The organism is Marivita sp. (assembly GCF_022763305.1).
Taxonomy (GTDB): Bacteria; Pseudomonadota; Alphaproteobacteria; order Rhodobacterales; family Rhodobacteraceae; genus Marivita.
The window spans coordinates 1-57025 of the sequence record NZ_JALEGT010000056.1 but is presented as its reverse complement, the minus strand read 5'-3'; the positions used below and the strand labels follow the sequence as shown (position 1 = coordinate 57025).

General features: G+C 63.7%; 53 protein-coding genes and 1 pseudogene (1 of these 54 cut by a window edge). 36 read left to right on the top strand and 18 right to left on the bottom strand.

Features of this window, described 5'->3' with window-relative positions; genetic code table 11:
* The 4 genes in view from MRY75_RS11920 to MRY75_RS11905 are tightly spaced (at most 11 nt apart) and all read left to right on the top strand, a layout consistent with a single transcriptional unit that may run on beyond the window.
* Positions 1-509, top strand: the end of a protein-coding gene (locus MRY75_RS11920) for an ABC transporter substrate-binding protein (protein WP_292308058.1). It extends 517 nt beyond the left edge of the window; only the last 509 of its 1026 coding nucleotides appear in the window; its start codon lies off the left edge, out of view; it ends in the stop codon at positions 507-509.
* On the top strand, positions 510-2726 hold the full coding sequence (locus MRY75_RS11915) for an iron ABC transporter permease (RefSeq protein ID WP_366934927.1): 2217 nt from the start codon (positions 510-512) through the stop codon (positions 2724-2726).
* Between the two features lie 11 nt (positions 2727-2737).
* Positions 2738-3799: an ABC transporter ATP-binding protein gene (locus MRY75_RS11910; protein WP_292308053.1), complete on the top strand. Its 1062-nt coding sequence runs from the start codon at positions 2738-2740 to the stop codon at positions 3797-3799.
* Complete coding sequence (locus tag MRY75_RS11905) at positions 3800-4366, top strand: histidine phosphatase family protein (protein ID WP_292308051.1); 567 nt, start codon at positions 3800-3802, stop codon at positions 4364-4366.
* Positions 4367-4375: 9 nt separating this feature from the next.
* Here MRY75_RS11905 and MRY75_RS11900 read toward each other — a convergent pair whose 3' ends face one another.
* The 7 genes from MRY75_RS11900 to MRY75_RS11870 form a co-directional block, all read right to left on the bottom strand.
* Positions 4376-5167 (bottom strand): inositol monophosphatase family protein, encoded by a 792-nt coding sequence (locus MRY75_RS11900; protein WP_292308049.1) that lies wholly within the window; start codon positions 5165-5167, stop codon positions 4376-4378.
* A 204-nt stretch (positions 5168-5371) separates the two neighbouring features.
* Complete coding sequence (locus MRY75_RS11895; protein WP_292308047.1) at positions 5372-6619, bottom strand: FAD-dependent oxidoreductase; 1248 nt, start codon at positions 6617-6619, stop codon at positions 5372-5374.
* Entirely contained in the window at positions 6612-7577 is a 966-nt protein-coding gene (locus MRY75_RS11890; RefSeq protein WP_292308045.1) for a LysR family transcriptional regulator, read from the bottom strand. The genes MRY75_RS11895 and MRY75_RS11890 overlap by 8 nt, the downstream gene beginning before the upstream one ends.
* Positions 7565-8593: an ABC transporter permease gene (locus MRY75_RS11885; protein WP_292308044.1), complete on the bottom strand. Its 1029-nt coding sequence runs from the start codon at positions 8591-8593 to the stop codon at positions 7565-7567. The genes MRY75_RS11890 and MRY75_RS11885 overlap by 13 nt, the downstream gene beginning before the upstream one ends.
* The gene (locus MRY75_RS11880) at positions 8590-9381 is read right to left on the bottom strand and encodes an ABC transporter ATP-binding protein (protein ID WP_292308042.1); all 792 of its coding nucleotides are present in this window, start codon (positions 9379-9381) and stop codon (positions 8590-8592) included. The genes MRY75_RS11885 and MRY75_RS11880 overlap by 4 nt, the downstream gene beginning before the upstream one ends.
* Positions 9382-9443: 62 nt before the next feature.
* A complete protein-coding gene (locus tag MRY75_RS11875; RefSeq protein WP_292308040.1) occupies positions 9444-10478 on the bottom strand; it encodes an ABC transporter substrate-binding protein in 1035 nt (344 codons plus the stop codon).
* 503 nt (positions 10479-10981) lie between these two features.
* Positions 10982-11842: a MurR/RpiR family transcriptional regulator gene (locus MRY75_RS11870; protein WP_292308038.1), complete on the bottom strand. Its 861-nt coding sequence runs from the start codon at positions 11840-11842 to the stop codon at positions 10982-10984.
* A gap of 286 nt (positions 11843-12128) precedes the next feature.
* Here MRY75_RS11870 and MRY75_RS11865 point away from each other — a divergent pair, with 286 nt between their 5' ends.
* From MRY75_RS11865 to MRY75_RS11810, 12 genes are all read left to right on the top strand, one after another.
* Positions 12129-13100, top strand: a complete 972-nt coding sequence (locus tag MRY75_RS11865; protein ID WP_292308037.1) for a tripartite tricarboxylate transporter substrate binding protein — start codon at positions 12129-12131, stop codon at positions 13098-13100.
* Positions 13101-13110: 10 nt separating this feature from the next.
* Positions 13111-14043, top strand: coding sequence for a BMP family ABC transporter substrate-binding protein (locus MRY75_RS11860; protein WP_292308035.1), 933 nt, complete (start codon positions 13111-13113; stop codon positions 14041-14043).
* Positions 14025-14471, top strand: a complete 447-nt coding sequence (locus MRY75_RS11855) for a tripartite tricarboxylate transporter TctB family protein (RefSeq protein WP_292308033.1) — start codon at positions 14025-14027, stop codon at positions 14469-14471. The genes MRY75_RS11860 and MRY75_RS11855 overlap by 19 nt, the downstream gene beginning before the upstream one ends.
* Positions 14471-15967 (top strand): tripartite tricarboxylate transporter permease, encoded by a 1497-nt coding sequence (locus MRY75_RS11850; RefSeq protein ID WP_292308031.1) that lies wholly within the window; start codon positions 14471-14473, stop codon positions 15965-15967. Before MRY75_RS11855 ends, MRY75_RS11850 begins: the two co-directional genes overlap by 1 nt.
* Before the next feature lie 324 nt (positions 15968-16291).
* The gene (locus MRY75_RS11845) at positions 16292-17005 is read left to right on the top strand and encodes a FadR/GntR family transcriptional regulator (RefSeq protein ID WP_292308029.1); all 714 of its coding nucleotides are present in this window, start codon (positions 16292-16294) and stop codon (positions 17003-17005) included.
* Complete coding sequence (locus tag MRY75_RS11840; protein ID WP_292308028.1) at positions 17002-18006, top strand: ABC transporter ATP-binding protein; 1005 nt, start codon at positions 17002-17004, stop codon at positions 18004-18006. Before MRY75_RS11845 ends, MRY75_RS11840 begins: the two co-directional genes overlap by 4 nt.
* Entirely contained in the window at positions 18003-19079 is a 1077-nt protein-coding gene (locus MRY75_RS11835; protein ID WP_292308026.1) for an ABC transporter ATP-binding protein, read from the top strand. The genes MRY75_RS11840 and MRY75_RS11835 overlap by 4 nt, the downstream gene beginning before the upstream one ends.
* Positions 19080-19130: 51 nt before the next feature.
* Complete coding sequence (locus MRY75_RS11830; protein ID WP_292308024.1) at positions 19131-20642, top strand: ABC transporter substrate-binding protein; 1512 nt, start codon at positions 19131-19133, stop codon at positions 20640-20642.
* Between the two features lie 63 nt (positions 20643-20705).
* Complete coding sequence (locus MRY75_RS11825) at positions 20706-21650, top strand: ABC transporter permease (RefSeq protein WP_292308023.1); 945 nt, start codon at positions 20706-20708, stop codon at positions 21648-21650.
* Positions 21647-22528 carry an ABC transporter permease gene (locus MRY75_RS11820; RefSeq protein WP_292308021.1) on the top strand — a complete coding sequence of 294 codons (882 nt, stop codon included), beginning with the start codon at positions 21647-21649 and terminating at the stop codon, positions 22526-22528. Before MRY75_RS11825 ends, MRY75_RS11820 begins: the two co-directional genes overlap by 4 nt.
* Before the next feature lie 15 nt (positions 22529-22543).
* Entirely contained in the window at positions 22544-24337 is a 1794-nt protein-coding gene (locus MRY75_RS11815; RefSeq protein ID WP_292308019.1) for a gamma-glutamyltransferase family protein, read from the top strand.
* A 12-nt stretch (positions 24338-24349) separates the two neighbouring features.
* Positions 24350-25099, top strand: a complete 750-nt coding sequence (locus tag MRY75_RS11810) for a DUF1028 domain-containing protein (RefSeq protein WP_292308017.1) — start codon at positions 24350-24352, stop codon at positions 25097-25099.
* A gap of 30 nt (positions 25100-25129) precedes the next feature.
* Here the strand turns inward: MRY75_RS11810 and MRY75_RS11805 are convergent, their stop codons facing one another.
* Positions 25130-26137, bottom strand: coding sequence for an LLM class flavin-dependent oxidoreductase (locus MRY75_RS11805; RefSeq protein WP_292308016.1), 1008 nt, complete (start codon positions 26135-26137; stop codon positions 25130-25132).
* A gap of 281 nt (positions 26138-26418) precedes the next feature.
* Between MRY75_RS11805 and MRY75_RS11800 the strand changes: the two genes are divergently transcribed.
* The 17 genes from MRY75_RS11800 (at position 26419) to MRY75_RS11720 (ending at position 44565) form a co-directional block, all read left to right on the top strand.
* Positions 26419-28269: a DUF4214 domain-containing protein gene (locus tag MRY75_RS11800; protein WP_292308015.1), complete on the top strand. Its 1851-nt coding sequence runs from the start codon at positions 26419-26421 to the stop codon at positions 28267-28269.
* A gap of 97 nt (positions 28270-28366) precedes the next feature.
* Positions 28367-29290, top strand: coding sequence for an FAD-dependent oxidoreductase (locus MRY75_RS11795; protein WP_292308013.1), 924 nt, complete (start codon positions 28367-28369; stop codon positions 29288-29290).
* Positions 29287-30126 (top strand): isoprenylcysteine carboxylmethyltransferase family protein, encoded by an 840-nt coding sequence (locus MRY75_RS11790; RefSeq protein ID WP_292308011.1) that lies wholly within the window; start codon positions 29287-29289, stop codon positions 30124-30126. The genes MRY75_RS11795 and MRY75_RS11790 overlap by 4 nt, the downstream gene beginning before the upstream one ends.
* Positions 30098-30820, top strand: a complete 723-nt coding sequence (gene ubiG / locus MRY75_RS11785) for a bifunctional 2-polyprenyl-6-hydroxyphenol methylase/3-demethylubiquinol 3-O-methyltransferase UbiG (protein WP_292308010.1) — start codon at positions 30098-30100, stop codon at positions 30818-30820. The genes MRY75_RS11790 and ubiG overlap by 29 nt, the downstream gene beginning before the upstream one ends.
* Position 30821: 1 nt before the next feature.
* Positions 30822-31214 carry a DUF4149 domain-containing protein gene (locus MRY75_RS11780; protein ID WP_292308009.1) on the top strand — a complete coding sequence of 131 codons (393 nt, stop codon included), beginning with the start codon at positions 30822-30824 and terminating at the stop codon, positions 31212-31214.
* Between the two features lie 250 nt (positions 31215-31464).
* Positions 31465-32736 (top strand): DEAD/DEAH box helicase, encoded by a 1272-nt coding sequence (locus tag MRY75_RS11775; protein WP_292308007.1) that lies wholly within the window; start codon positions 31465-31467, stop codon positions 32734-32736.
* 197 nt (positions 32737-32933) lie between these two features.
* The gene (locus MRY75_RS11770; RefSeq protein WP_292308005.1) at positions 32934-33395 is read left to right on the top strand and encodes a (2Fe-2S)-binding protein; all 462 of its coding nucleotides are present in this window, start codon (positions 32934-32936) and stop codon (positions 33393-33395) included.
* A 2-nt stretch (positions 33396-33397) separates the two neighbouring features.
* Entirely contained in the window at positions 33398-35644 is a 2247-nt protein-coding gene (locus MRY75_RS11765; RefSeq protein ID WP_292308003.1) for a molybdopterin cofactor-binding domain-containing protein, read from the top strand.
* Positions 35645-35818: 174 nt separating this feature from the next.
* The gene (locus MRY75_RS11760) at positions 35819-36529 is read left to right on the top strand and encodes a 2Fe-2S iron-sulfur cluster-binding protein (protein WP_292308001.1); all 711 of its coding nucleotides are present in this window, start codon (positions 35819-35821) and stop codon (positions 36527-36529) included.
* Positions 36526-36855 carry a succinate dehydrogenase gene (locus MRY75_RS11755; RefSeq protein WP_292266413.1) on the top strand — a complete coding sequence of 110 codons (330 nt, stop codon included), beginning with the start codon at positions 36526-36528 and terminating at the stop codon, positions 36853-36855. The genes MRY75_RS11760 and MRY75_RS11755 overlap by 4 nt, the downstream gene beginning before the upstream one ends.
* Positions 36852-37190 carry a succinate dehydrogenase, cytochrome b556 subunit gene (gene sdhC, locus MRY75_RS11750; RefSeq protein ID WP_085636113.1) on the top strand — a complete coding sequence of 113 codons (339 nt, stop codon included), beginning with the start codon at positions 36852-36854 and terminating at the stop codon, positions 37188-37190. Before MRY75_RS11755 ends, sdhC begins: the two co-directional genes overlap by 4 nt.
* Position 37191: 1 nt before the next feature.
* Positions 37192-38955 carry an FAD-binding protein gene (locus MRY75_RS11745; RefSeq protein ID WP_292307996.1) on the top strand — a complete coding sequence of 588 codons (1764 nt, stop codon included), beginning with the start codon at positions 37192-37194 and terminating at the stop codon, positions 38953-38955.
* A 181-nt stretch (positions 38956-39136) separates the two neighbouring features.
* Positions 39137-40093, top strand: a complete 957-nt coding sequence (locus MRY75_RS11740) for a fumarate hydratase (RefSeq protein WP_292307994.1) — start codon at positions 39137-39139, stop codon at positions 40091-40093.
* The gene (locus MRY75_RS11735; protein ID WP_292307991.1) at positions 40090-41238 is read left to right on the top strand and encodes a CoA transferase; all 1149 of its coding nucleotides are present in this window, start codon (positions 40090-40092) and stop codon (positions 41236-41238) included. The genes MRY75_RS11740 and MRY75_RS11735 overlap by 4 nt, the downstream gene beginning before the upstream one ends.
* Positions 41235-41900 carry a fumarate hydratase C-terminal domain-containing protein gene (locus MRY75_RS11730; protein WP_292307990.1) on the top strand — a complete coding sequence of 222 codons (666 nt, stop codon included), beginning with the start codon at positions 41235-41237 and terminating at the stop codon, positions 41898-41900. Before MRY75_RS11735 ends, MRY75_RS11730 begins: the two co-directional genes overlap by 4 nt.
* The gene (locus tag MRY75_RS11725; RefSeq protein ID WP_292307988.1) at positions 41897-43003 is read left to right on the top strand and encodes a molybdopterin-dependent oxidoreductase; all 1107 of its coding nucleotides are present in this window, start codon (positions 41897-41899) and stop codon (positions 43001-43003) included. Before MRY75_RS11730 ends, MRY75_RS11725 begins: the two co-directional genes overlap by 4 nt.
* Complete coding sequence (locus MRY75_RS11720) at positions 43000-44565, top strand: thiamine pyrophosphate-binding protein (RefSeq protein ID WP_292307986.1); 1566 nt, start codon at positions 43000-43002, stop codon at positions 44563-44565. Before MRY75_RS11725 ends, MRY75_RS11720 begins: the two co-directional genes overlap by 4 nt.
* A 1-nt stretch (position 44566) precedes the next feature.
* On the opposite strand, the gene MRY75_RS11715 is transcribed toward MRY75_RS11720, so the two are convergent.
* Genes MRY75_RS11715 through MRY75_RS11705 form a run of 3 tightly spaced genes read right to left on the bottom strand, consistent with a single transcriptional unit; the run spans position 44567 to position 46858 of the window.
* Positions 44567-45184: a glutathione S-transferase family protein gene (locus MRY75_RS11715; protein WP_292307984.1), complete on the bottom strand. Its 618-nt coding sequence runs from the start codon at positions 45182-45184 to the stop codon at positions 44567-44569.
* A 28-nt stretch (positions 45185-45212) separates the two neighbouring features.
* Positions 45213-45956 (bottom strand): sulfite exporter TauE/SafE family protein, encoded by a 744-nt coding sequence (locus MRY75_RS11710; protein ID WP_292307983.1) that lies wholly within the window; start codon positions 45954-45956, stop codon positions 45213-45215.
* Positions 45953-46858 carry a LysR family transcriptional regulator gene (locus MRY75_RS11705; protein ID WP_292307981.1) on the bottom strand — a complete coding sequence of 302 codons (906 nt, stop codon included), beginning with the start codon at positions 46856-46858 and terminating at the stop codon, positions 45953-45955. Before MRY75_RS11705 ends, MRY75_RS11710 begins: the two co-directional genes overlap by 4 nt.
* Before the next feature lie 125 nt (positions 46859-46983).
* On the opposite strand from MRY75_RS11705, the gene MRY75_RS11700 reads away from it, so the two are divergent.
* The 3 genes from MRY75_RS11700 to MRY75_RS11690 all read left to right on the top strand — a co-directional run bounded on the left by MRY75_RS11700 (position 46984) and on the right by MRY75_RS11690 (position 50023).
* Positions 46984-47961: a tripartite tricarboxylate transporter substrate binding protein gene (locus MRY75_RS11700; RefSeq protein ID WP_292307979.1), complete on the top strand. Its 978-nt coding sequence runs from the start codon at positions 46984-46986 to the stop codon at positions 47959-47961.
* Positions 47962-48038: 77 nt separating this feature from the next.
* Complete coding sequence (locus MRY75_RS11695) at positions 48039-48536, top strand: tripartite tricarboxylate transporter TctB family protein (protein WP_292307977.1); 498 nt, start codon at positions 48039-48041, stop codon at positions 48534-48536.
* Entirely contained in the window at positions 48533-50023 is a 1491-nt protein-coding gene (locus MRY75_RS11690; protein ID WP_292307975.1) for a tripartite tricarboxylate transporter permease, read from the top strand. The genes MRY75_RS11695 and MRY75_RS11690 overlap by 4 nt, the downstream gene beginning before the upstream one ends.
* Here MRY75_RS11690 and MRY75_RS11685 read toward each other — a convergent pair.
* From MRY75_RS11685 to MRY75_RS11655, 7 genes and pseudogenes are all read right to left on the bottom strand, one after another.
* On the bottom strand, positions 50016-51434 hold the full coding sequence (locus MRY75_RS11685; protein ID WP_292307973.1) for an exonuclease domain-containing protein: 1419 nt from the start codon (positions 51432-51434) through the stop codon (positions 50016-50018). The two genes, MRY75_RS11690 and MRY75_RS11685, sit on opposite strands and share 8 nt — an antisense overlap.
* Before the next feature lie 4 nt (positions 51435-51438).
* Positions 51439-51939, bottom strand: a complete 501-nt coding sequence (locus MRY75_RS11680) for a hypothetical protein (RefSeq protein WP_292307971.1) — start codon at positions 51937-51939, stop codon at positions 51439-51441.
* Between the two features lie 25 nt (positions 51940-51964).
* The gene (locus MRY75_RS11675) at positions 51965-53788 is read right to left on the bottom strand and encodes a DUF294 nucleotidyltransferase-like domain-containing protein (protein WP_292307970.1); all 1824 of its coding nucleotides are present in this window, start codon (positions 53786-53788) and stop codon (positions 51965-51967) included.
* A gap of 101 nt (positions 53789-53889) precedes the next feature.
* Complete coding sequence (locus tag MRY75_RS11670) at positions 53890-55674, bottom strand: sodium:solute symporter family protein (RefSeq protein ID WP_292307968.1); 1785 nt, start codon at positions 55672-55674, stop codon at positions 53890-53892.
* 5 nt (positions 55675-55679) lie between these two features.
* Positions 55680-55967: a DUF4212 domain-containing protein gene (locus MRY75_RS11665; protein ID WP_292307966.1), complete on the bottom strand. Its 288-nt coding sequence runs from the start codon at positions 55965-55967 to the stop codon at positions 55680-55682.
* A 92-nt stretch (positions 55968-56059) separates the two neighbouring features.
* The gene (locus MRY75_RS11660) at positions 56060-56746 is read right to left on the bottom strand and encodes an adenylate kinase (RefSeq protein WP_292307964.1); all 687 of its coding nucleotides are present in this window, start codon (positions 56744-56746) and stop codon (positions 56060-56062) included.
* A gap of 5 nt (positions 56747-56751) precedes the next feature.
* Positions 56752-57025: pseudogene (locus MRY75_RS11655) on the bottom strand (acetyl-coenzyme A synthetase); the annotation flags it as partial.

Here is a 57025-nt window from a genome sequence, read left to right as displayed (position 1 = left end):
CGTACACCACGCTAGCATCCATGGTGCAAATCTTCGGTGAGGATGACGGCTTCGAATTCATGAAGGGCCTGCACGCCAACATCAACCAGTACACCAAATCCGGGTCAGCCCCGATCAAGGCGGCCGGTCGCGGTGAGAGCACAATCGGCATTGTCTTCATGCATGATGCCGTAGCGCAGGCCGTTGCGGGTTTCCCGATCAAGGTCGTGGCCCCCTGTGAGGGTACGGGCTACGAGATCGGCTCCATGTCGATCATCGACGGCGCTCGTAACGAGGACGAAGCCAAGAAGTTCTACGACTGGGCGCTGAGCGCCGAGGCTCAAAACCTCGCGCTTCAGGTCAACGCGTTCCAGGTTCCGTCCAACAAGGGCGCACAGACGTCGGACAGCGCGCCGGACATGTCGACGATCAAGCTGATCGACTACGATTTCAAGAAGTATGGATCGTCTGACGAGCGCAAGCGTCTGTTGCAGAAGTGGGACGAAGACGTCTCGACCCTGCCGCAGTAAGTGCGCGTCTCGACGACTGATAAGACCTCCCACCCGGTATTGATCTTCTGGATCGTCGCCGGGTGGGTCGGCTACTGCCTTCTGCCGTGGTACATGGTGGAGGGGGGGCTTTGGTCGTTCGACTGGCTGCTTGACGGCTATCCGTTCGGCGAGGATTACGCGCCTGCGGCGTTTCTGATCGGGCAGGGCGAAAAGATTTGGCTGGCACCACTTCTCATCCCGCTGGCCTTGCCGCTTCTGGTGCTGGGCCGCGTCAAGTCTGATCCGCTCTATTCCCGTGTCCTGATCCTGTCAGGGGCGTTGGGTTTCGGCTGGTTGATCGCGCAAGGATTCTCGATCGGCATTCGCGGCTTCAACTACGATTGGCTGGCTGCCGTCTTTGGCGACATCCGCCTGCGCCAGTTCGGCATGGGCTACGGCGCAATGATCTGCGCCACCGCTTTTCTGTTCCTGATGACCCAGGGCATCGCCGCGCGCGGCGCGATCAATGGCGACGTCTTCGTGGTCAGCGCAATTGGTGGCGTGATCACAATCGTCACCGCCTTCGTGTTCTTTCCCATCGCGAAAATGCTCTTTGCCGCCTTCGTCACCGAGGACGGCGCCTATTCCATTTCGGTGTTCTTTGCCAAGTTCTTTGACGACCGCCTTTGGGGACTGGGGTGCCTGTGGGGCGCACGCTGTGGCGCGGCATGGAATTCGCTTTTTCTTGCCATCATGGTTGGGTTCATCACGACCGCGCTCGGTCTGGCGTTTGCCCTCGTCGTGACCCGCTCGGGCTTTCGCTACAAGCGCGCTCTGCGCGCGTTGACGGTTCTGCCCATCATCACGCCGCCCTTTGTCATTGGCCTCGCACTGATCCTGCTGTTCGGCCTGTCTGGCACCGTGACCCAGTTCGTCGCGGACCTCTTTGGTCTGCAACCCACACGATGGCTCTACGGCATGCCCGGCGTGCTGATCGCGCAGACCCTTGCCTTTACCCCTATCGCGTTTCTAGTGCTGATCGGCGTGGTCGAAGGGGTATCCCCGTCGATGGAGGAGGCGGCGCAGACCTTGCGGGCGAACCGGTGGCAGACTTTCAGGACGGTCTCCTTGCCGCTGATGCGACCCGGTCTCGCCAATGCGTTCCTGCTGGGCTTCATCGAAAGCATGGCCGATTTCGGAAATCCTCTGGTTCTGGGCGGCAATTTCGACGTGCTCTCGACCGAGATCTTCTTCGCCATCGTCGGCGCGCAGTACGATCAGGGCCGCGCCGCCGTTCTGGCGATCGTTCTGCTGTTTTTCACTCTCTCGGCCTTCTACGCCCAGCGGATGTGGCTCGGGAAGAAAAGCTATACCACGGTCACCGGCAAGGGGGATTCCGGTGTGCATCCCTTGATGCCGAAGGGGCTGGCCATCCCGGTCATGATCGTCGCCCTTGGTTGGGCGCTGTTCACCGCTGCGGTTTATGCGATGATCGTCTATGGCAGCGTGGTCGAGTTGTGGGGCGTCAACAACTCACTCACCTTCAAGCACTACGTCACCGCGTTCTCCGTCCGGTTCGAAGAGGAAGGCATCCGCTGGACCGGCGCTGCGTGGGACAGCTTCTGGACCACCATCACCATCGCCGCGATTGCGGCCCCGCTGACGGCGGCGGTGGGTCTTGTGACGGCCTATCTGCTGACGCGTCAAAGCTTTGCTGGCAAAAACGCGTTCGAATTCGGGACAATGCTGTCCTTTGCCATCCCCGGCACCGTGATTGGCGTGAGCTACATCCTCGCTTTCAACGTCCCACCAATCGAGATCACTGGAACCGGCGTGATCCTCGTGATCAGCTTCATCTTCCGCAACATGCCGGTGGGCGTGCGAGCGGGGATCGCATCCATGTCGCAGCTGGATCGAAGCCTTGACGAGTCCTCGCTCACTTTGGGGGCAAACTCGTGGCAGACCTTCCGGCGGATCATCCTGCCGCTCCTGCGGCCCGCCATCCTTGCCGCGCTGGTCTACAGCTTCGTCCGGGCGATGACCGCGATTTCGGCGGTGATCTTCCTTGTTTCTGCCGAATATGACATGGCGACCAGCTATATCATCGGACGGGTCGAGAACAACGACTACGGCCTCGCCATTGCCTATTCCACCACGCTGATCTTCGTGATGCTGGCCGTTGTGGGCGCCATGCAGCTGATTGTCGGGCGCACCCAGATCGGGCGGCGGATGACCCAGTCGCGGACCAATGTCTAGGAGTTGCTGAGATGACCATCCAATCCAAGGCCGCACCGGTCCGCTTTGAAGGCGTCTCGAAAGTCTTCGGCAAAGATGTGCGGGCCGTCGACAACATCGACCTCCATGTCGACGCCGGAAAGCTGGTGACGCTCTTGGGCCCGTCGGGGTGTGGCAAAACCACGACGCTGCGCATGATCGCCGGGCTTGAGATGGCGACATCCGGCCGGATCATGATCGGCGACCGTGATGTGACCAAGTTACCGGCGACGGACCGGGATGTGTCGATGGTGTTTCAGTCCTACGCGCTTTTTCCGCACATGACGGTGTTGGAGAACGTCATGTACGGGCTGACCTTCTCGGGTTTCGCCAAAGACGAGGCCCGCAGCCGTGCGCTCGCGGGGCTTGAGCTGGTGGGGCTCAAGGGGTTCGATGCCCGCCTGCCGTCCGAGCTTTCCGGCGGCCAGCAGCAGCGTGTTGCCGTGGCCCGCGCGCTGGTTCTGGAACCGCAGGTGCTCTTGTTCGACGAACCGTTGTCCAACCTCGACGCCAAGCTGCGCAGACAGGTGCGCGAAGACATCCGAGCGATTCAGAAAGACCTTGGCCTGACAGTTGTCTACGTCACCCACGATCAGGAAGAGGCGCTGGCCGTATCGGATGAGATCGTCGTCATGCGCAACGCGGCCATCGCCCAGATGGGCACTCCGCGCCAGCTTTACGATGCCCCGAACGACAGGTTCGTCGCGGACTTCATCGGTGAGGCGAACCTGCTGTCCTGCGAGATCGTTTCGGTCGATGGCGAGATGGCCACCGTCGAGATCGAGGGCTATCGCCACAGTCTGCCCGCGCGCGGCCTGTCACCGGGTGCGGCAACCATAGCCGTTCGTCCCTCACGGCTGGTGATCGGCGCCGATGATGGCGTGCCGGCGACGGTTGCCAAGGCAACCTATGTCGGTGTGCGCATGGAATATACGCTGACCGGCAAATTCGGGCAGGTCTTCGCGGTGCACGACAATGTGGACACGCCACTTGACCCGGGAACCGAAGTGCGCATGGGGTTCGCGGCCAAAGGCCCTGTGCTGCTGCCCGAATGAATGCCGCGCGTTCTGATCGTTTCCCATCCTGAGGTTATCGTTGATCCCGATATCCCCGTAACCGACTGGCGATTAAGCGGGTCTGGTCGGCAAAAGGCCGAGCGTTTTGCAATGTCTGACCGGATTGCCAATGTCACGCATGTCTGGTCCAGCACTGAAACCAAGGCGCGCGAAACGGCCAGAATTATCACGCGGCCACGTGATCTGCCCATCAGCTTTGATGATCGGCTGTGCGAGAATGATCGACGTGCGACCGGTTTTCTCCCGCCCGTTCTTTTCGAGGCCGCAGCAAACGCGTTTTTTGCCGAACCCGGGGCAAGTTTCCGTGGATGGGAAACCGCCTTTGACGCGCAAGCCCGGATCGTGCAGGCGGTGCGGGACATCGCGGAACATCACGTCAGTGGAGATGTTGCCGTCGTTACGCATGGGGCTGTCGGCACTCTGCTCTATTGCCATTTGCAGGGGCTGACAATTGACCGCGCGCATGATCAACCCGGACAGGGCCACTACTGGAGTGCCGACCTCATGACCCTGCGTCCGGATCACGGGTGGATACCGATGTCCTGACCTGTGCCTTTACCGGTTCCACGCGCGGTCTGCGAACCGGACCAAGGTTTCGAACACATCCGGTGTTCCGACGACAACGCGCCCGCCGTCGCGTATCATGCCAGTCGCATCCTGCTGTTCGACCCGACCGCCTGCCTCTTCGACCATCAGCTGACCGGCCAGACAATCCCAGGCATTCATGTGCTCTTCCACATAACCAAGAAGGCGCCCAGCCGCGACATAGGCAATCGACAGCGCACCGCTTGCATTGCGGTGATACATCGCGCCCGCGTCGATCAGATCGGAAATCATCGGGATGACATGTGCTGCCTCGACACGGTTCGAATAGCCGACGGCGACTGTCCCACTGTTCAACGGCGTACCCCCTGCCACCTGCATGGACGTACCGTTCAAGGTGGCACCGGCGCCACGCAAAGCTGCGAAGGTTTCGCGAACATTCGGATCGTGAATGACACCGACCTCTGTGCGCCCTTGGGCGACACCTGCCAGTACGATGGTCCAGGCAGGAATGCCGTTCACGAAATTGGTTGTTCCGTCGATGGGGTCGATCACCCAGTCAAACCCGCTTGTTCCCAAGGTGGGCTCATGTTCTTCGCCATAAACGCCGTCGTCGGGCCATGCCTGATGCAGACGTTCGCGGATGAACGTTTCGACATTGCGGTCCGCTTCGCTGACCCAGTCCTGTCGGCCTTTCTTGTCGACGACGAGGCGGGTGCGATCCTTGAAATACGACAAGGCCAGTTGCCCGGCATCATGGCAAAGACCGATCGCGAATTCTTGTCTGTTCTCGAAGGAGGACATGGGTGTTCTTTCTTGCTGTTGGCGTCGTCGCTGTTCCGGAAAACCGAGGTCGGATGGAGCAGGTGCGCAGCGAATTGGAACCGATCATAGTCTCTCGGCAAAGGTGTGCAACGGCAGGCGCAGGAAAGAACCCGCATCTCCGAAGATCAGATCGTTCCGCCGACAGATACGCAGCGCTGACGTTCACACCGCGGAACTGCCGAACTACAGCAAAGCCCCTTGCCGCAGCAATTCTCGGCGCACCGGGGATGCATCTTCGGCATGGAGCGCTGCCGCCACACCCGCAGCATGCCCGGTGGCAAAGGCCGTGCCCATGACGCGGGCAGAAGCATAGGCGGCAGGTTCTGCGCCCAGTGTCCGCCCGGCAAGCCAAAGGTTGGCGAGACCCGCGACCTGCAACGCACCAAGCCCGATGCCATAGACACCATCCCCACCGATTTCCCGGTATTCGGTGCGGCCCGGACCGTGATGGATCTCCATCGGCCATGCCCCGAGCGCAACGGTGTCTTCGGGTCGCCTTGCGTTGGCCAATGTGACCTCGGTCAGGGGGGCACGTGTGCTCACATGCCGTGTCTCGCGTATGCCGATCTTTGGTCCGGTGGCCAGCACATAGGCGTGCTCGAACCCCGGTAATCCAGCGCGCAGGGCCGCAACTCCATTCCATGCCGCCTCGCGCCCATCACGCTCGGCCTGCGCAAGGTCGCTGCCATCCAGCCCGTTGGTCTCGACGTCGATCGACAGCCACCAGAGGTCCGTGCTGCCCGGCAAGGTGGTCAGAAACCCGCCATCAGCCCGGATCGTGGCCCGGCCAAAGCGGCGCTCGATCCCCTGTAGCGCCGCCACGCGGGCCGCCTTGTCCAATGTCGCGCCATCGGTCACGCCGCCGATCCGCACCGGGTAGGAGGCTGGTTGCACGTGGCCCGCGTCATGCAAGGCGCAGGTCGTCACCCCCGCCAAAGCCGCCAATGCGGCATCGCCGGACGCGTCGACGAAGGCGTTGGCCGAGACATCCCGCAGGCCGCGTGGATCGGACAAGCGGAGCGCCTCGATCCTGCCGCCGTGACGGACAACACCGACAACCTGTGTGTGCAAGGCCAGTGCTGCGCCACTGTCGGCCACGGTGCGGTCCAGCGCGATCTTGGTCGCTTCGGGATTCAGACGGATGTTCCAGTTTCCTGTGCCGGAATAATAGGGCGCGACGTCGATCCCCAGTCGGTCAAGATGAGTCAGCGCCTGCCGTCCCACCCCGGCAACGACCGCTTGCGGCACCGTGGCGGGACGCTGAGGGAAGAAGCCGCACCAGGCCAGCACCTGAGACAGCGTCGCCGCGCCGCCAAGAAACCCGTGCCCCTCGACCAGCATCACGTGCGCGCCGGTCTGCGCTGCGCCGACAGCAGCGGCCACACCGGCGCTGCCACCGCCCGCGACGATCACGTCATACTGTTCAGTCATCGCAGCTCTCCGGGACCAGGGTCAATTCCGGGTACAAGCTGACGGCGTTGATCAGCGCATCGCCAAAGGTCTGCACAAAGCGCGAGCCGGGACGCTCACCGTTCCAGTACAGCCGCGCGGTGAAGGATGGCGCGTCTTGCAAGGCACGAAGCACCAGACCTTCGGGCAGATCTCCCGCCGTGGTGAAGCCGTCCAGCAAGGCAACACCCACGCCCTGCCGGGCCAGCGCGATCCCGGCATCGGCAAACCGAATGAAGGCAACGACGCGCGGGGGCGGGTGGCCGTCAAGAAACTGCGCAGTGGCGGCGTAATGCGGCCCGTCATGTTCGAATCCGATCACGTCAACCCCTGCAAGATCTTCGGGCCGCAACAGATCGTGCGCCGCCAGAGGGTGATCCACGCTCATCGCAGCGACCAACGGTGCGCGCGCAATGCACCTGCTCACCAGCAGCGGATGATCCAGTGTGGCCAGAGACACGAGGCATTCGCCCTTGCCGCTGAGCAGGTAATCGACGTGCTGCATGCGCGGCAGAGCATCCAGAAAGACCTTCAACTCGGGTTGGTGCGCCGTCATGACGCGAATGGCATGGGGCACCAGCTGTCGACCGACACTCTGGGTGTGGGCAAAGCGAAACAGACTGGTCTGGCCCTCGATCACATGCGACAGCGACCCGGTGAGCGCACGCATCTGGGTAATGATCGGATCGACCTCGTCGAACAGGCGTTTGGCTTCTTCGCTGGGCAGCAGGCGTTTGCGATGGCGATGGAACAGCGACAGACCAAGCTGATCCTCCAACCGCTGGAGGCTGCGGCTCAGCGAGGGCTGGGACACGTTCAGCAGGCGCGAGGCGGCATTGATGGACCCGGTCGACATGATGGCGTGGAAGATTTCCAATTGGCGGAACACCAGCCCCGAGGTCTCGGTCCGCCCGAGGCCACCGGGGGTCATTTCTTCCATGGCATCAACCGCCGTTGCAGCCAGTGCAGAAGGCCCGTCAGCGTCACGCCAAGGATCATCACCACAACAAGGCCTGCATACATCTTCTCGGGGACAAGAACCTCCCAGTAGTAGAAGGTCATGTAGCCAACGCCCTGTTTGGCGCGCAGGAACTCGACCGAGATGATGACGATCATCGCCGTCCCGAGCGCGATGCGCAGGCCGGCAAAGATCACCGGCATGGCACCGGGCAGGATCACGTGGCGCAGCATCTGTAGCGGGCTTGCCCCGTAGTTGCGCCCGGCCATGAGGTAGACCGGGTCGATGTTGCGCACACCCGTCATGGTGTTGATCGTCATCAGGATGAAGACCGACAAAGCGACGACGACAATCTTGGGGCCTTCACCGAACGGGTCGGCGAACATCAGCATGACCACTGGAAATATCGCGATCTTGGGCAGCACGTAGATTGCGGCAAGCGTCGTATCCAGCATCAGCCGCACGGTCTGGTTCAGACCCATGACAACGCCCAGCAAGATGCCCGGGATCGCACCCAGCAGGAACCCGGCGAACACCCGGCCGAGCGTTGCCAGAAGGTGGCTTTCGGACAGCAGCGTCCCCACAGCGGCAAATCCGCCGTTGGCATATTCCTGCGGGATCAGCCATGGACGCCCGAGCAGGCTCGTTTCCGAGAACCGGTCGTAGTTGACGCTGACGTCCCATAACGCCGTTCCGATAGCCGAAGGCGGCGGGAACCAGATCGGTGAGATCAGTTCCATCGCGCCCGCCATTTCCCAGACAGACAAAAGCAGCACCGGAAACCCCAGCGCCAGCGTGCGCTCATAGGTCTGGCGTGCACGCACAGGGACGTGGCGTCCGATCCGCTCGGAGATCAGGATCAGAAGGACAAAGCTGAAGCCGATGGCAGGCCAGGCCCAGCTGCGCCAGAGCCCTGTCAGGATCAGCACGACATGCAAGGCAACGGCGACCAGAAGGAAGACAAGGATTGCGCGACGGTCCTGTTGAAGCGGGGTCATTGCTGCATCTCCATGGCGCGGGTCACCTCGGCGCTGAGCCGATCCCAGATCGCGGCGCGGTATTCGGCGAATGCGGGCTGGTTCATCGTGTGAATGCTGCGTGGGCGCGGCAGGTCGATCTGGTAGATGTCCAAAATCCGCCCGGGCTGCGCGCTCATCAGCACGACACGATCGCCGAGCAGAACCGCTTCGTCGAGGCTATGGGTGATGTAAACCACAGTTTTCCGCGTCTCTTCCCAGATGCGCAGAAGCTCCTCTTGCAGGACGACCCGGGTCTGCGCATCGAGCGCACCCAGAGGTTCGTCCATCAGCAGCACCTCGGGGTCGTTGGCCAGTGCGCGGATAATGCTCACACGTTGCTTCATGCCCCCGGAAATCTGATGGGGGTAATGCTCGGCGAATTTTGCAAGACCGACGCGATCCAACCAGCCGCGGGCGACGTCGAGCCGTTCACGTTCGGACACGCCGCGCATCTGCAGACCAAAGGCCACGTTCTGGATCACGGTTTTCCACGGGAAGATCGCATATTCCTGAAAGACGACGGAGTTCAGGGGTTTCCTGGGATCTGCCCCGGGACGAATGGTCAATTGTCCGCTGGAGACGTCCTCGAGCCCCGCCAGCATCCTCAGGAAAGTGGACTTGCCGCAGCCGGACGGCCCGACAATGGCAAGAAATTCCCCGTCCGCCACGCTCAGCGTGAAGTCGTCCACCGCGGTCATCTGGCCTGATGCCGTCTGGTAGACCTTGGTCACGTTGCGCGCGCAAATCTTCGGGTCCGATGAGGCCACGTCCCTGTCACCTTGATCGTTCATGGGGAAAGAAGGGGCGCGTTGCAGCGCCCCTGATGGGCTTACTTGCCCAAAGCCTTGCGGGCCGCTTCGGTAAACCGCTCGTCGATGACGTTCGACAGATCGAGCGGGTCGGTATATTCCGTCCGGCCGTTTTCGCGGTGGGTCTTTTCGATATCGGCCAGACCGGCCACCGGGATCTTCATTTCAGGGTCGTAAATGACCGGGCGACCAGCCCGAAGTGCCTCTTCGGTCGAGTTGGTGTAGGTCATGTACGCTTCGATGTTCTCGGGCGCGAGGTAATCCTCGCCTTGCATCAGCGCGGCGGCCTCGGTCAGCGCCAGAACAAAGCGTTCGGCCACTTCCGGACGGTCATTCACCAATTTGCCCGAACCGACAAAAGCCACGGTCATCAGACCCGGGGTCAAGTCCGTTTCAAGCACTCCGGCATTGCCCGCCGCAAGAATCTGATCGGCAAAAGGCGAACCCGCGATGGCCGCATCGACCGCGCCGTTCTCGAAAGACAGGGGCATATCGGGGTTGGCGACGTTCATCGGCTCGATATCGCGAATGGTCAGCCTGCCGCGCTCCAGCGCCTTGGCCAGCAGGTATTCGCCACCTGACCCCGGGCCGCCGGCCACGGCAACGCGGCGACCATTCAGATCGGCAACGGACGTGACCGTGCCATCCTCCGCCAGCGCCTTGCGCACCAAGAGCTTGGTCGGGCTGTCTTCCATTGGTTCCAAGGCACCGGGGGCGATGATGCGAATGTCGAGGCCTTTGTTCCAGCCGGACCAGAGCGACGTAACGATGGCGATCCCACCGACATCGACTGTTCCCTGTGTCAGAAAGGCAATCGCCTCGGTGCCGGACTTCACCCGCTCCAGATCGACGTTCAAGCCGTGTTTGTCGAACAGGCCACGGTGTTCCGCCACGTACATTGTGGCGAATTTCATGATCGGCACATAGGCGACCTTGACGTCCTGCGGCGGATCAAGCGGCGCCATCGCCGTGTCCTGCGCCTCCGCGGCCCCCGCCGCGAGCCCGGCGAGAACCAATGCGCCGCTGCGCGCATAGCTCTTGAGTGTCTTCAACATTGTCTCTCTCCCTTGCGAACCTGACCCTCTCCTCAGGGATCAGTTTTTTCATTTGTCCGTTCCTGCTCCAAAAGCACGCCGGCGGCTCCGGATCATCCTGCGACATCAGAAACACTGACGCATCCTCAATCGCTCGAGCCGACCACCTCTGGAATGTGCGACGAGCCAAATTTCACGTAGCAACGTTCACTTAACACGAATACGGCTAACTTGCAGACTTGTCATGCCCGAAAGGCATAAGATGCCAGAGTCCGAACAGGAACCGATGGTGTCGAACATGACTGATGCGCGATGCTGGGCTTAAAGATGTGATCGCTGGTCGACGGCATTTATGCCCGAGCGCTTCGAGATGTTGGTCTTCGGTACCCGCGACAAACTTCAAATGACACGCAACGGTAAGGAGCCTTGGCCGGATCAGAGTCCGAATGAAGATGTCACACCATACAAGGACGAGTCAGGTGCGCACGTTCTCCCAGCGACACCTTGAAGGCCGCCATCCACAGTCAGTCGTATTCGCCCAAGCGTTCGTTCAGTTCGTCAACGCGTCGAAGGCGCTTGCGGCCTTCGGCTCCCGACTTCAGGGTCGTGCGGACCACGATCTGATGGCACAGGGCCAGCACGGCGGCGTGGTTGAACTGTGGGGTTGCGGTGCTGATCCGGCAGCGGAAGTGCCAATCGAGGCCGGGATCAAACGCCATACTGTCATCCGAGATCACCGCCCGCGCCGATCCGATGGTCGCGATTTCGCGCAGGAGCGCCTCGAGGCCGCTCATCCGGCGGCGCAGGGCCACGACGAGAACGAGATCATCGGGGGACATCGCCGCAAGATGCTCGCCCATGGATTCGCCGTCTTTGGGGAGGACGGCAGCGTCTGGAACCACCTTGACCAATTGCCAGCGCAGATAGGTTGCAAACGAGTGGCTGATGCGATGGCCGACGATCCAGACTTTCCGGGAATCGAGGATCCGTTCAGCCAGCCTGTCGAGGTCATCGGGCGCGATCCGTTGGAAGGTCCAGGCGAGGTTGTCCATCTCCTCTCGCATGCCAAAGCCCAGAACGTCCTCGATGGCGCCGGGTTCGCCGTGGCCGATATAGAGCCGCGAGCCGGAGCTGGCTTCATCCCGCACAGCGCGGCGCGCGGCGTCATAGCTGTCGTAGCCGATCTTGCGGATGAACCGCGACACGGTGGCCTTGGAGACATCGGACAGCCGCGCCAGTTCCTGCGCGTCATAGCTTGCCATGTCGCCGGGAAAGTCCAGAAGGAAAGTCCCCAGACGTCGTTCGGCCGGTTGCAATTCTGCCAGCGCGGTCCGGATGCGATCAAGAAAGCGCGGCGGCGCGTCGTTCTGTAACTGAGATTTCATGGCGTCAGTTTGCTGATAATCGACGGAGTGGCAACTGCAGATGCCCGGGTGATCCGGGTCAAAATCCAGCACGATTCGCGCATTCCAATCGAAAATCTGCGCTGGGAACCCGAGTTTCAGAACTTTTCGGGTGTGAATTCTGTGCAGGTCTTCACCCAGTTGCTGAATTTGTGATCGAAACCATGATTTCTGTTTTGTCTATTTTGGAAACCATGGTTCCATGATCCGCAGTCGGATGCAGGATGGGTGTGACGCTTTTTTGATGCCTCATGGAAGGAAGACGATGATGACCACCAGACGACATTTCTTCACGTTGCTGGCCTCCGTATCGGCCGTGGCAACGCTCGGCACGGCACCTGCAGCACAGGCGGCTTGGCCGGAAAAACCCGTTCGGATTCTCGTGTCCTTTCCGCCGGGTGGATCCAGCGACCTCGTGGCACGTCTTCTTGCTGAAAAACTGTCCGCCGATCTGGGTCAACAATTTGTCGTTGAAAACAAACCCGGAGCGGCGGGCACGGTGGCCGCGGGCGCGCTGCAAGAGGCGGAGCCGGATGGGTATACCTTCATGTTGTCGAACCTGACGCCGTTCAGCGTGGCACCCACCCAGTTCCCGGACACGCCTTATGACCCGGTCGCGGATTTCGATCACATCACCTATGTCGGCACGGTTCATCTTGGGCTGTTCGCGGCGCCCAGCCTTGAGACAACCGATTTTGCCACATTCCTTGACAAGGCCAAGGCCGATCCGGGCAGCATCGACTACGGAAGCTCTGGTGTCGGCTCCTGGGGGCACATCATTGCGGAGCAGTTCAATCGCGAAACCGAAGCCGGTCTGTTTCACATCCCTTACAAAGGCTCTGGCCCGATGCGGCTCGATTTCCTTGCGGGTGTTGTTCCGGTGATCTTCGACGCCGTGCCTCAGAACCTGCCGGCGGTTCAGGATGGTACGGCCATTCCACTCGCCGTCTCTTCGACGTCGCGGCTGCCGACATTGCCGGACACGCCGACCTTTACAGAGCTTGGTTATGACATCGTGGCCGAGAACTGGCTGGGTGTGAGCGCGCCGGCCGGTGTGCCGGACGAGATCAAGGCGACGCTTGATGCGGCGCTGCAAAACGCGATGTCCGATGCGGATGTGCTGGCGCAGTTCGACACATGGGGATTGGTGCGAGAACCGAAGACAAGCGCCGAGTTCGAGAGCTTTGTCGCAGAGCAATTCGAAGCCTGGAAGCCGCTGGTCACAGCGATTTCGAACTGAGGAAAGCAGAATGCGGATCACTGTCTTCTTTGTGGGCGAAGTTCACGATGACGGCTTCAATGCCAGTGCGCTCGATGGGGCCTTGCGGGCGAGGGATGCCGGGCTGGCCGAGATCAGCGTGATCGACGGTGTGCCCTACAAGGAAGACGTGATCCGCACTCGACTGGGTCAGGTGATCGACAGGTGTGATGGGCTCGTCTTCATCGGTGGGCAAGGCAATGTCGCGACGCCGGAAATTGCGGCGATGCACCCGGACAAGCGTTTTGCCATCGTTCAGGGGCACCAGACAGGTCCGAACCTTGCGAGCTATGATGTTCTGCAAGAGGAGACCGCCTTTCTGGCCGGCGCCTTGGCAGCGCTGATCACGAAAACCCGCATCGTGGGGCATCTGTCCGGACACAGGGTGCGCCCTGGTTTGAAGGGGCGCGCGGCCTTTGCGGCGGGTGTCTCCTACATTGACCCGGAGATCACTCTGCTCACCGGATTCTGTGGCACGCAGGATGACAATGCGGTGTCCCGTGCATGGGCCGAGGCGGAAATCGAGGCCGGGGTGGATGTGATGTTCACCATGTTGAACGCGGCGCGCTCGGGGGCGATTGAAGCCTGCCGGGCCGGTGGCGCACTTCAGGTGGGCAACGCGCTTGACTGGGTGGCGCGGGACCCGGACGTGTTCGTCGCCTCTGCAATGGCGCGGATCGACCTGGGTGTCGAACAGGCGATCAAGGACATGGTCGCCGGACATGTCCCGCCACAGGTGGTCGAGCTTGGCCTTGCAGATGGCGAATATGGTCACTTGGCCATGGGCGCAGAGGTTCCGGCGGATGTGAAGGCGCGGATCGATCAGATTGCGATGCTGATCCGCAATAGACAGATCGACATCCCGGACGACTATAAAGGACCAGAGTTCCAACCGGCGACCGGACCATGCATCGCGACCGCCTGATCTCTCAGATCGGACCGGCGCTCATGCTGCTGGTGGGCCTCGGGTTTGTCTTCGGCTCGGTCACAACGCTCGAGCTTGGCTCGGCGCGGAGGATGGGGCCGGGCGCGTTTCCTGCGATCGTCGGAGCGTTGCTGTCGGTGTTGGCGCTGATCACGCTGGTCCGCAATCTCCGCTATCCCATGGGCTGGGACCGGCCAGACCCGATTTCCGTCTTCGCGGTGGCCGGGGGCGTCGCAGCCTTTGCCTTTCTGACGCCGCTGCTGGGTGTCCTGCCCGCCGTCATCGTGTCGGTGCTGACGACCGCGTCGGCTGTGCCTCAGTTCCGCTGGCCGGGTCGGGTCGTTCTGGCATTCTGTGTCGCAGGCGCGGTCTGGCTGGTCTTTGTCAAGGGTCTGGGCATCCCGCTGCCCACGATCCGGGGGCTGTGATGGAACTGTTGTCCAACCTCGCTCTTGGCTTTGCGACGGCGGCCACGGTCTACAACCTGACCTACTGTTTCGTCGGCGTTTTTCTGGGCACGTTCATCGGCGTGCTGCCGGGGGTTGGTCCCCTGGCGGCGGTTGCGATGCTGTTGCCGGTGTCGTTCTACCTGCCGCCCGAAACCGCTCTCGTGATGCTGGCGGGCGTCTACTACGGCGCGGAATACGGCGGTTCGATCGCGTCGATCCTTCTGAACATTCCCGGCACGCCGTCAGCTTCGGTGACCTGCCTTGACGGCTACCCGATGGCGCGGGACGGACGGGCAGGGGTCGCGCTCTTCTCGACCGCGATTGCATCGTTCTTCGGAGCCATTTTCGGCGTCGTCGTGATGGTCCTCCTGTCGCCAGCGCTGGCGGAATTCGCGCTGCTCTTTGGACCAGCCGAGTATTTTGCCGTCATGGTCCTCGGACTGGTCGCCGCGTCCGTCGTCAGCACGTCCGGTGCAATGCGCGGTGTGATGATGGTGTGTCTGGGCATCCTGCTGGGCACTGTCGGTGTCGACATCAATTCCGGCGAAACGCGATTTGTCGTGGGCATGCCGGAGTTGCGCGACGGGGTCAGTCTTGTCGTGGTGGCCATGGGCCTCTTCGGGATATCCGAAGTCATGGTCTCCGCACGCGGCGCGACCCGGTCCTACGCGACCGAGCGCATCTCCATGAGCAATTTCTTCCCGACGCGGTCGGAATGGCTCCGCAGCATCGGTCCCGCCCTGCGTGGATCAAGCGTCGGGTCGTTCTTCGGCACGTTGCCGGGCACCGGGCAGACGGTGGCGTCCTTCGTTGGCTACGCCCTGGAGAAACGGATCTCGCCCCGGGGAGACAAGTTCGGAACGGGACAGATCGAAGGTGTGGTCGTCCCGGAATCCGCCAACAACGCCGCTGCGCAGACCGCGTTCATCCCGACGCTGACGCTGGGGATTCCCGGATCGACGACGATGGCGCTCATGCTGGGGGCCTTGATGATCCACGGCATCACACCCGGACCGCGTCTCATTTCCGAACACCCGGAGCTCTTCTGGGGCCTGATCGTCAGCTTTCTGTTCGGCAACCTGTTCCTGCTCGTGCTCAACATCCCGCTGATCGGTCTTTGGGTCCGCTTGCTGAGGGTGCCGCACTATTTCCTCTACCCGACCGTCGTGGTGCTGATCTGCGTTGGGGTCTACAGCATCGACAACTCGATATTCGACATCTGGATGACGCTTGCTTTCGGCGTGCTGGGCTATGTGCTGCGTCTCTTCCGGTTCGAACCTGCGCCGCTTCTCATAGGGTTCGTTCTTGGGCCGATGATGGAAGAATTCTTCCGCCGCGCGATGCTTCTGTCGCGCGGTGACCCGATGGTCTTCCTCGAACGTCCGGGCAGTGCCGCGCTCTTGGGCGTTGCGGGGCTCTTGCTCGTCGCCACGGCGATCCCGCGCCGTTACATGCCGTGGTCTCGCTCTGCCTGAGTCGCGGACGGAACCCTTGGCCTGATCCTTCACCCCGCGGCACGCGGGAGCCTTTGCAGTTCGGTTACAGACTGAGGCGATCCTCGCGGCAAGTGCACAACCGTCAGTTACCTCGGCTCCCGGGCGGTCATCTTGGCTTGGGGATCGGCTGTATATTTGGGCACAGGATTTCTGCAGTAATCACATGGGCTTGCGGGGTCTCTGGATGTTTTTTTGAGCAGTAGCCGGGACGTTGATCATCGAAAAGTGAGGTCGAGGATTGACAGGTACACAAAACCAATAAACGATTGGTTACATCCAATCTATAATTCCTCCGGGGGTGGGATGCTGCACAATCGTCCAAAAGACCTGCAGGAAACGTCCGAAGCCAGCCGTGTGCTTCAGGCAATCCGGCAGATCGTCAGCGAGGGGCGTCTTCCCTCGGACGGACGGTTGCCGACGGAGCGTCACCTCGCCGCCGAGCTTGAGGCAGGGCGTGCCTCTGTGCGCCGGGCGCTCGACACGCTCGAGGCGGAGGGTCTGATCTGGCGGAGGCAGGGCAAGGGGACATTTGCTGGCCAACCGCCCGATCCGACCGAGGAACTGGCCGCGCAGATCGCATCCGATGTCGACCCGCTGTCTGCAATGGAGGCTCGGTTGTGCATCGAACCGGCGCTGGCGGACCTGTGCGCGCGCCGCGCCACCGCAGATGATGTTGCCCGGCTGCGCAAGCTTGCCGAACGGACACATGACGCGGACGACTCCGACTCCGCCGAACTTTGGGACGGAGCGCTGCACCGCGCCATCGCGCGGATCGCAGGCAACCGGCTGATGCTGACGGCCTTCACGCTGATCGACGAAGTGCGCATGGGGGACGACTGGCAGGAAAAGCGCCACCGCGCCCGCACGCCGGAAACCCGGGCGTTCTACGATGCCCAGCACCAGAAGATCATCGACGCGATTGATGCGCGCGATGGAACTGCAGCTGCGGGCGCGATGCGCGAGCATCTCGAGACCCTGTTCGACAACCTGCGCAAGTCGATGGAGGGGCGGACGTGACCGGGCAGGGGCCGCTCTTGCAGGTGGACGGGCTGACGATCCGCGTCGGCAATGCGCCGCAACCGCTGGTCGATGGGGTGAGCTTTGCGCTGAACCCTGGCGAGACCCTGTGCATCGTGGGTGAATCCGGCTGTGGCAAGAGCCTGACCGCGCTGGCGCTGATGGGGCTGCTGGAGGGCACACCGCTTAAAATCGAGGGCGGCACGGCACGGTTTCAGGCGGCCGACCTGTTATCGGCCCCAAGCGAGACGTTGCGCGCCCTGCGGGGCGACCGCATCGCGATGATCTTTCAGGAACCGATGACCTCGCTCAACCCGGCGCTGCGGATCGGTGACCAGATCGCCGAGGCGGTCTGCGAACATCGCGGCGTGTCGCGCGAAGAGGGGCGTGCGCGGGCGCTGGAGATGCTGGAACGGGTGCGCATCCCGGCGGCGGCGAAACGGCTGGACGAGTATCCGCACCAGCTGTCGGGCGGCATGCGGCAGCGCGTGATGATCGCGATGGCGCTGGCCAATGACCCGGCGCTGCTGGTCGCGGATGAACCGACCACCGCGCTCGACGTGACGATCCAGGCGCAGATCCTCGACCTGATGCGCAATCTCGGGCAGGAGACCGGGGCGGCGATGATCATGATCACCCATGATCTGGGTGTGGTGGCAGAAATGGCCGATGCCGTCGCGGTGATGTATGCCGGGCGCATCGTCGAAGCGGGAAGCACCGCGCAGGTCTTCGATGATCCGCAGCATCCTTATACGTTGGGCCTGATGTCCTCCATGCCGTCGCTGACCGGACGGGCCGAGCGGTTGGTCACCATTCCCGGAACAGTCCCCGGTGCGCTGGACATGCCGGTTGGCTGTCGCTTTGCCGCGCGCTGTCCATTTGCTACCGAGGCCTGCGCCAAGGCCCCGCCGCTGACGGATCTGGGCGGCGGGCATCGCGTGGCCTGCTGGCATGCGCCGCTCGAGGCGGCAGACCCTGTGCCCGCGCAGGTGTCGGCATGAGCGCGATCCTGACAGCGCGCGGGCTGACCCGTCGTTTCGTGACGAAGAAGCCGCTCTTTGGCGCGCCAACGGTTGTGCAGGCGGTCAACGGCGTCGATCTCGACATCGAAGAGGGTGAGACCTTTGCCATCGTGGGGGAATCCGGCTGTGGCAAGTCCACGCTGGCGCGGCTCTTGTCGCATCTGATCGCGCCGTCCGAGGGCAGCGTGACCTATGATGGGCGGGACATCTCGGCGCTGAGTGCCGCCGAATTGCGGGCGCTGCGCCAGCACATGCAGTTCATCTTTCAGGACCCGTTCTCCTCGCTCAATCCGCGGATGACGGTGGGGGCGCTGATCGGCGAGCCGCTGCGCATTCACGGCATCGGCACCGCCGCGGAACAGCGCGCCAAGGTGGCCGATCTCTTGCGCAAGGTCGGTTTGCGCCCCGAACATGCTGACCGCTATCCGCACGAATTCTCGGGCGGGCAGCGCCAGCGCATCGGCATTGCCCGCGCGCTCGCAACCGGGCCGAAGATCGTGATCGGGGATGAGCCTGTGTCGGCGCTCGACGTGTCGATCCAGGCGCAGGTGATCAACATCCTCGAGGACCTCAAGGCCGAATTCGGGCTGACCCTGATCATCATCGCGCATGACCTTGCCGTGATCCGCCACATCGCGGACCGGGTGGCGGTGATGTATCTGGGCGAGATCGTCGAACTGGCCCCGGCGGCAGAGCTGTTCGCAGAGCCCAAGCACCCCTATACCGAGGCGCTGTTGTCGGCGATCCCGATCCCCTCCACCGGCGCGCGGCGCTTGCGGACGACGCTGGAGGGCGACCCACCCAACCCCATCGCGCCGCCGCCCGGCTGCAAGTTCCACACCCGCTGTCCGCATGCGCAGGACCGGTGCCGCACGGAACGCCCCGCGTTGCGGGACACCGCCACACATCACGGCGTCGCCTGCCATTTCGCCGAAACCCTGTCGCTGCAGGGGATCGAGTCCACCGAAAAACCACGGGCGGCCGCCGCTGAAGCGCGGTTCGCCCGCTACAGCGCGGCGCGCGCGGCCATGGAGGATGCGGCCAAAGGATGACCACGACGACATACGATATAACCAAAAGCCAACCGACAGAGGAGTGATCCCATGCAAACTTGGAAAACACTGGGCCTAGCGGCGCTGCTTGCCGCCACAAGTGGTCTGGTCCACGCGCAGGACCTGCGCATCGGGCGTCAGGAAGACCCCGACGTTCTTGACCCCGATCAGTCGCGCACCTTCGTGGGGCGGATCGTCTATGCCTCGCTCTGCGACAAGCTCGTGGACATCACGCCGCAACTGGAAATCATCCCGATGCTGGCAACCGGCTGGGAGTGGAACGCGGACGGCACAGAGCTGACCATGACGCTGCGCGACGACGTGGTGTTCCATGATGGAGAGCCGTTCAACGCTGAGGCGGTGGCCTTCAACCTCAACCGCTCCAAGAATTTCGAACTGAGCCGCCGCAAATCCGAGGTCTCCTCGGTCGAAAGCTGGGAGGTCGTGGACGACACCACGATCAAGATCACCCTTGCCGCGCCGGATGCCACGCTCATTGCGCAATTCGCTGACCGGGCAGGCATGATGCTGTCGCCCAAGGCGGCCGAGGAAGCGGGCGAGGAGTTCGGCCTCAACCCGGTCTGCGCCGGGCCCTTCACCTTCAAGGAGCGCATCCAGCAGGACCGCATCGTGCTCGAGAAGTTCGCCGATTATTACCGCGCGGACGAGATCAATTTCGACAGCGTGACCTTCCTGCCGATCCCCGACACCACGGTGCGTCTGGCCAACCTGCGGGCCGGTGATCTTGATATGCTCGAGCGTCTGGCGGCGACGGATGTGCCGTCCGTCATGTCCGATGACGGGCTGACGATGGAGAAAGCCACCTCGCTCGGCTATCAGGGCATCACGATCAACGTGGGCAATGGCGACCGGGCGAACACGCCCATCGGCACCGACAGCCGCGTGCGTCGGGCGCTGTCGCTGTCGATCGACCGTGAAGCGCTGAACCAGGTGGTGTTCGAAGGCGCGTTCGCCGCTGGCAACCAGCCCTATCCGCCGGATTCCCCGTGGTTCAACAGCGCCTTCCCGGTGCCCCAGCGCGATGTCGACGCGGCAAAGGCGCTGCTGGCCGAGGCCGGTCTTGAAGGTGGCGTGGATGTCGAGGTGCAGGTCGCCAACAACCCGGTGCAGACGCAGGTCATGCAGGTGGTTCAGGCGATGGCCGCAGAAGCGGGCATCAATATCAGCCTGACCGCCAAGGAATTCGCGACACTGCTCGCGGATCAGTCGGCGGGTGACTACACGGCAAGCCAGGTCGGCTGGTCGGGCCGGGTCGATCCGGATGGCAACATCCACCAGTTCATGACCACCGGCGGCGGGATCAACGACTCCAAGTATTCGAACCCCGAGGTCGACACGCTGCTGAACGAGGCACGCCTGTCCAACGACACCGCCGACCGCAAGGCGAAGTATGACGCGGCGCTGGCGATCCTGCAGGAGGACAGCCCCATCGTCTACCTCTACCACCAGGTGTGGATCTGGGCGCTGGACAACAACGTGTCGGGCTTTGTGCCCTATCCGGACGGCATGATCCGCCTGCATGGCGTTTCGATGACCGAGTAAACCAACCTGCCGCTCCGGACAGGTTCCGGGGCGGCACAATTCCTTGACGCAGCAGGGGCCGACATGCTCGCTTTTATCGGACGCCGGATCCTCATCGCGATCCCGACCGTCATCCTCATCTCGATCTTTGTCTTCGCGCTGCAGCACCTGCTGCCGGGCGACCCGATCCTCGTGATGGCGGGCGAGGAACGCGACCCTGCCGTGATCGAGGCGCTGCGCGAGAAATACCGCATGAACGATCCCATTCCGGTTCAGTATCTGGCTTGGGCCGGGGCGGCGCTGCAGGGCGATCTGGGGATTTCATTGCGCACCCAGCAGCCGGTTCTTGAACTGATCGGGGAAAAGCTGCCGGTGACGATCCAGTTGGCTGTCATGGCGCTGATCATCGCGATCCTGATCGGGATTCCGGCGGGGGTTCTGTCGGCCTACAAGAAAGGCACGTGGATCGACTGGCTGGCCAATATCGTGGCGCTGTCGGGCCTGTCGGTGCCGAATTTCTGGCTGGGGATCATGCTGATCCTGCTCGTGTCGGTCAAACTCGGCTGGCTGCCCGCCTCAGGTTACATGCCGCTCTCCGAAGACCCGGTGCAGTCGATCAAGGTGATGCTGATGCCCGCTTTCGTGCTGGGCACCGCCCTCGCTGCCACTTTGATGCGCCACACGCGGTCGGCCATGCTGTCGGTTCTCAAATCCGACTATGTCCGCACCGCGCGGGCCAAGGGCCTGCGGGAACGCGTGGTGCTGGTGAAACACGCGCTGCGCAACGCGCTGGTGCCTGTGGTGACCGTCATTACGCTCCTCTTCGGTGAGTTGCTGGCCGGTGCGGTGCTGACCGAGCAGATCTTCACCATTCCGGGCTTCGGCAAACTGGTGGTGGATGCCGTCTTCAACCGCGACTACGCGGTGGTGCAGGGGATCGTCCTTTGTACCGGCATCGCTTTCATCGCCATGAACATTCTGGCCGACGCGGCCTATCGCGTCCTGAACCCGAGGATGTCCGACCAATGACCGCTGTCGTCGATCCGCAGGTCGCAGCCGACCCGCTGCCACCCCGCCGCCGCAACCGCGCGTGGGAGAAGTTCCGCCGCAATCCGTCGGCGCTGCTGGGGGGTGCGATTGTGACGTTCTTCGTCGTCGTGGCTTTGCTCGCGCCCCTGCTGCCCGTACCCGGCCCTGCGGAAACCGATTGGGCGGCGGTGCGTAAGGCGCCCTCGGCCGCGCATCCGTTCGGCACGGACGAGATCGGGCGCGACGTGCTCTCCCGCATGATCTGGGGGGCGCAGGCGTCGTTGCTGGCAGGGGTGGTCTCGGTGGGCATTGCGGTGCTTTTGGGGGTGCCGCTGGGCATGTTGTCGGGCTACCTGCGCGGTTGGACCGATGCGGTGATCTCGCGCTTTACCGAGGCGCTGTTGGCGGCCCCGTTCCTGATCCTTGCCATCGCGCTGGCGGCCTTTCTTGGCCCGTCCTTGCAGAATGCAATGATCGCGATTGGTCTTTCCGCCATGCCGATCTTCATCCGGCTGTCCCGCGCGCAGACGCTGAGCGTCATGACCGAGGACTACGTGGAGAGCGCGCGTGCCGTGGGCATTGGCCATCTGGGTCTGATCGGGCGCTACATCCTGCCCAACATCCTGCCGCCGATCATCGTGCAATCGACGCTGACCATCGCCACGGCGATCATTGCCGAGGCGTCGCTCAGTTTCCTTGGCCTTGGTCAGCAACCGCCCGCGCCAAGCTGGGGTGCGATGCTGAACATCGCTAAGAACTTCCTTGAACAGGCGCCGTGGATGGCGCTTTACCCGGGCATCGCGATCTTTCTCGTGGTGCTTGGCTTCAACCTTCTGGGTGACGGGCTGCGCGACGCGCTCGACCCGCGTGATACATAAGACAAAGGGACGGACATGCAGTTTACCACCAGACCCGAGATCAAGGGCACCTTCGGCGTCGTCACCTCGACGCATTGGATCGCGTCCGCCGTGGGTATGAAGATCCTCGAAGCGGGGGGCAGTGCCGCCGATGCGGCAGCTGCGACGGGCTTTGTCCTGCATGTGGTCGAGCCGCATCTGAACGGTCCCTTGGGCGACATGCCGCTTCTGTGGCGCGGGGCAGGAGATGACGCGCCGCAGGTGCTCTGTGGGCAGGGGACGGCCCCGGCGGGGGCCACCATCGCGCATTACCGGGCCGAAGGGCTGGACACCGTGCCGGGGTCGGGTCTCTTGGCGACGGTGATCCCCGGCGCGTTCGGGGCTTGGATGGCTCTCTTGCGCGAACACGGCAAGCTGCCGCTGCGGGCGATCCTGGAACCTGCGATCTACTACGCGCGGCACGGCCACCCGGTTCTGCCGCGCGTGGCCGCGACCATCGACGGGCTGTCGGATTTCTTCCGCGACGAATGGCCGACCTCTGCCGCCACTTGGATGCCGGGGGGCAGCGCACCCGAGGCGTGGTCGCTGATGCGCAATCCCGAACTGGCCGACACTTGGGAGCGCGTGTTGTCAGAGGCGGAATCCGTCTCGGGCCGCGAGGCGCAGATCGACGCCGCGCGCCATGCGTTCTACGAAGGGTTCATCGCCGAAGCCATCGACACATGGATGCGGGGCGCCTGCGTCATGGATGCGTCGGGCGCACGCCACAAAGGCGTGTTGACCGGTCAGGATATGGCGGGTTGGACAGAGACGTGGGAAACGCCGCTCTCGGTCGATTACGAAGGCTGGACCGTCTGGAAGGCCGGCATGTGGAGTCAGGGGCCGAGCCTCTTGCAGGCGCTGCGCCTCCTCGACGGGTCGGGCATAGCGGGGATGGACAGCCGCGGGGCGGATTTTGTGCACACCGTGACCGAGGCCATGAAACTCGCCTTTGCCGACCGCGAGGCCTATTACGGAGATCCTTTGTACAGGGATGTACCGACCGATACGCTTTTGTCGCGGGACTATGCGGACGGGCGTCGCGGGCTTCTGGGGCCGAACGCCTCGCTCGACCAGCGACCGGGCCGGATCGACGGCTTCGCCCATCAGGCGGACGCCGCCATCGCCCGCGCCAAAGCCAGCGAGGAAGCCTCCGGCGGCGGCGTCGGCGCAGGCGAGCCGACCATGGCGCACCTTTCCGAAAAGCGTGGCGACACGGTGCATATCGACGTGATCGACCAGTGGGGCAATTCGGTCTCGGCCACCCCATCGGGCGGCTGGCTGCAAAGCTCGCCCGTGGTGCCCGGGCTTGGCATGCCGCTCAATTCGCGTGCGCAGATGTTCTGGCTGCAGGAGGGGCTACCCACTTCGCTAGCCCCCGGACGCCGCCCGCGCACGACACTGTCACCGTCGATGGCGCAGGCCCCCGATGGCACGCGCCATGCGTTTGGCACGCCCGGTGGCGACCAGCAGGACCAATGGCAGCTCATGCTGTTCCTGCGGCTGGTGCATTCCGGCATGAATCTGCAGGAATCCATCGACGCGCCGCTTTTCAACACCGCGCATTTCCAGGGCTCGTTCGATCCGCGCCCGGTGCGGCCCGGTCACCTGATGGTCGAGCCCGCCTTTGGCAAGGCGGTGATCGCCGATCTGCGCGCGCGGGGCCATGATCTAGAGGTTGCGGAGCCATGGACTGTGGGACGTCTGACCGCCGCCTGCCGCACACCGGACGGGATGCTCAAGGCAGCAGCCACGCCGCGCCTGATGCAGGCCTACGCTGTCGGCCGCTGAGAGGGGATACACATGACCTATTCGATCTGCGCCCATGACGAGAAAACCGGCGAACTGGGCGTCGCCGTCGCAAGCCGCTTTTTCGCTGTGGGGATGCTGGTGCCCCATATCCGTGTCGGGCGCGGCGCGGTGGCGACGCAGGCCTTCGTCAGCCCATTGTGGGGGATCGACGCCGCAGAGCGTCTTGCCGCCGGATATGCGCCCGAAGACGTGGTGGCCGGGTTGGTGGCGGCGGACAAGGGGCAGGCCAACCGGCAGCTTCACATGGTCGACGTGCAGGGGCGCACCGCTGCACATACGGGCGCGATCTGCGTCGATTGGTGTGGGCACAAAGCTGCCAAGGGCGTGTCCGTCGCGGGCAACATGCTAGCGGGGGAGGCGGTGATCGGAGACACTCTGGCCTGCTATCTCGACCGCGCGGACCTGCCGCTCGCCGAACGGTTGATGACCGCGATGGAGGCCGGGGAAGCGGCGGGCGGCGACAAGCGCGGCACACAATCGGCGGCGCTGATCGTGCACCGGGACCAGCCCTACCCTTGGCTCGACCTACGCGCCGACGACCATCCCGATCCGCTGGCCGAGCTGCGCCGGCTCTACGACGTCGCCCATGAGCGGTTCACCATCGTCGCCAAGGCGCTGCCAACGTTGCAGAATCCGCATGGCTGGCTGGAGCGCGGCAGCATTGATCAGGAAATCCGCGAGGCTGATGATCGCCGCAAGGCGGAAGGTCGCGAGAGCCGGAGTTTCGGCACGCCCCTCTGACCTCTGATTTCCACGATCCCGCGCCGTGCGTCACGCCACCATCCGGTCCTCAGCAAGCTCGCTCAGAACCTCAGCCGCGATTTCGAAGGACCGCACGCGGGCGCTGTGATCGTGGATCATGCCGGTGACGATCATCTCGTCCGGCTTGAAGGTGTTCACGAGCGCCCGCAATTGGGCACGCACCGATAAAGGCGATCCGGTTGCCGAACAGGACAGGGCCTGCTGCACCTGCGCCATGACCGGCGCCGAGAACCCGGAGCCCGGATCGCTGGTCGGGTGGGGCAGCTTGCCGGGCCTGCCGGTGCGCAACCGGGCGAACGCGAGGATCTGCGAGGACCGCAGGAACGTCGCTTCGTCGTCGGTCGGGGCCGCGCAGACCCCGGCCGCCATCATGACATGCGGTTTGGCAAGCCGTTCGGACGGCTGGAACGTGCTGCGGTAGATCGACAGTGCCTGTTCCAGTGCGGCGGGCGCGAAATGCGACGCGAATGCGTAGGGCAAGCCGAGCCAGGCTGCCAGCTGCGCGCCATAGAGGCTGGAGCCCAGGATCCAGACAGGAACATGGGTGCCGCTGCCGGGAATGGCGCGCACCGGGGTGTCCTCGGCCGCATCGTCGAAATATCCGATCAATTCCTGCACATCCTGCGGGAAGCTGTCTTCCGGTGCCATGTGCCGGCGAAGCGCCCGGGCGGTGGCCATGTCGCTGCCCGGTGCACGGCCCAGACCCAGGTCGATCCGGCCCGGATAGAGCGTGGCAAGCGTTCCGAACTGTTCGGCAATCACAAGCGGTGCATGGTTGGGCAGCATGATGCCCCCGGCACCGACACGGATGCGCGACGTGGCGGCCGCCACATGCCCGATCACCAAAGCCGTTGCCGCACTGGCGATCCCGGGCATGTTGTGATGCTCCGCCAGCCAGTAGCGGTGATAGCCGACCCGCTCGGCCGCCCGTGCAAGATCGACCGTCGCCGACAGAGCGTCTGCCGCGGTTTTGCCTTCGGGGATGGGCGACAGATCGAGAAGTGAGAAGTTTCGCATGTGAGCCTCCGATGATCGTGACCTAGGCATGGTTCCGCCTCAGGCCAATGAGGCATGGCGGAATTTATGTTCGAAATCCTCGGAGAAGTCCCGAGTGTTCTGCGTTGCGCATGCGAAGTCGGAGCCGGTCATCGACCAAGTCCGGTAACTTATACCGATGTTCCGATAAAGCTGACGCAAGGGTAAGGATTTCACTACCTGACCGAGGGCGCCGATTGACTTGCGCCGCGAATCTTGGATGGTTTGCCACATCTCAACACCTTGGAGCCCTTGAAGACTTTATGGAAAACGAATTTGAACAGAGCCTTATCGATACGCTTGCATCTCTGGGACCGATTGCCGGTTTCGGCGGGATATCCGCGCCAACCACCGAAGAAGGCCTGTTGGAACTCACAGTTGGCGAATACCTCGACCTGCTTGTGCTGGCAGAAAACACACTGCGTGAGTTTCAGCCGATCATTGCCGCTCAGCTCAGCGTGATCACATCGCAGCCCGGGTTGGAGCCGGAGGCGTTGGCTTTCCTGCAATCCTGGGCCGCAGGTGACTTCAGCTTGCTGACGGCCGCCTTCGACGAGGCGCGCGCCGCTCTCTCCGGCGTGCCGCGTGAGACGCTGCTGATCAACGTGCAAGGCCTCGACGGCACAGGTGGCACGATCGAGGACGAGATTCGTCAGGCCTTCGACGATGCCGAAGCCAATCTGGCCGCCTTCGATTGGTCCGGCTTCAACGGCCTATTTACCTCACCCACGTTCACGATCGACCCAGACACCGGCAGCTGGTTCGCGCCCGGCAACGCCTTCACCGGTGGCACGTTGGGTGAACTCTGGGCTCTGGTGGGTGAAGCGGCCAGCCAGGCGATGCTGACGTATTTCAACTCGCAGACCGCGCTGATCAACGAGCTTTTCGGCAGCGGGATCACCGCAGCGCAGATCGCGGCAGCCGAAGCGGCGGCGCAAAGTGCGTCCGCCGGGGCCTTCGAGGTCCTGCAGGGGCTTGGTGCAACGCTGACCACGTCCGACGATCTTGACCTCCGCACATTCGACTCGTTGGCGGAAGCCCAGTTCGAGGCAGTCGTGAACGCCATCACTGGGGCCCTTCCGGGTGTGGCCGGGGCGCTCAGCCAGTTGATCTTCGGGTCCCGCAACTCCGATCCGACCTTCGTCGTCAATCTGGACGGCACGGTCGACGGTTCGGCGGAAGGTGACTGGTTCTACCTCAACGATCTCGACAATACCTTTGACGGGGGCTTGGGGCAGGACATCCTCTTCGGCTTTGGCGGCAATGACCGCTTCACCGGTGGCGCGGATGACGACACGCTGTTCGGTGGCGACGGCGATGGCGACACGGCGGTCTATTCCGGCCCGCAGGCGCGCTACACGATCCAGATCGAACGCGATGGCGTGACGGTGATCGACCGGTCCGGAGCGGAAGGGACGGATCAACTGACGGAGATCGAAACCCTGTCCTTCGGAGACAACGCGGCATTCAACCTTGCCAATCAGGTCGGCATCGCGTCGCTGAGTGCCGAAGACATCGCAAGCTTTGTCGAGCTCTACATTGCCTATTTCAACCGCGCCCCGGACGCCGAGGGTCTCAATTTCTGGGGTTCAGCCTTTGCCAACGGCTTCTCTCTGGAATCGATTGCGACGTTGTTCCTCGATCAGGACGAAACCCGCGACACCTATCCGGACACCCTCAGCACTTTGGAATTCGTGACTCAGGTCTACGGCAACGTTCTGGGCCGCACCCCGGATCAGGGAGGTTTGGATTTCTGGGCCGGTGCGCTGGACAGCGGCAATGTCACACGGGATCAGTTCATCCTCGAGGCACTGCGTGGAGCCAAGGTAGATCTGCCTGAAGGTTCCTCTGCAGAGGATATCGCATTGCAGCAAGGCGATCGCGAATACCTGTCCGAAAAAACCGATATCGGTACCTACTTCGCGGTGATCCGTGGCCTGTCCGATGTGACCGATGCCGATGCCGTCATGCAGCTTTTCCAGCGGGGCGACCAGGGTTCCATCGCCGAGGCCTTTCTGGCAGCCGATGCCGCTTATAACGACGCCCTCGCGGTGGATGGCGGCGATTTCCTGATCCAGTTGGTGGGCATCGTCCCGGATCCCATCGGTTTCTGATCCGAACTCCCGAAACCTGCGACAGCGCGCCCCTCGACGGGCGCGCTGTTCGTTTTAGTTATGCCCGCACAGAACCAGAAGGACGAGGCAGAGCAGAATGACCATCGCCATCATCGGCTCCGGCATGAGCGGGCTGGCCTGCGCGGCGCGGCTGGCGGCGGCCGGGCGCGGCGTCACATTGTTCGACAAGGGGCGCGGGATCGGTGGCCGGATGGCCACCCGACGCGCCGAGGGCGGGTTTCAGTTCGACCACGGCGCACAAGTGATCAGCGGCGAAAGCGCGGAGTTCCTAGCGATGGTCGAGGCGGCGCGCCGTGCCGGGGCCGTGGCCGACTGGCAGGACGGACAGGGCAGGACACATCCGGTCGGCACCCCCGGCATGACGGCGCTGGCAAAGTTTCTCGCGAATGGTCTAACCCTGCATCAGGGTGCCGAGATCACATCGGTGACCCGGGACGCGGACGGCTGGCGGCTGACCTCCGACCGACCGCTGGGCACGTTCTCGCAGGTCATCTGCACCGTGCCTGCCCCGCAGGCGATGCGACTGGTGGGCGACGCGCTGACGGAGACGGTCGACAAGGTCGTCTATGCCCCTTCGCTGACCCTGATGGTCGCGCTTCACCGCAGGATCGACGCCCCCAGAACGCAGACCAACCCCACCGACGCGCTGGCCTGGATCGCCCATGACGGCTCGAAACCGGGCCGCCCGTCCCAGACATGCTGGGTTGCCCAGGCCACGCCGGAGTGGAGCGTCACGCATCTCGAACTGTCGAAGGACGAGATCGCCGCGCGGATGCTCGACCTCTTCCTGACCCATCACGGGCTGGATGCCACCGACGTGGCCTACGCCACCGCCCATCGCTGGCGCTATGCGTTGGTGACAGACCCGCTGGGTCAGCCCTTTGTCACATCCCCCGACGGAACGCTCTATGCCGGCGGCGACTGGTGCCTCGGCCCCCGGATCGAGCACGCCTGGCTGAGCGGCACCGCCATCGCGGACGACATCCTGCACAGTGCATGACCCTGAATGACCCGCGCATCCAACGGCTGATCACCCTGATCCGCGCCGCACTGACCCCGCCTCCGGGCAAGGGGCGCATCGCCCTGTCGTTGACCATGGGCGCGCTGTGTCACCTGATCTTTGCCATTGCCGTGTTGTCGATGATGGGGGCCATGTTCTTCGGCATGAGCGAAAGCTTCGGCACCGTTCCGTGGCCCTGGGCGATCCTCGCCAATGCCGCGCTGATCCTGCAATTCCCGCTGGTCCATTCGTTCTTGCTGTCCAAACGGGGGACAAAGATCGTGGCACACCTGATCCCCGGCCCACATGGCGGCACGCTCGCCACCACCACCTACGCGATCATCGCCTCGCTGCAACTGAGCGCGCTGTTCCTTCTCTGGACGCCCAGCGGCATCATCTGGTACCGCGCCGATGGTCCTGCCTTTGCGCTGATCTCGATCGCCTACGCCGCCACATGGCTTTTGCTGCTGAAAGCCAGTTTCGACGCCGGGGCCGAGGTGCAATCCGGCGCGCTGGGCTGGATGTCGCTGCTCGCAAAGATCAAACCGGTCTTTCCCGACATGCCGACGCAGGGCCTCTTCCGCCACATCCGCCAGCCGATCTACCTCGCTTTCGCGCTCACTCTCTGGGCTGTTCCCGTCTGGACGCCCGATCAACTGGCCCTTGCGCTCAGCTACACCGCCTATTGCCTGTTTGCCCCGCGCCTGAAGGAAAAACGCTTCGAACAGCGCTACGGCGCCGCCTTCCATCGCTATCGGGCAAACGTGCCCTATGTCCTGCCCAAACTCACCACCAAGGAGCCGGAAGATGCCGCAAACCGCGCGCAACAACCTTGAGATCTACGACGATGTCGCCGCGCAATGGTGGTCCGACGACATCCGCTGGGTGCGCACGCTCAAGAACATGGTGCCGGGGCGGCTGGGCTGGTTCGACACATATATCGACTGGCAGGGCAAGGATGTGCTCGACCTCGGCTGCGCAGGCGGCTTCATGGCCGAGGCCATCGACGACCGCGGTGCCCGCGTCACCGGAATCGACCCCGCGTCCGAGGCCATCGCCGCCGCGCGCGCCCACGCCGAAGCGCAGGGCAGGGCGATCCGCTATGACGTTGGCGTGGGTGAAGAGCTTCCCTATGCCGATGCCAGCTTCGACGCCGTCGTCTGCGTCGACGTTCTGGAACACGTCCAGAGCCTGCCCAAGGTGATCTCCGAAACCGCCCGCGTGCTGCGTCCCGGTGGATTGTTCCTCTTCGACACGATCAACCGAAACCCCATCGCCCGTCTGGCCACCATCACTATCGCCGAGGACGTTCTGAAGCTGTTGCCCAAGGGCACACACGACCCCAAGATGTTCATCAAACCCACAGAACTGCGCACCGAACTCGACAAGGCCGGGTTCACCACCGGCAAGATGGTCGGCCTCGGCCCGCGCGGCATCACAGCAAAGGGCGATTTCACCTTCGGCCGCGTGCCCGGCACCATGATCATCTACATGGGCACCGCCCGAAAGTCCGACCAGACAGGAGCCTGACATGACAACCCTTGCCTTGCTCTCGACCGCACTCCTCTTCGGCGGCATGGTGCTCTATTCCTTCGGCTTTGCGGCTTTCCTCTTCACAGCCCTTCCCGCCGAGACCGCAGGACCGACGATCCGCCGCGCCTTTCCGCATTTCTACCTCTTCGTGATCGCAGGTGCGGCCCTCTCCGCCGCCTTCCTGATCCCCACCGATCCGCTGTCCGCTGCGATCATGGCGGGCATTGCCCTGACCACCATTCCCACCCGGCAGATCCTGATGCCCGCGATCAACGCTGCCACCGATGCCGGCAACAAACGCCGCTTCGGGAGGCTGCATGGCCTTTCGGTCGGGATCACCTTGATCCACATTGTTGCCGCCGCCTACGTGCTCCACCGCTTTATCGGTTGACTTATCGGGCCTCAGGCCCCATGTGCCCCTCATCGCCGCGCAGCCGCGTGAGCTTGCCGCGCCCGTCATCAGGGCGCATCGGCGATAAAGATTTCAGTTCCCCATCACGCAGGGTTCCTGACGCAGGTCCAGTCAGACCGGGATGCACCCGCTGTGTCTTAAGGTCCTGCGCACCCTCGCTCGCCGCGATCCTGCGGCACAACCCCATCCGTGTGCGGGCCTCCCCGTATGCGGAGGTAAAGGATAGACATTGTCGACTTTTGACACACTGGGCCTCAAGCCCGACCTCATGACCGCCCTCAAGGATGCGGGCCTCACCACACCGACCCCGATCCAGACCAAGGCCATTCCGCTCGCCCTTGAAGGGCAGGACGTTCTGGGCCTCGCACAGACCGGCACCGGCAAGACGCTGGCCTTCGGCATCCCGCTCGTCAGCCACCTGCTCGACGCGCCCGAACGCCCCGCCGCGCGGACCGCGAAATCGCTGATCCTCGCGCCGACCCGCGAACTGGTGAACCAGATCGCCGACAACCTGCGCATGCTCACGGCCAGGACCAAGCTGCGCGTGACCACCGTCGTCGGCGGCCAGTCGATCAACAAGCAGATCCATCAGCTCCTCAAGGGCACCGACATCCTCGTCGCCACGCCGGGCCGGCTGATCGATCTGATGGACCGCAAGGCGGTCGATCTGCGCACCGTCAAACACCTTGTCCTCGACGAGGCCGACCAGATGCTCGACATGGGGTTCATCCACGCGCTGCGCCGCATCGCGCCCAAGCTCGGCACACCGCGCCAGACCATGCTCTTTTCGGCCACCATGCCGAAACCGATGGAAGAGCTCAGCCGCGCCTATCTCACCAACCCGGCCAAGGTGCAGGTCTCGCCTCCGGGAAAGGCCGCCGACAAGATCACCCAGTCGGTTCACCATCTCGGCGGCAAGGCCGAGAAAGCCGCCAAGCTGCGCGAGATCCTGAGCGCCGATCCCGACGCCCTGACGCTGGTTTTTGCCCGCACCAAACACGGCGCGGAAAAGCTGATGAAGGGCCTCGTGGCCGACGGGTTCAACGCCGCCTCGATCCACGGCAACAAGAGCCAGGGCCAACGCGACCGCGCCATCAAGGCATTCCGCGACGGTGAGATCACGGTGCTGGTCGCCACCGATGTCGCCGCACGCGGCATCGACATTCCGGGCGTGGCCTATGTCATCAACCACGACCTGCCCCAAGTGCCCGACAGCTATGTGCACCGCATCGGCCGCACCGCCCGCGCCGGCCGCGAAGGCGAGGCGATTGCCTTCTGCGCCCCGGACGAGGCCGACCTGCTGCGCCAGATCGAGAAGCTGATGAAGATCGAGATCCCCGTGGCCAGCGGCACCGCTCCCAAAGACCCGGTCGCCCGCCAGCCGCAACAGCGCGGTCAGGGTCGCAGCAAGGGTCAGGGCCAAAACCGCCCGGCAGGCAATGCCGCCGCCAAACCCAACGGCAACCGCCGCCGCCGCAACCGGTCGCGCAAAGCCGCCTGAACCACCGCCCCCCTTCTTCGGTTTTCAAATACTTCAGGGGGGTGTGGGGGGACAGCGTCCCCCCACCTGTCGGAGCGGCCCCGCCGCTCCGATCCCAAATCAGGGGAGCGTGGCCTTTCCCTTAAGTCATCCCTCCCAACGCTGTCCCGGACGACCTATGTCATGGGCACCAGCACCGTCAGAGGGAGCGCACCGCGATGCAACTCAGGATCAACGGAACCCTGCACGAGGTCGATGTCGAAGACGACATGCCGCTTCTCTGGGTGCTTCGCGATGAGCTGGGCCTGACCGGGACAAAGTTCGGCTGCGGCATCGCGCAATGCGGGGCCTGCACGGTGCATCTCGACGGTGTTGCCGTCCGCTCCTGCCAGACCTGGGCCATCGACGCGGTCGGTGCCGAGATCACCACCATCGAAGGCCTCGGCACCCCAGACCTGCTGCACGCGGTGCAGGCGGCATGGCTCACGGAACAGGTGGCCCAATGCGGGTATTGCCAGTCCGGCCAGATGATGCAGGCGGCCTCGCTGCTTTTGGAAAACCCGGAGCCCACGGATCAGGAAATCGACGACGCCATGTCCGGCAATCTCTGCCGCTGCGGCACCTATCCCCGCATCCGGGCTGCCGTGAAACGTGCGGCAAACCTGATGCAGGAGGGCTGATCATGGGACGTCTGAAAACCATTGCCCGCCGCACGTTTCTCATTGGCTCTGCTGCCGTCGTCGGCGGTGTCGCTTTCGGCGTCTACACCGTGCGCAAACCGCATGAGAACCCGCTGACGGCCGGGGCGGGTGAGGCGGTGCTGACGCCCTATGTCAAGATCAACGCAGATGGCATCACCCTCATCACCCCCCGCGCGGATTCGGGGCAGGGGGTCTACCATGTTCAGGCCGCGCTCATTGCCGAGGAACTGGATGTCGATCTCGACCAGATCAAGGCCGATCCCGGCCCGCCCAGCCCGGCCTACTGGAACACCGCTCTGGCGGCCGAAGCGGCCGAGTTCATGGTGCCCGCCGCTGGCATGATGCAGGACATGGCCGAAGGGGCGGTGAACTCTGTCATGAAGGTGATCGGCCTCCAGATCACCGGCGGCTCGACCACCGTGCCGGACCAGTTCGAAAAACTTCGTCTGGCGGGCGCGTCGGCGCGCGAGACGATCAAGGCGCTGGTGGCCGAGCGGGAAGGCGTCGCGGTCTCGGACCTCACCACCGCGTCCGGGGCCGTGATTTTACCAGATGGTCAAAAAATCCCCTACACCAGCCTCGCCGCCGATCTGGCCGGGGCAGAGGTCGTGCAGGACGTCCCCCTTCGCGACCCGTCGGAATGGCGCTATATCGGCAAGCCGATGCAGCGGATCGACATGCTGGCGAAAAGCACGGGGACGCAGGACTATGGCATCGATGCATCGGTCGACGGCATGGTGCACGCCACTGTTCTGATGAACCCCGCGCAGGGCGGCGGGATGGCGGATTATGACGCGACCGATGCGCTTGCCATGCGGGGCGTCGAGGCCGTGGTGCCGATCACCGGCGGCCTTGGGATTGTCGCCGACAACACTTGGCGCGCGTTCAGAGCGGCGCAGGCGATCAATGTCACGTGGGAAGACCCGCGCTTCCCACTCGAGCAAGCCAAGCATTGGTCCGCACTCGAAGCCGCGTTCACGCCCGACGCGCAGGATAGCCAGAAACGCAACGACGGTGATGTGGACACCGCCCTCAGCGATGGCGAGGTCCTTATCGCCGAGTACCGCGCGCCCTATCTGGCCCATGCGCCATTGGAGCCGGTCAACGCCATCGTCCGCGTCGACGACGACCGCGCCGAGGTTTGGACAGGCACGCAGATCCCGCGCTTCATTCAGGCCAATGTCAGCCGGATCACTGGCATCGCGGCGGACAACGTGACCGTGCATGTCCTGATGATGGGCGGCAGTTTCGGGCATCGGCTGGAAGACGAGGTGGTCAAACAGGCGACCGAGATCGCGATGCAGATGAAGGGCACGCCGGTCAAGCTGACCCTCTCGCGCGAAGAGGACATGCTCCACGACTTCCCCCGCCAGATCGCCATGGCACGGATGCGGGGCAAGGTCGCGAACGGTCAGGTCGAGGCGCTGGATCTCGGGATCGCCATGCCCTCGGTCATGGCCTCGCAGCTTTCCCGTCAGAACCAGTCCGCCCCCGGCCCGGACAGCCAGATCGTGGCAGGCGCGTGGGAGCAGCCTTTTGCCATCCCGCACCAGCGCGTCACCGGCTACCGTGCGCAACCGCTGGCACCGATCAGTTCTTGGCGGTCGGTCGGCGCGTCATCCAACGGATTTTTCTACAACGCCGCCCTCGACGAGTTGATCGAGGCGGCAGGGGCCGATCCGCTGGAGGAACGACTGCGCCTCTGCAGCGATCCACTGGCGCGGCAGGCATTGGAGGCAGTCGCCGAGATGTCGGGCTGGTCCGGCATTGGTGGCATGGCCAATGGCTCAAAGACCGGACGCGGTGTGGCGCTGACCAAGTCGTTTGGCGTCCATTGTGCGCAGGTGATCGAGGTGACTGACACGGACGCGGGCCTTCGCATCGACAATGTGTGGGTTGCCGCCGAAGTGGGCCGCGTCGTCGATCCGGTGAATTTCGAGAACCTCGTCCAGGGTGGCGTGATCTACGGGCTTGGTCACGCCATGAATTCCGAGATTACCTATGCGGGGGGTGTGGCTGAACAGTCGAATTTCGACCTGAATCCCGGTATGCGGCTGCACCAGTGTCCCAGCATCTTTGTGCGCGGTCTGGAAAACGGCGACCGGGTGCTTGGGATCGGCGAGCCACCCGTGCCGCCTGCTGCCCCGGCCTTGGCGGGGGCAATCTGGGCGGTGACAGGCACGCGGTTGCGCGAGATGCCGTTCAACAAGATGGTGAACTTCGTCTGAGACAGGGCGACTTTTTACCGGTTGGTAAAAGATCACGTCATGCATGAATTGAAAGCATGACTTACAGATACAGTTAAATTATTTGCCTTTTCGTTACCGGAGCTGACCGTTATCCTATCCCCCAATCAACGGGAATGACGAAAGGCGGGCTCTCAGGTGCCAGGGCAAGACCACTTGACTGTGACGGTGCAGCGCGGCGGGCCGGATGCGCCGCTGCGCCCTCAGACCTTCGAGGTGCCGGCCTATGACAACCAGACGGTTTTGGATGTCGTGTCGTGGATTCAGCAGAACGCCGATCCGACCCTGACTTACCGGTTTGCCTGCCGGGTCGGCATGTGCGGAAGCTGTGCGATGATGGTCAACGGCGTGCCGCGTTGGACCTGCCGCACCCATGTGAGCAAGGTTCTCGACGGCAACGCCATCGAGGTCGGCCCGCTGCGCAACCTGCCGGTGATCAAGGATCTGGCCGCTGACATGGATCCGTTCTTCGACAAATGGGTGGCCGCCGAGGGGCGGCACCACCCGACACGGACGCGAGAGGAGGAGATCGCGCCCGTGAACCCGCAGGCGGAGGAGCGGCAGGCGGCGAATGCCGGGATCGAGTGCATCAACTGCTCGGTCTGCTACTCCGCCTGCGACACGGTTGCGGGCAATCCCGATTACCTTGGCCCCGCCGCGCTGCAACGGGCGTGGACGCTCTACAACGACGCCAAGGATGCGGACCGCGATGCGATCCTTGATGCAGTGTCCGGCAAGGGCGGCTGTCACTCCTGCCATTCGATGGGATCGTGCACCGCCTATTGCCCGAACGAGCTGGACCCGCTCTCGGCGATTGCGGGGTTGAAGCGCGCAACGGCCAAACGGTTTTTCGGGGGGCGGAAATGAGCGAGTTTCACCTCTACATGGCGCAACGCCTGTCGGCGCTGGTGATGGCGCCGTTCGTGATCGTGCATATCGGTGTGATGATCTACGCGATTCAGGGCGGGCTGTCCGCGGCAGAGATCCTTGGCCGCACACAAGGCTCGGCCTTCTGGTTCGCCTTCTACGGCCTCTTCGTGGTGGCCGTGTCGATCCACGCAACCATCGGACTGCGCACCATTCTTGGCGAATGGGCGGGTCTGCGCGGCGGCGCACGGGATGCGGTGTCGGCTGTGATCGGGCTGGGCCTGCTGGCGCTGGGCGCGCAGGCGGTCTGGGCGGTGACGGCATGAAGGTCGCGCGCGCTCATCCGCTCTGGCTGGCCTACCTGCTGCACCGTCTGTCGGGCCTTGGCCTTGCGCTCTTCCTGCCACTGCATTTCTGGGTGCTGTCCTATGCGCTGAACGACGCGGCCAAGCTGGACGCGTTTCTGACGCTGACCGAGATGCCGTTGGTCAAACTGGCCGAGTTCGGTCTGGTCTTCCTTCTGGCGGTGCATTTCTTCGGCGGTCTGCGCCTGATCGCGCTGGAGTGGCTGCCGTGGTCGGCCCCGCAAAAGACATGGGCGGCGGCGGCGGTGGCCGGGTCGTTCCTTGTCTCCACAACCTTCCTCTTGCAGGCGATCTGACATGTTCACGACAAAAGACATCGACCGGCACGACACCGACATCCTGATCCTCGGCACGGGCGGAGCGGGCATGTTCGCCGCCCTCCACGCGATGCAGAGCGCGCCCGAGGGCACCAAGGTGACCATCGCGGTCAAGGGGCTGATCGGCAAATGCGGCTGCACGCGGATGGTGCAGGGCGGGTATAACGTGGCGCTGGGCAATGGTGACTCGGTCGAACGGCATTTCATGGACACGATCGAGGGCGGCAAATGGCTGCCCAATCAGGACATGGCGTGGCGGCTTTGCGAACAGGCGGTGGTGCGCATCCGCGAGCTGGAGAACGAGATCGGCTGTTTCTTCGATCGCAACGCGGACGGGTCGCTGCATCAGAAGGCCTTTGCCGGGCAGACGGCGGACCGCACCGTTCACAAGGGCGACCTGACGGGAATCGAGATCATCAACCGATTGATGGAGCAGGTGCTGTCGCGCCCCGTCGAGAAGTTGCAGGAGCACCGCGCGATTGGCCTGATCCCGACGAAGGACGGATCGGCCCTTGCCGGTGTGCTGATGATCGACATGCGCACCGGACGGTTTCGCTTCGTGCGCGCCAAGACGGTGCTGATGGCGACGGGCGGTGGCCCGACCATGTACAAGTACCACACGCCCTCGGGCGACAAGACGATGGACGGCCTCGCCATGGCGCTGCGTGTCGGTTTGCCGCTGCGCGATATGGAGATGGTGCAGTTCCATCCGACCGGGCTCTTGGCGGGCGATCACACGCGGATGACCGGGACGGTGCTGGAGGAAGGTCTGCGCGGGGCCGGCGGGCAGTTGGTGAACCACGCGGGGCAGCGCTTCATGTTCGATTATGACGCCAAGGGCGAACGGGCAACCCGTGACGTGGTCAGCCGGGGCATCTATGCCGAGATGCGCAAGAACAACAATCCTGAGCAGGAGGGCGTGTTCATCTCCATGTCCCATCTCGGGCCGGATTTCGTGCGGGAAAAGTTCAAGGGCATGGTCAAGCGCTGCGCCGATTGCGGCTTCGATCTGGCGGGTGGCAAGGTCGAGGTGGTGCCGACGGCGCATTACTTCATGGGCGGCGTCGTGGTCGATGTGGACACGCGCACGGCGATGGAAGGGTTGTACGTGGCCGGGGAGGACGCTGGCGGCGCGCACGGGTCAAACCGGTTGGGCGGCAATGGCGTGGCCAACTCCACCGTCTATGGCGGCATCGCGGGTGATGTGATGGGCGCGGACATTCGCGGCATGGGCGCGCTGCGTGATCCGGACGAGAGCGTTCTGGAGTCCGAGCTGCTGCGCGCCTGTCATCCTCTGACGCGCAAGCCCGAGCTGGTGCTGCCGTTGCGCAAAGCGTTGCAGGAGGCGATGTGGGACGAGGTTGGCGTGATGCGCACCGAGGCCGGGCTGACGCGCGGCTTGGGGCGGATTGCCGAGATCTCGAACGCGCTGATGGATGTGGGTGTGGCGTCGGAGTATCTCGCGTTCAATCTCACATGGCACGACTGGCTGAACCTGCGGTCGCTCTGCGATATTTCCGAGGTGATCACCAAGGCGGCACTGGCGCGGGAGAACTCGCGCGGGGCGCATTACCGCGAGGATTTCCCCGATCCGGGCGCCATGGAGGACAGCTATTTCACCGTCGCGCGGCAGGTGGATGGCGCGGTCGAGGTGGGGCGCGAGGACGTGCAGTTCACCATCGTGCGCCCGGGGGAGACCGTGCTGCCCGAGGGGGAGCCAGAGACACTGGTGGCGGCGCAGTGATGGAACCTGCCATGAAATATATGGACAGCCCAAAGCAACATTTGGTGCCGGACAGCGCGCGACCGCGGGTGGGGGTGAAGTCCCCGCCCGTCAAACTGGAAGTTTGCCTCTGGCAAAACGGGGCGGTCGGGGGCTGTCCGGCTTGCGCCGGACGAAGCAACGCTCACAAGCGAGGCACAGCATGATCCCGATCGACCTGATCCAGAAAACCGCCGAAACCCTGATGGACAAGGCGGCCATCGAGATCCCCGAGGATTACCTCGACGGTCTCAAGAAGGCGGCAGAGACCGAAGACGGCGACCTGTCGTCCTTTGTTCTCAAGGCGATGCTCGACAATTACGAGGCCGCCAAGGAAGACCGCCGCGCGATGTGTGGCGACACCGGCGTGCCGCGCTGGTTCGTGAAACTGGGCAATGACGCCAAGGTCGAAGGCGGCATGTGCGCGCTGGAAACCGCGTTGCGCCGCGCCACGGCCAGTGCCACCAATGGTGTGCCGCTGCGGCCGAACCGGGTGCATCCGCTCTGGCGGACGGATCACAACAACAATGTGGGCATCGGCGCGCCCGAGATCGAATACGGGTTCGAGCCCGAGGGCGAGTGGATCGACCTGATCACCGTTCACAAGGGCGGGTTGTTCGGAACCGATTACCGGATGCTGTTCCCGTCCGATGGCATTCAGGGGATCAAGCGCTTCTACCTCGACAGTCTGATGGCCTTTGGCAAGCGGGGTCTGGCCTGCCAGCCGGCGATCATCGGGATCGGGCTGGGTGGATCGAAGGACATCTGCATGACTTTGGGCAAACGCGCGTCTGTTCTGCGCACTGTTGGCAGCCGAAATTCCGATCCACGCATCGCCGAGATGGAGGAGGAGTTCAAGGAATTGGGCAACTCCATCGGCATGGGCGCGATGGGCTTTGTCGGCAAGAACATGGTGATCGATTGCAATATCGAGGTGGGCTACTGCCACACCGGCGGGATGCCGATGTCGGTGCATGCCTTCTGCCTGTCCTCACGCCGGGCCGTGGCTCGGATCTACCCCGACGGCCGGGTCGAGCATCGGACTGATCCGGACTGGTTCACACCCTACCAGCGCCGCGAGACCGTCGAGTGGGAACCGATCCGCGAGGCGGCGGAATGAATGCCGACGGTCCCCTGACCGGTGTGCGCATCCTCGACCTGACCCATGTTCTGGCCGGGCCATATGCGACGGGGCAACTGGCCCTGATGGGAGCCGATGTGATCCGGGTCGAACGCCCGAACAGCGACGATTTCGTCCGCCGCCACGGGGGGACGCAGGCGATGAAGGACGCGGGGCTGGGCGCGTCCTTCCTGAGCCAGAACAGCGGGAAACGGTCCATCGTTCTTGATCTGAAAGACCCCGACCAACGCGGCCAGCTTCTGGAACTGGCCAAGACGGCCGATGTGATGGTCGAAAACTTCCGTCCCGGTGTGGTCGACCGGCTGGGCGTCGGGTTCGACGCTGTTCGAAAGGTCCGTCCCGACATCATCTATGCCAGCCTCAATGGCTATGGTGCCGAAGGGCCGCTGTCCGACCGCCCCGCATACGATCACATCCTGCAGGGCATCAGCGGCTTGATGGCCATGACCGGAGAGTCCGGCAGCGGGCCAATGCGGGTGGGTCTGCCCATCGTGGACTATGTCGCGGGTCAGGCCTTGGTGGCGACTTTGCTCGGCGCCTTGCTGCAAAAGGCGCGCAAACCGGGCGAGGCGCAGCGCCTGTCCGTGTCGATGCTGGACGCCATGACCACCTTTATGGGGGCCTATGCGATCCATCACGAAACAACCGGCCAGTTGCGCGGTCTTGAAGGCAACCGCGCCTTTGCCGACACGCCGTTTTCCGGACGCTTCGACACCGCTGAGGGATCGCTGGTCATCACGGCCAATACGCCCGCGCAGGCCAAGCGCCTTTGTGCGGCGGTGGATCGGCCCGATCTGGCCGAGAACACGGACGACACGGGGATCGCCGAGGCGCTGCGGGCCATCTTCCTCACGCTAGACGCGCAGATTTGGGAGGACAGGCTGTCCGCCGCCAACGTGCCTGCGGCCAGGGTGCGGACTTTGGCCGAGGCGCTGGATCATCCGCAGATGAAGACCAGCCGCGCATGGTTGCCGCTGGAGGTGCCGCAGCTTGACATGACTGTCTGTGCCCCCAGCCTGCCGTTCGATGCGCCTTGGGCGCCGGTCCACCTCGAGCCGGTGCCGACGCTCGGCCAGCACACGGCTGACATTGTTGCCAATTCGATTGAAAAGGTCACGTCATGAAACCGCGCGAGATACGCCTCTCTACCACACCCACGCCCGAGGCGATTGCCGAACTTCGCTTGGGCGACATCGTCTATCTGGACGGGCTGATGTATACCGCCCGCGAGGGTGTCTACATGCGCGCGCTCGAGGATAAAGCCAACATTCCCATGGAGTTGCCGTCCGAAAGTGCGGCGAACTTCCATTGCTCTCCGGCGGCGCGGATCAACGCGGATGGCAGTTTCGACATGGGGGCCGTGACCGCCACAGCGTCCTTCCGCTTTGCCAAGTGGTTGCCGGAATGGATGGAGAAGACCGGCGCGAAGCTCATCATCGGAAAGGGCGGTATGTCGTCGAAGGACTACAAGTCCTACTTCGTGCCCAACGGCGCGGTGTACCTGTCGACCGTGGGCTATGGCACCGGCGCGCTTCTGGGGCGCGGGGTGGAGAACGTCGAGGCGGTGCACTGGAACGAGGAACTGGGCCTTGCGCAGGCCATGTGGGTCATCAGGTGCAACAAGATGGGGCCATTCATCGTGGCCTCGGATCTGAATGGCGATTGCCTGTTCGAGCGGGAGAATGCCAAGATCGCGCAGAATATCGAGCGGGTGTATGAAGGCACGAAGCCCGCCGTGCTCAAGCGCTATGGCGAAAGCGACGACCGGTCGGACGAGGTGATATGATCCAGAACCCATTTGCGCCGGGAGCCAAGCGCCCGGAGGTGACTGAAGGCGTGTTCTCGCGCGAGGAAGTGGCGCTGGCGAACCGCAACTCTGGCGCGTTGCTGGAGACTTTGGGGCTGGAGATCACGCCCACGGGCACACACTACCTGCTCAACCATTTCGATGTGCCGGTCCTTTCAGATGCCGAGCATGTGCTGACCTTCGAAGGCGCGTTCGATGCGCCCTATGCGCTGACGATGGACGACATCCGGGCGCTGCCGGAAAAGACCATGCCGGTAACATTGGAATGTGCGGGCAACGGTCGCGCCGGGGTCAGCCCGCGCTGTTTCTCGATGCCCTGGATGTACGAGGCGGTGGGCACGTCGGAATGGACCGGCACACCGCTTGCGCCTCTGCTGGAGCGTGCGAGGCCACAGAGTGGCGTGCAGGACTTCGCCTTCCTGGGGGCGGATTTCGGGTTCGACAAGGGCCAGCCGCATTACTTCGGCCGCAGTCTGACGCCCGACCAGATCGCCGATCTGGATGTGATGCTGGTCTGGGGCATGAACGGCCAGCCACTTCTGCCGCAACATGGTGCACCTTTGCGGATCATCGTGCCGGGCTGGTACGGAATGGCGTCGGTCAAATGGCTGACGACGATTGAGGCGCTGACCGAGCGCTACCAAGGGTTCCAGCAGGTGCAGACCTACCGGCTGCGCAAGGACGAGACTGATCCCGGCACGCCGGTCACGACGATCCGGGTTAAATCGCTGATGAAACCCCCGGGCGTGCCCGATTGGGTGACGCGGCAGCGCTGGCTGCAGGCCGGACGCGTGACGCTGGAAGGACGCGCTTGGTCTGGTGGGGGTGTGCCGATCACGCGGGTGGAGGTTCTGTTGGGTGACACATGGCAGAACGCCGAGTTGACCGGACGGCCCGACACCTATGCCTGGACCGGATGGCGCATCGACTGGGACGCAACGCCGGGTGTCTATGACCTGGCCTGCCGCGCCACCGATGCCAACGGGAATACGCAACCCTTGGAGGCCCCGTTCGACATGGCGGGATTTGCCAACAATTCCGTCCACCGCGTGCGCGTGCACGTGGCCGAGGCCGGTATATGACGCGCGGTGCGGATGTGGTGATGCAGACCCTTGCGGCGCATGGGGTCAGGGACATCTTCGCGCTGTCGGGCAACCAGATCATGCCGCTCTTCGATGCGAGCCTCGAGGCAGGGGTGCGGCTGTACCACACGCGCCACGAGGCGGCGGCGGTCTACATGGCCGAAGGCTATGCGCAACTTTCGCGCGGGTTGGGGGTTGCGCTGGTGACCGCCGGGGCGGGGCTGGGCAATGCTCTGGGGCCGCTTCTGACCGCGCGGGCGTCGGACACGCCGGTGCTGTTGCTGAGCGGGGACAGCCCGGTTGGCAAGGACAAGCAGGGCGCGTTTCAGGAGATGGATCAGGTCGCGCTGACCCAATCGCTGACCAAATGGTCGGTGCGAGTGACGCGGGCTGCCGATCTGGCTTCGGTGATCGACAAGGCGGTGCGCGTGTCGCTGCAGGGGCGGCCCGGCCCGGTGCATGTGTCCTTGCCTGCGGACGTGGTGCTGGCGGCGGCAGAGATGGCGGAGATGCCACAGTCGGAACGGGTCGCGCCCGCCAACACATCCGCGCTGCGCGATTGGCTCGACGCGGCAAAGCGCCCGATGATCGTCCTTGGTCCGGCGCTGAACGCTACCCGGCAGCCGGGGCTGGCGGAGCGTCTGGAGCAGGCGACCGGGGCGCCCGTGGTGGTGATGGAAAGCCCGCGCGGGCTGAACGATCCGTCGCTGGGCGCTGTGGCCGAGGTGTTTGCCGAGGCGGATCGTGTGTTGCTTCTTGGCAAGCCGCTCGATTTCACGCTGCAATTCGGCGCGGCGGCTCCCAAGGCAGGCTGGGCGGTGGTCCATGCCGACCCCGACGAGCTGTCGCGTGCGCGGCGCAATTGTGCCGAACGTCTGACCCGCAGCATCGAGGCTGATCCGGTGGATGTGGCGCGCGGCTTGGCCTTTGGGGCGGCACCGGATCGGGACGACGACTGGTTGGGCCGGGTACGTGCCGCCTGTGCGCGGCGCAGCGATGCCGGGGCAGGGGATGCCCTCAATTCCAACACCTTGTGTGCGGCAGTTGATGCGGTGCTTCAAGATGCGCCGAACCCGGTTCTCGTCTGCGATGGCGGCGAATTCGGGCAATGGGCGCAGGCCAGCGTGTCGGCCCCGCGCCGGATCATCAACGGGGTGTCGGGGGCCATTGGGGGCGGCATCTGCTATGCGATGGCGGCCCGCGCGGCGGACCCGGAGGCGACGGTGGTGGCACTCATGGGCGATGGCACTGCGGGATTCCATCTGCCCGAGTTCGAAACGGCAGTGCGGGAAAACCTGCCCTTCGTTGCGGTGATCGGCAACGACCTGAGGTGGAACGCCGAGCACCAGATCCAGCTGCGCGAATTCGGCAGCGACCGGGTGCATGCCTGCGACCTGAGCGGCGCGCGCTATGACGAGGTGGTGACCGCGCTGGGCGGGTTCGGGGCCTATGTGACCGATCTGGCCGATCTGCCCGAGGCACTGCGTGCGGCCATCGCGTCGGGCAAACCCGCCTGCGTCAATGTCCTGATCGACGGGCTTCCCGCACCGAAAGTGACCTGATCTAGATCCCGTGTACCGCCATTACGGCCAGAGTTGCCGGGCGGTGCAGCATCGCGTCGTGATGGGCGGCCAGCTTGGGATAGTCGGACAGGTCGACCCCGGCCTTGTCCATCCAGCGCGGCATCAGGAACAGGTAGGCGTCACAGAACGTGTAGCGGTCCCCCATTGCCCACGGCCCCTTGAGGTGATGGGATTCGATCACTTTCGCACAGTCGCGCAGATTGTCGGCGACCTTGGCCTTCATCGCCTCCAGTGCCTCGGCGCTGTCGGCCCAGCGGGCGCCGCGCAGAAGGTGGGCAAAGGCCACATGCGCGGTGGCGCAAAGATAGGCGCAGAGCGCGTCCGCCTCGGCCCGTTCGAACGGGGTTTCGGGCAGCATGCGCGCCTGCGGATGGGTGGCCGCGAGATAGGTCAGGATGGCCGGGTTTTCGGTGATCACGCCGTTCGGGGTCATCAGTGCGGGCACGCGCGCCTTGGGATTGATCTCGAGATACTCGGGTTCGGTGTGCGCGCCCTTGGCAATCGGCACCTCGTGGACGGCATAGGCTGCGCCAACCTCTTCCAGCAGGATATGCGGGGCAAGGGCGGATGAGCCTTTGGCGTAGTAGAGTGTGAGCATATGCGGTCCTCCGGGCCAGGGTCTAGGGTCAGACAAGGGCTCGAATCAGAATACCCAGCCCCAGGAGCAGGGACAGCCCGATCAGCAGCCGTCTGAAGATGTTGTCCGAGATGCGTTTGAAAACCGCAATCCCGATCTGTGCCGCGAGCAGCGATGTCGGGAGCGCGATCAGAAAGGCGGTGAGCGTGGACGAGGTGTACGCGCCGCGCCACCACAGCATGACGGTCGTGGTGAACAGAACGCTCACGTTGAAGGGTTGCAGCACCGCGCGGGTCTCTGCCTTGGGCCAGGGCCGCATGGAACACCAGATCACCGGAAGCGCGCCCGAAAGTGATGCCATTCCGCCCAGCACGCCGCCGCTGAGTCCGATCATCGAATCGAGCGCGGGTGTGCGTCGTTCGAACTTGGGAAGGTTCGCGCGGAAACTGAAGAAGCCGCCATAAATCAAGAGAAGCACGCCGATAATCAGCTTGAGCGTATCCGCGTCGATGAAGCTGAGCAGGGAGATGCCCACAGGCACGCCCAAGAGGCCTGGAATGATGAAGCGCATGAGGCGCGGCACGTTCTTGGTCAGCGCCTCGCGCACGACCCAGAGTCCCTGCAGGCCGGTGACCACCGACATCAGCGACACGACGGCGACCGCGCTCACCGGTTCGACCGCCACCAGAAAGAACCCCAGCGCAAAAAGCGCCGTGCCCGTGCCTGCCAGCCCGTTGACGAAACCGCCGGCGATGGCTCCCAGCGTGATGAAGAGGATCGCTTCGATCGTCATGCGGCACCGTCCATCGGCCGTCCGGGGGCGTGTTCGTCCACCGCGCGCAGAAGGGCTGCGTGAATTTCCTCAATAACGCGCTGCTTGGGGTGTTCCTTGCGATAGGCGAGCCCGAGGACGCGGGACGGGGCTTTGTCGCCCAGACCAACCGTGTTGAGCGGAATGGCATAGGCGCTGCTCACGCAAGGTCTGGGAACGATGGACACACCGAGATTGGCATGCACCATGCTCGAGATCGCCTCGAGGTTTTCAAGCTCCATCGCCTCGCTCACGCGAATGCTGTTTTCCTGCAGCCATGTCTCGATCAGCGTGCCGACGACCGCGTCGCGGTTGAAGCGGATGAAAGGCTGCGTTTGCAGGATCTTGACAGGGTTTGTTTCGGTGATCTCTGAACCGGTGATGAGATGCAGCGGTTCTTCCGCGATCTCGAGAAACACCAGGCCCAACGGCATCAGCACCGGTTTGGTCACGATGGCCACGTCGTAATGCCCGCGGTCCAGCCCCGACAGCAGGGCCGCAGTAAGGGCCGGGGTGATCCGCACCCGAAGGTCCGGGAACCGTGCGCGCAGGATAGACATGGACAGCGGCGCAAGGCCGATCAGAGTGGTGGGCACGGCGCCCAGCATCACCTCGCCGGTCAGGCCATCGTCCCCCAGCACCGAAGGCACGAGGTTGTCGTAGTCCAACACCAGCTTCCGGGCCCGGGCGACGACGGCGCGTCCCAGCGGGGTCAGTTCCGGCGTGCGGTGGCTGCGGTCGAAGAGAGCGATTCCAAGATCGGCTTCCAGCGTGCGCATCTGCTGGCTGACGGCGGCATGGGTGATGAACACCGCATCCGCGGCTGCGCTGAATGTCTTGTGATCGGCCACCGCGACCAGAGTTTTGAGCAATCTGATGGACATTTTGCCGTTTCTGAAGTTTCTGCTTACAGAACTTGTAATTTTTTATTTCTTCGTCAAAGCTCTACTTAAGGTTAACGTAAGTCAAGAGCCCGCAACAGGGTCGAAATTCAATTTGGGAGGAGACTATGAAACTACGGACACTTGGTTCTGTGATCGCGCTCGGGGTGGGCCTGGTTGCTGGTGCGGCGATGGCGGAATATCCGGAGCGCCCGATCAACATGATCATCCCCTACGGTGCCGGCGGCGCGACCGACATTTCCGCCCGCACCATTGCAGAGGCGCTGGGTACCGCGGCGGGCACACCGCTCATCATGGCAAACGTCACCGGCGCGGGTGGCGCGACCGGATCGGTTGCGGTGCAGAACGCGAAGCCGGATGGCTACACGATGCTCTTTGCGCGTGTCGGGTCGCATTCCGTGAACCCGGCGATGAAAGCGACTTTGCCCTACACGCTGGATGATTTCCGGTTCGTGACGGTCTACGAGATCAACCCGGTAGCCTGCGCCGTCCGTCCCGACAGCGGCATCGAGTCGATGGATGATCTGGTTGCCAAGGTGGCCGAGGGTGGCGTCAGCTACAGCTCGTCCGGTGTCGGATCGCTGCTGCATCTTGCCGGAGCCATGGTGCTCAAGGAATTCGGCGTCGAAAACCCGCTGACCGAAGCCACGCATATTCCCCAGCAGGGTGGGGGCGCTGCGGCCACGGCAGTTCTGAACGGCACCGCGACCTTCATCTGCACCAACACATCGGCGCTGGCGAACTTTGTCGCGAACAACCAGCTCAAGGCGCTGATGGTCACCACCGAAGAGCCCGTCGTCGGCTTTGATGCCCCCACCGCCAACGAGCTGGGCAAGCCACGCCTGAACGCTCTGGTCGGTTGGACCGGCATTGCCGGACCCGCAGGTCTGCCGGATGATGTGAGCGCCAAGTGGGGCGACTGGATCACCGAGGCCGCACAGGACGCGAAATTCGCGGAAACCATGTCGTCGATGGGATCGGTGATCGACGTGATGAGCCCGGACGAGGCGATCGCGTTCATCAACAATCAGTATTCGGTGTTCCGCGCACTGGTGGATGAGCTGGGGATGCGGATCGAAGGCTGATCCCCGACCCTGACCGTCCAACGAAAACGCCGAGGCCTTCTGGTCTCGGCGTTGCCACCTTCGGAGCCCACCTGCCCATGTCCCAGAAATCCCTGCACCTGCGTCTCGGGATCGTTGCGTCCCTGTTTGCGCTGTTCCTGGTGCTCTACGCCATTCCCAGCTTCGTGTTTGCGCCGTCCAATGTCGGCAATATCATCCTGTCCCCGAAATTCTGGCCCTTCGTGCTTGCCGGTCTGACCGGCATCGTCGGGCTGAGCCTGATCTTCAACGCGATGACCGCAGCCTCGGACGCGCCGTTCGAGGATGAAGAGGATGTCCATCCCGAAGGCTCTGCGCCGTGGATGCGGCTGGGGGCGCTGGCGGTGATCATGATGATCACGATGGTGGCGCTGCCGCGGCTTGGCATGGTGTGGACAACGATGTTGGCCTTCGCGGCCTGCGCCTTTCTCTTTCGCACGCGGCACCCGAAAGCGGCACTGGTCTGTGCCGTGGTCGTGCCGCTCTTGCTTTACGCGTTCTTTGCGCATGTCGCCGGTGTGGCGGTCCCGCAGGGCGATTTCGTGAGGTTGCCATGAGCCTGATGGACAGTCTGGCCGCCGGCCTTTCGCTGGTTGGTAATGTCGAAGCCTTCCTGATGCTCTTCATCGGGCTTGTGGTCGGTGTGGTGGCCGGGGCCATTCCCGGCCTGTCAGCGACGATGGCAGTGGCGCTGACGCTGCCCTTCACATTTGCGATGACACCGATCAACGCGATCCTGCTGCTGCTCGGGGTCTACAAGGGCGGGATCTTCGGCGGGTCGATCCCGGCGATCCTGATCAAGACACCTGGCACGCCAGCCTCGTCCGCCACGATCCTTGACGGGCATCCGATGGCAGAACGGGGCGAGGCGGGCAGGGCGCTGGGTATGGCGCTTTATGCGTCCTGTACGGCGGACGCGGTGTCGAACCTTGCGCTCATTCTCTTCGCCGGATGGCTGGCGTCCTTTGCGCTCAATTTCGGGCCGCCAGAGTTCTTTGCGCTGATCCTGTTCTCCCTGACCATCATCGCCGGTGTATCGGGCGAAAGCCTGCTGCGCGGGGCGCTGTCAGCGCTGGCCGGCCTGCTGCTGGCGACCATCGGGCTTGATCTCGTCTACGGCACCAACCGTTTCACCTTTGGCGATCCCAACATGATGGGCGGTCTCAACTTCATCGCCGTTCTGATCGGCCTTTTCGCGATCCCCGAGATCATTGCGATGGCGTGGAACCCGGTGGCGCATCTGGGGCGCACCCGTGCCTTGGGGAAATCGCGCTGTACCTTTGCGGACTATGCCAAGAGCTTCAAGAGCATCATCCGGGGCAGCCTGATCGGCGTGTTCCTTGGCTCCATCCCCGGTATCGGTGCTGCGCCTTCTGCTTTCTTGAGCTATTCCGAAGCGCGGCGCACCTCGAAGAACAAGGCCAATTTCGGCAAGGGCGAGATCGAAGGCGTGGCCGCGTCCGAGGCTGGCAACAACGGTGTGGCGGGCGCAACCCTGATCCCGCTTCTTGCGTTGGGTGTGCCGGGTGACGTGATCACCGCGATCATCATCGGGGCCTTCATGGTGCACGGGCTTCAGCCGGGGCCGATGATGTTCATCCTGAATGTCGACATCATCTATGGCCTCTTCATCGGCCTGATCGTCAGTTCGGTGTTCCTGCTGGTCGTGGGATCGGTCGCCATTCGTGGCTTCCGGTTTGTCGCGGACGTGCCCAAGCGCATCCTGATGCCGGGTGTTCTGGTGCTGTGCATCTACGGGGTGTTCGCGGTGAACAACAACATCTTCGATGTCGGTGTGATGTTCGTCATGGGCTGGGTCGGCTACATCATGATGCGCAATCGCATCCCCGCTGCGCCGTTCCTGATCGCCTTCATCCTCGGCCCGCTGCTCGAGGACAATTTCCGTCAGTCAATGCTGATGTCCGGCAGTGACCCGAGCATCCTGTTCCGCGGGCCGATCACGTGGTTCTTCTGGGCGCTGACAGCCATCACGGTCTTCGCGATCACCCGCAGCACTCTGCGCAAGACGGTTCCGCTCAGTTGAGATCTTCGAGGAGGCGGCCGTGGCGGCGCGTCTCCTCGATCACCTGACCAAACGTGATCAGACCCCGCGCCTCGAGCATCGGCAGCATCTTCACCAGCACCTCTGCCGTGGCACGGGCATCACCCAAGGCCGTGTGACGAAGCTCTGTCGGGATCGTGACGCTCAGCCGTTCACACAGCGCATCCAGCGTGTGCGCCTCGCTGGCGCCGAACAGGACGGCGGACAGAAGCACGGTGTCGAGGATCGGGTGGTCCCAGGTGACGCCGGTTGTCTTGGCCTGACGGTGCAGGAATGCCATGTCGAAGGGTGCGTTGTGCGCGACGATCACCGCGTCGCGGGAAAAATCGTGAAAGCGTTTGGCGACCGTATGGATGTCGGGTTGCCCGCGCACCATCGCGTCCGTCACCTTGTGCACCTTGGTCGAGGCAGGTGGGATCGGGCGGCCCGGATCGACAAGCTGGTTGATGGTTTCACCCTCGATGATGCGCCCGTTCAGGACCCGCACCGCGCCGAGTTGCACCACGTCGTCCTTATGCGGCAGGAGACCGGTTGTTTCGGTGTCGAAGACCGAGAAACACAAGGCGCGCAGCGGTGTGTCGAGAATGTCCATCTCGGCCGCGCCACGCCGCTGGTCCAGCAGGTCGAAATCATAGACAAGCGGGCGGGCCGCATCCGGCGCGATGTCGAGCGTCTGGCTGTCGATCACCATCAGGTAGCCGCCGCCGTCCATCGGCTTCAGCCGCGTGTCAAAGCTTTGCGTGCCGTCCGGCGAATGCGCCGTGAACCGCACGTCCATGCCGGTGCGGGCCAACTGGGTGACGGCCGCGCCCAAGGTCTTGGCGTCGAAATATTCCCGGATCGGCGCGTTCAGTCGCGGCACACCCAGCTGCGCCAACACTTCGGCGGCCTGCCCATCGTACAGCACGATCTGACCGCTGGGTCCGACAAGGATCGTCGCCACGGGGATCTCGGTCAGCAGGGCGGTCAGGCGGGCCTTTTCTTCGGTCAGGCGCGCGGTCTCCTTGGCAATCGCCTGTGCCGTCATCAGGGCGGTGTCGTTCAGCTGTTTGGTCACGGCCGAAGCGGCGGGGGCGAGATCGCCCAGGTATCGCGCTGCAGCCATGTCGAGCGCACCATCGACACCGGCATGGGCCCGGCTGCGCATCTGCGCCGCCAGCCGCTCGATGGGCTTGGCGACGTTCTCGTCAAAAAGCAGCCATATGCCGACGGTCAGTCCAAGGATCAGGAAGGCTGCAAGGATCGCCGCAAAGGTGAAACCATTGGCGACGGTGGTGTCCAGCGCGCGGGCATGGCCGAACCAGAGTGCAACGCCGACCGACGCCAACCCGCCGAGGCCCAGAAGACAGAAGAACAGAAAGATACGCAGGCGCAGGCTGAGGCTCGACAGCATCGCTTCATCCCCTGTTGCAAACGGCGCTGACGATGGGATCGTCGGCGGGTGTGTCCCGCCAGACCGGATCGCTTCCGTCACCCAACGCGGGATCGGCTCTCTGTGCGGTCTCGCAATTCACCATAAGCTCGACGGATTGCACCGTGCCCCAGCGGCGGAAGAAATAGACATCGGCCATGTGCAGCGCCGCGTTTTCACTGTTGGTGCGGATGTTGCCCGTATCCAGCGCCATGAACCGCTCGGTATAGGGGACAAGATATGTCCAGGGGCGGTAGAAGGCCGTGTTCTCGACCGTTTCGACCACTTCGAGACCCTCGGGCAGGGCACCTGACGTGCGGGAAAACCAGCTGTATTCACTGCTGATCGTGGTGGCGAGCATTGCCGCGCCGGCGGCCACCGGGACCAGCCATTTGGGGACGCGCCCACCGGCCATTCGTGCGACCAGCATCATGGCACCTGCGCCCGCGATGCCCGCGATGATGACCGCGATCAGTTCCAGAAACATGCCTCGTCCTCCCAAACGATGCGCGTCAGCTCAACATGCCGCGCCCGTGTCCGACTGCCGATTGCAGCGACTTTATCACCACGAAAGCATCCCGCAGATGACTTCGCTCAAAATCCGACAGGTCCGTCGGACTTAGGAAATTGTCCGGCACGATGCCAGCGCGAACCTGTGCGGCCTGATGCTCCAGCCGCGTTTCCGCGATCAGGTCATAGGCATCGCGCAGATCCTGTCCGCCGGACGTGCTCAGCACGCCCGCCGCGATGGCCGCTTCGATCCGCGCGGCGGTGTTGACGGCGGTCAGCTTGCCCTGCAGTGCGTAAACGCGGCCAAGGTCCACCACCGGCACCACACCGTTGTGCTTGAGGTCGATCATGTTCTTGTGTTCGCCCGACCGGATCGTGGCGAACCCGCGCAAGAGACCCAGAGGCGGCGTGTGCTTGAGCGAATTCGACACCATGTGGGCGACGAAGATCGAATTGGCCGCAGCTTTGCGCAGGGTCTCTGTCTGCAAATCCTCGAACAGACGTTTCGTCCCGCCGATGGGGCGCAGGTCGAACATGACGCTGGCCAGCATCTGGGCCTCGGGATTGGGCTTGTTGATCCAGCCCGTGAAATAGTCGCGCCAGACGCGCACGGGCTGCCGCCAACGCGGGTTGGTCGCCATCATGTCTCCCGGGCAGTAGACATAGCCGCAGGTGTTCAGCCCGTCGCAGACAAACTGCGCCAGTGCCTCGAAGTAGGGCATGTCGGCCTCGGTCACGCGGTCATCAAGGAACAGGCAATTGTCCTGATCGCTGACGCCGGTCTGCTCCTGCCGTCCCTGCGATCCGCAGGCCAGCCACAGATAGGGCACGGGGGCCGGGCCTAGCTTGGCTTCGGCCAGTGCAAGCAAACGGCGAGTTGCGGTGTCGGCCACATCGGTGATCAGACGGGTGACGACCTCGTGCCGATTGCCGCCCGCGACAAGCTGCGCCAGCAGTTGCGGAATGCGGCGTGTGACCTGCGCCATCTGCTCGGCGCTGCCGGACTGCGCGATCTCGGCGACCAGTTCGGCAGAGCTGACCGCCTGAAACCTCGTGAGATCGGTCTGGGTCACGATCCCCACGAGCTTGCCCGCCTGCGTGACGGGGATATGCCCGATCCGTCGTTCCATCATCATGTGCAGCACGTCCGACCCGATGGCGGACGGCGGCAGGGTGACGGGATCGGCGGTCATGATGGCTGAAATCGGTGTATCGAAGGGCAGGCCGTCGCCCACCACCTTGCCCGACAGGTCGCGGATCGTTGCGATGCCCTCGAGGTGACCGTCCCGCGCCACGCAGATCGAGGACACGCGCGCATCGCGCATCTTGCGCGCGGCAGACTGGACATCGGTCTCGGGCGGACAGGTCAGCGGCGTCGTCGCCATCAGAGCTTCGACCCGTGTCGTGGCAAGGCTCGCCTTGTTGGGCCGGTCGTTCCGGCTCCGGTCGAAAAACCGCCGGAAGGCCACATTGCCGTTCATCGCCGCGTGAAACCGTGAGGCGGGCAGAACGAGCAGCGTGGCATCGGTGATCGCCTGTGCCGAAGTCAGGCTGGCGCCGTCGCGCAGCAGCCCGCGTTCTCCGAAGGAATTGCGCGGACCCAGTAATGAAATCGGTACGCCATGTTCGTCGCGGATCTCGACATCGCCGACATAGACCACGAACAGACCGTCCAGCGGCGCGTTCAGCGCATAGATCTCGCCACCGGCCGCGATCTGCCGGATCTCGAAAGATGCGATCAGGGCGTGCAACGCTTCGGGCTCCATGGCGTCATAGGGATGCAGCGCCGACAGGAACCGGGCAATCGACTGGGTGTCAGGGGTCATGAGAACGGCCTTAGAGTCCAAGAAAAAAGGTCCCGCCCCGGATGACCGGCGCGGGACCCCTGTGTCAGGGTGGCGCCGCCGCAGCGACGCCTCCTGTTGGCTTAGTGGTCCTGAGCCGCGCCGGCACCACGGGGGATGCGGACGCTTTCAACCAGCTCTTCGATCTCGCGCGGGATCGGTGCGGTCATCTTCGACACGGTGAAGGCCACCGCGAAGTTGATCATCGCACCCACCGCCCCGAAGGAGGTCGACTTGATGGTGCCCAGAAGCGGGTCGGCATCGGTGAAGCTGTTGGTGTCCGGAATGAACAGCCAGCCCTTGTGCAGGAAGATGTAGACCAGCGTGGTGATCAGACCGGCCAGCATGCCCGCAACCGCACCCTTGTTGTTCACCTTGGTGAAGATGCCCATCATGAGTGCCGGGAAGATCGACGCCGCCGCCAGACCGAAGGCTAGAGCCACCGTCTGCGCCGCAAAGCCCGGAGGGTTGAGGCCCAGATAGGTCGCGACCGCAATCGACACCGCCATGGCGATCCGTGCCGACAGAAGCTCGTTCTTTTCGGACATGTTCGGGGTCAATTGGCCTTTCAGAAGGTCGTGGCTCACCGCCGAGGAGATGGCGAGAAGCAGACCGGCAGCAGTGGACAGCGCAGCGGCAAGACCACCGGCAGCCACCAGACCGATCACCCAGCTGGGCAGGTTGGCGATTTCCGGGTTGGCCAGAACAAGGATGTCGTTGTTGAACTTGGTCAGCTCGTTCGCGTCACCCCAGCCAGCGGCCTGTGCCTTGGCAACAGCCTCCGGGTTCTTGTCGTTGAAATAGGCGATCCGCCCATCCCCGTTCTTGTCCTCCCAGCCCAGAAGGCCGGTCTTCTGCCAGGTCGCCATCCAGTCGTAGCGCGGATCGGATTCGATCTGCTCGAGGCTCACCGGCTCGCTGTTCGCACCGTTCGGCCAGAACATGTCGGTGATGTTGAGGCGCGCCATCGCACCCACGGCCGGGGCCGTCAGGTAGAGCAGGGCGATGAAGACAAGCGCCCAGCCTGCGGACCAGCGTGCGTCCGACACTTTCGGAACGGTGAAGAACCGCATGATCACGTGCGGCAGACCTGCCGTCCCGATCATCAGCGACAGGGTGAAGAGCACCATGTTGAACGTGTCGCCGTTATGCGTCGTGTACTCGTTGAAGCCCAGATCACGCAGCAGCGCATCAAGCGTGACAAGCAGCGGCTCGCCGCTGGCCGTGTGGTCGCCGAAAAGACCCAGACCCGGGATCGGGTTGCCGGTCAGCTGCAGCGAGATGAAGACCGCCGGGATGGTGTAGGCGGTGATCAGCACGACGTATTGTGCCACCTGCGTGTAGGTCACGCCCTTCATGCCGCCGAACACGGCATAGGCGAACACGATCACGGCACCGATCAGAAGACCGGTCGTGGAGCTGACTTCGAGGAAGCGGCCGAAGGCCACGCCCACACCGGTCATCTGGCCGATCACGTAGGTCACGGACGCGATGATCAGACAGATCACGGCCACAAGGCGCGCGGTCGGGCTGTAGAAGCGGTCCCCGATGAATTCCGACACGGTGAACTTGCCGAACTTCCGCAGGTACGGCGCCAGCAGCAGTGCCAGAAGCACGTAACCGCCCGTCCAGCCCATCAGGAAGGTCGAGTTGTCGTACCCGGTGAACGCGATGAGGCCCGCCATCGAGATGAAGGAGGCAGCCGACATCCAGTCGGCGGCTGTTGCCATCCCGTTGGTGACCGGGTGAACGCCGCGACCGGCGGCGTAGAATTCCGACGTGGAGCCTGCACGGGCCCAGATCGCGATGCCGATGTAAAGCGCAAAGGACGCGCCCACAAAGAGCAGGTTGATGGTAAACTGATCCATGACCCTTATTCCTCGTCCACGCCGTATTCTTTATCGAGCTTGTTCATCCGCCAGGCGTAGAAAAAGATCAGCGCCAGGAAGACGAGGATCGACCCCTGCTGGGCGAACCAGAAGCCCAGATCGGTGCCTCCGACGGAAATGCCCGAAAGCATCGGGCGCAGCAGGATGCCGAACCCGAATGAACAGATGGCCCAGATCACCAGGCTCACCAGAATGATACGCACGTTCGCCGACCAATAGCCCGCGTCGGACTTTTGGGCAGCCTGCGCTGATTGTGATGTATGGTCCGTCACTGCGGATCCTCCTCTTCCCTCGTTGCACGCGCCCCGCAGGGCGGGGAACGTATCCTGTGTGACGCAGCTCAGAGGCCGCGGTTGGCTACCGCTCAGGCGGTGGCGCGTCGAACGATGTCGCCAAGCGTTGTGGCGATCTCGTCAATGGCTCCCATCGCATCCACACGGGCGAGCGCACCCTGTGCGTCGTAGAATGCGATCAATGGGGCGGTTTGGGCATGATATGCATCAAGGCGGGCGGCGACGGTTTCCGCGTTGTCATCTGCGCGGCGTTTGAACTCCGTCCCGCCGCACTTGTCGCAGGTGCCTTCGGTCTTCGGGGCCTTGAAGCTGTCATGATAGCCTTCGCCGCAGCCGCCGCAGGTGAAACGGCCGGAAATCCGGTCGACCATGGCGGCATCGTCTACATCAAGGCTTACCGCCGCGTCGATCTTCTGGCCACTTTCGGCCAGCAGGGTATCCAGCGCCTGCGCCTGCACGGTGGTGCGCGGGAACCCGTCGAGGATCACGCCCTTGGCACAGTCGGCATCCGCCAGACGGTCGCGCAGGATGGCGATGACGATGTCGTCGCTCACCAGATCGCCCGCTTCCATGACCGCCTTGGCCTGTTTTCCGGCCTCCGTGCCCGCAGCCACGGCGGCGCGCAGCAGATCGCCGGTGCTCAGTTGAACCAGTCCGAATTGCTCTTCCAGCATCCGGGCCTGTGTGCCCTTGCCGGCGCCCGGAGGGCCAAGCAGGATCAGAACCGGGGCGGTTGTGGGTGTTGTGCTTCCGTCCATTGCCATCACCCCCGGTTCATCCGGTTTTCGATGAGGTCATCGACGACGGAGGGGTCTGCGAGTGTTGAGGTGTCGCCGAGGGCGCCGTAGTCGTTTTCGGCGATCTTGCGCAGGATGCGGCGCATGATCTTGCCGGAGCGGGTTTTCGGCAGGCCGGGGGCCCATTGGATGAGGTCGGGGGAGGCGATCGGGCCGATCTCGGTGCGGACCCAGGTGCGCAGCTCTTTCATCAGCTCGTCGCTGGGCTCGATCCCGTTCATCAGCGTCACGTAGCAGTAG

What these genes read in the sequence shown, in the direction of transcription:
- MRY75_RS11850 (WP_292308031.1), top strand. Translation starts at nt 14,471, where the DNA reads ATGGAACTGTTGTCCAACCTCGCTCTTGGCTTTGCGACGGCGGCCACG.
- MRY75_RS11865 (WP_292308037.1), top strand. Translation starts at nt 12,129, where the DNA reads ATGACCACCAGACGACATTTCTTCACGTTGCTGGCCTCCGTATCGGCC.
- MRY75_RS11805 (WP_292308016.1), bottom strand. Translation starts at nt 26,137, where the DNA reads ATGCGAAACTTCTCACTTCTCGATCTGTCGCCCATCCCCGAAGGCAAA.
- MRY75_RS11660 (WP_292307964.1), bottom strand. Translation starts at nt 56,746, where the DNA reads ATGGACGGAAGCACAACACCCACAACCGCCCCGGTTCTGATCCTGCTT.
- MRY75_RS11810 (WP_292308017.1), top strand. Translation starts at nt 24,350, where the DNA reads ATGACCTATTCGATCTGCGCCCATGACGAGAAAACCGGCGAACTGGGC.
- MRY75_RS11845 (WP_292308029.1), top strand. Translation starts at nt 16,292, where the DNA reads ATGCTGCACAATCGTCCAAAAGACCTGCAGGAAACGTCCGAAGCCAGC.
- MRY75_RS11690 (WP_292307975.1), top strand. Translation starts at nt 48,533, where the DNA reads ATGAGCCTGATGGACAGTCTGGCCGCCGGCCTTTCGCTGGTTGGTAAT.
- MRY75_RS11895 (WP_292308047.1), bottom strand. Translation starts at nt 6,619, where the DNA reads ATGACTGAACAGTATGACGTGATCGTCGCGGGCGGTGGCAGCGCCGGT.
- ubiG (WP_292308010.1), top strand. Translation starts at nt 30,098, where the DNA reads ATGCCGCAAACCGCGCGCAACAACCTTGAGATCTACGACGATGTCGCC.
- MRY75_RS11860 (WP_292308035.1), top strand. Translation starts at nt 13,111, where the DNA reads ATGCGGATCACTGTCTTCTTTGTGGGCGAAGTTCACGATGACGGCTTC.
- MRY75_RS11830 (WP_292308024.1), top strand. Translation starts at nt 19,131, where the DNA reads ATGCAAACTTGGAAAACACTGGGCCTAGCGGCGCTGCTTGCCGCCACA.
- MRY75_RS11875 (WP_292308040.1), bottom strand. Translation starts at nt 10,478, where the DNA reads ATGTTGAAGACACTCAAGAGCTATGCGCGCAGCGGCGCATTGGTTCTC.
- MRY75_RS11680 (WP_292307971.1), bottom strand. Translation starts at nt 51,939, where the DNA reads ATGTTTCTGGAACTGATCGCGGTCATCATCGCGGGCATCGCGGGCGCA.
- MRY75_RS11695 (WP_292307977.1), top strand. Translation starts at nt 48,039, where the DNA reads ATGTCCCAGAAATCCCTGCACCTGCGTCTCGGGATCGTTGCGTCCCTG.
- MRY75_RS11870 (WP_292308038.1), bottom strand. Translation starts at nt 11,842, where the DNA reads ATGAAATCTCAGTTACAGAACGACGCGCCGCCGCGCTTTCTTGATCGC.
- MRY75_RS11725 (WP_292307988.1), top strand. Translation starts at nt 41,897, where the DNA reads ATGATCCAGAACCCATTTGCGCCGGGAGCCAAGCGCCCGGAGGTGACT.
- MRY75_RS11825 (WP_292308023.1), top strand. Translation starts at nt 20,706, where the DNA reads ATGCTCGCTTTTATCGGACGCCGGATCCTCATCGCGATCCCGACCGTC.
- MRY75_RS11780 (WP_292308009.1), top strand. Translation starts at nt 30,822, where the DNA reads ATGACAACCCTTGCCTTGCTCTCGACCGCACTCCTCTTCGGCGGCATG.
- MRY75_RS11790 (WP_292308011.1), top strand. Translation starts at nt 29,287, where the DNA reads ATGACCCTGAATGACCCGCGCATCCAACGGCTGATCACCCTGATCCGC.
- MRY75_RS11685 (WP_292307973.1), bottom strand. Translation starts at nt 51,434, where the DNA reads ATGCTGTCGAGCCTCAGCCTGCGCCTGCGTATCTTTCTGTTCTTCTGT.
- MRY75_RS11900 (WP_292308049.1), bottom strand. Translation starts at nt 5,167, where the DNA reads ATGTCCTCCTTCGAGAACAGACAAGAATTCGCGATCGGTCTTTGCCAT.
- MRY75_RS11700 (WP_292307979.1), top strand. Translation starts at nt 46,984, where the DNA reads ATGAAACTACGGACACTTGGTTCTGTGATCGCGCTCGGGGTGGGCCTG.
- MRY75_RS11765 (WP_292308003.1), top strand. Translation starts at nt 33,398, where the DNA reads ATGGGACGTCTGAAAACCATTGCCCGCCGCACGTTTCTCATTGGCTCT.
- MRY75_RS11795 (WP_292308013.1), top strand. Translation starts at nt 28,367, where the DNA reads ATGACCATCGCCATCATCGGCTCCGGCATGAGCGGGCTGGCCTGCGCG.
- MRY75_RS11855 (WP_292308033.1), top strand. Translation starts at nt 14,025, where the DNA reads ATGCATCGCGACCGCCTGATCTCTCAGATCGGACCGGCGCTCATGCTG.
- MRY75_RS11835 (WP_292308026.1), top strand. Translation starts at nt 18,003, where the DNA reads ATGAGCGCGATCCTGACAGCGCGCGGGCTGACCCGTCGTTTCGTGACG.
- MRY75_RS11800 (WP_292308015.1), top strand. Translation starts at nt 26,419, where the DNA reads ATGGAAAACGAATTTGAACAGAGCCTTATCGATACGCTTGCATCTCTG.
- MRY75_RS11710 (WP_292307983.1), bottom strand. Translation starts at nt 45,956, where the DNA reads ATGACGATCGAAGCGATCCTCTTCATCACGCTGGGAGCCATCGCCGGC.
- MRY75_RS11820 (WP_292308021.1), top strand. Translation starts at nt 21,647, where the DNA reads ATGACCGCTGTCGTCGATCCGCAGGTCGCAGCCGACCCGCTGCCACCC.
- MRY75_RS11745 (WP_292307996.1), top strand. Translation starts at nt 37,192, where the DNA reads ATGTTCACGACAAAAGACATCGACCGGCACGACACCGACATCCTGATC.
- MRY75_RS11910 (WP_292308053.1), top strand. Translation starts at nt 2,738, where the DNA reads ATGACCATCCAATCCAAGGCCGCACCGGTCCGCTTTGAAGGCGTCTCG.
- MRY75_RS11905 (WP_292308051.1), top strand. Translation starts at nt 3,800, where the DNA reads ATGCCGCGCGTTCTGATCGTTTCCCATCCTGAGGTTATCGTTGATCCC.
- MRY75_RS11730 (WP_292307990.1), top strand. Translation starts at nt 41,235, where the DNA reads ATGAAACCGCGCGAGATACGCCTCTCTACCACACCCACGCCCGAGGCG.
- MRY75_RS11715 (WP_292307984.1), bottom strand. Translation starts at nt 45,184, where the DNA reads ATGCTCACACTCTACTACGCCAAAGGCTCATCCGCCCTTGCCCCGCAT.
- MRY75_RS11740 (WP_292307994.1), top strand. Translation starts at nt 39,137, where the DNA reads ATGATCCCGATCGACCTGATCCAGAAAACCGCCGAAACCCTGATGGAC.
- MRY75_RS11670 (WP_292307968.1), bottom strand. Translation starts at nt 55,674, where the DNA reads ATGGATCAGTTTACCATCAACCTGCTCTTTGTGGGCGCGTCCTTTGCG.
- MRY75_RS11815 (WP_292308019.1), top strand. Translation starts at nt 22,544, where the DNA reads ATGCAGTTTACCACCAGACCCGAGATCAAGGGCACCTTCGGCGTCGTC.
- MRY75_RS11675 (WP_292307970.1), bottom strand. Translation starts at nt 53,788, where the DNA reads ATGACCCCTGACACCCAGTCGATTGCCCGGTTCCTGTCGGCGCTGCAT.
- MRY75_RS11755 (WP_292266413.1), top strand. Translation starts at nt 36,526, where the DNA reads ATGAGCGAGTTTCACCTCTACATGGCGCAACGCCTGTCGGCGCTGGTG.
- MRY75_RS11770 (WP_292308005.1), top strand. Translation starts at nt 32,934, where the DNA reads ATGCAACTCAGGATCAACGGAACCCTGCACGAGGTCGATGTCGAAGAC.
- MRY75_RS11705 (WP_292307981.1), bottom strand. Translation starts at nt 46,858, where the DNA reads ATGTCCATCAGATTGCTCAAAACTCTGGTCGCGGTGGCCGATCACAAG.
- MRY75_RS11890 (WP_292308045.1), bottom strand. Translation starts at nt 7,577, where the DNA reads ATGGAAGAAATGACCCCCGGTGGCCTCGGGCGGACCGAGACCTCGGGG.
- MRY75_RS11720 (WP_292307986.1), top strand. Translation starts at nt 43,000, where the DNA reads ATGACGCGCGGTGCGGATGTGGTGATGCAGACCCTTGCGGCGCATGGG.
- MRY75_RS11885 (WP_292308044.1), bottom strand. Translation starts at nt 8,593, where the DNA reads ATGACCCCGCTTCAACAGGACCGTCGCGCAATCCTTGTCTTCCTTCTG.
- MRY75_RS11735 (WP_292307991.1), top strand. Translation starts at nt 40,090, where the DNA reads ATGAATGCCGACGGTCCCCTGACCGGTGTGCGCATCCTCGACCTGACC.
- sdhC (WP_085636113.1), top strand. Translation starts at nt 36,852, where the DNA reads ATGAAGGTCGCGCGCGCTCATCCGCTCTGGCTGGCCTACCTGCTGCAC.